This is a genomic window from Paraburkholderia ginsengiterrae, from assembly GCF_001645125.1.
Classification (GTDB): Bacteria; Pseudomonadota; Gammaproteobacteria; order Burkholderiales; family Burkholderiaceae; genus Paraburkholderia; species Paraburkholderia ginsengiterrae.
The window spans coordinates 1-57357 of sequence record NZ_LXKA01000132.1 but is presented as its reverse complement, the minus strand read 5'-3'; the positions used below and the strand labels follow the sequence as shown (position 1 = coordinate 57357).

52 protein-coding genes and 5 pseudogenes are annotated in these 57357 nt (G+C 56.8%); 28 read left to right on the top strand and 29 right to left on the bottom strand.

Translation table 11 applies throughout. From position 1 onward, the window contains the following. The first annotated feature begins 526 nt into the window (after positions 1–526). The gene (locus A6V37_RS11285; RefSeq protein WP_064267654.1) at positions 527–991 is read left to right on the top strand and encodes a hypothetical protein; all 465 of its coding nucleotides are present in this window, start codon (positions 527–529) and stop codon (positions 989–991) included. A 163-nt stretch (positions 992–1154) separates the two neighbouring features. On the opposite strand, the gene A6V37_RS11280 is transcribed toward A6V37_RS11285, so the two are convergent. From A6V37_RS11280 to A6V37_RS11225, 12 genes are all read right to left on the bottom strand, one after another. Continuing rightward, positions 1155–1988 (bottom strand): AraC family transcriptional regulator, encoded by an 834-nt coding sequence (locus tag A6V37_RS11280; RefSeq protein WP_064267652.1) that lies wholly within the window; start codon positions 1986–1988, stop codon positions 1155–1157. Between the two features lie 126 nt (positions 1989–2114). Then, positions 2115–3608 carry a DHA2 family efflux MFS transporter permease subunit gene (locus tag A6V37_RS11275; protein ID WP_064267650.1) on the bottom strand — a complete coding sequence of 498 codons (1494 nt, stop codon included), beginning with the start codon at positions 3606–3608 and terminating at the stop codon, positions 2115–2117. A gap of 190 nt (positions 3609–3798) precedes the next feature. Further along, positions 3799–4476: a glutathione S-transferase gene (locus A6V37_RS11270; RefSeq protein WP_064267648.1), complete on the bottom strand. Its 678-nt coding sequence runs from the start codon at positions 4474–4476 to the stop codon at positions 3799–3801. Positions 4477–4538: 62 nt separating this feature from the next. Next, on the bottom strand, positions 4539–6179 hold the full coding sequence (locus tag A6V37_RS11265) for an AMP-binding protein (protein WP_064285996.1): 1641 nt from the start codon (positions 6177–6179) through the stop codon (positions 4539–4541). A gap of 76 nt (positions 6180–6255) precedes the next feature. Next, positions 6256–6651 (bottom strand): RidA family protein, encoded by a 396-nt coding sequence (locus A6V37_RS11260; protein ID WP_064267644.1) that lies wholly within the window; start codon positions 6649–6651, stop codon positions 6256–6258. Then, positions 6648–7091 (bottom strand): acyl-CoA thioesterase, encoded by a 444-nt coding sequence (locus tag A6V37_RS11255; RefSeq protein ID WP_064267642.1) that lies wholly within the window; start codon positions 7089–7091, stop codon positions 6648–6650. Before A6V37_RS11255 ends, A6V37_RS11260 begins: the two co-directional genes overlap by 4 nt. Continuing rightward, positions 7088–8296: an acyl-CoA dehydrogenase family protein gene (locus tag A6V37_RS11250; RefSeq protein WP_064267640.1), complete on the bottom strand. Its 1209-nt coding sequence runs from the start codon at positions 8294–8296 to the stop codon at positions 7088–7090. Before A6V37_RS11250 ends, A6V37_RS11255 begins: the two co-directional genes overlap by 4 nt. A 1-nt stretch (position 8297) precedes the next feature. Then, the gene (locus A6V37_RS11245; RefSeq protein WP_064267639.1) at positions 8298–9149 is read right to left on the bottom strand and encodes an enoyl-CoA hydratase family protein; all 852 of its coding nucleotides are present in this window, start codon (positions 9147–9149) and stop codon (positions 8298–8300) included. A gap of 11 nt (positions 9150–9160) precedes the next feature. Beyond that, a complete protein-coding gene (locus A6V37_RS11240) occupies positions 9161–9721 on the bottom strand; it encodes a MarR family winged helix-turn-helix transcriptional regulator (RefSeq protein WP_064267637.1) in 561 nt (186 codons plus the stop codon). Next, on the bottom strand, positions 9718–10491 hold the full coding sequence (locus A6V37_RS11235; protein ID WP_064285995.1) for an SDR family NAD(P)-dependent oxidoreductase: 774 nt from the start codon (positions 10489–10491) through the stop codon (positions 9718–9720). The genes A6V37_RS11240 and A6V37_RS11235 overlap by 4 nt, the downstream gene beginning before the upstream one ends. After that, positions 10488–12860 carry a bifunctional salicylyl-CoA 5-hydroxylase/oxidoreductase gene (locus A6V37_RS11230; RefSeq protein WP_064267633.1) on the bottom strand — a complete coding sequence of 791 codons (2373 nt, stop codon included), beginning with the start codon at positions 12858–12860 and terminating at the stop codon, positions 10488–10490. Before A6V37_RS11230 ends, A6V37_RS11235 begins: the two co-directional genes overlap by 4 nt. Positions 12861–13436: 576 nt before the next feature. Then, complete coding sequence (locus A6V37_RS11225; protein WP_064267632.1) at positions 13437–13739, bottom strand: hypothetical protein; 303 nt, start codon at positions 13737–13739, stop codon at positions 13437–13439. A 666-nt stretch (positions 13740–14405) separates the two neighbouring features. Between A6V37_RS11225 and A6V37_RS11220 the strand changes: the two genes are divergently transcribed. From A6V37_RS11220 to A6V37_RS42210, 7 genes are all read left to right on the top strand, one after another. Continuing rightward, the gene (locus A6V37_RS11220; protein ID WP_064267631.1) at positions 14406–15710 is read left to right on the top strand and encodes a reverse transcriptase domain-containing protein; all 1305 of its coding nucleotides are present in this window, start codon (positions 14406–14408) and stop codon (positions 15708–15710) included. 345 nt (positions 15711–16055) lie between these two features. Continuing rightward, entirely contained in the window at positions 16056–16781 is a 726-nt protein-coding gene (locus A6V37_RS11215) for a hypothetical protein (RefSeq protein ID WP_064267630.1), read from the top strand. Beyond that, positions 16771–17451 carry a hypothetical protein gene (locus A6V37_RS40605; protein WP_064267629.1) on the top strand — a complete coding sequence of 227 codons (681 nt, stop codon included), beginning with the start codon at positions 16771–16773 and terminating at the stop codon, positions 17449–17451. Before A6V37_RS11215 ends, A6V37_RS40605 begins: the two co-directional genes overlap by 11 nt. A 525-nt stretch (positions 17452–17976) precedes the next feature. Next, positions 17977–18837 carry a HamA C-terminal domain-containing protein gene (locus tag A6V37_RS11205; protein WP_064267628.1) on the top strand — a complete coding sequence of 287 codons (861 nt, stop codon included), beginning with the start codon at positions 17977–17979 and terminating at the stop codon, positions 18835–18837. Positions 18838–18839: 2 nt separating this feature from the next. Further along, complete coding sequence (locus A6V37_RS11200; protein ID WP_064267627.1) at positions 18840–20939, top strand: DEAD/DEAH box helicase; 2100 nt, start codon at positions 18840–18842, stop codon at positions 20937–20939. A 754-nt stretch (positions 20940–21693) separates the two neighbouring features. Then, complete coding sequence (locus tag A6V37_RS39015) at positions 21694–22029, top strand: hypothetical protein (protein WP_075643465.1); 336 nt, start codon at positions 21694–21696, stop codon at positions 22027–22029. Positions 22030–22082: 53 nt separating this feature from the next. Continuing rightward, the gene (locus A6V37_RS42210; protein WP_064267625.1) at positions 22083–22331 is read left to right on the top strand and encodes a hypothetical protein; all 249 of its coding nucleotides are present in this window, start codon (positions 22083–22085) and stop codon (positions 22329–22331) included. A 64-nt stretch (positions 22332–22395) separates the two neighbouring features. Here A6V37_RS42210 and A6V37_RS11185 read toward each other — a convergent pair whose 3' ends face one another. From A6V37_RS11185 to A6V37_RS11180, 3 genes are all read right to left on the bottom strand, one after another. Continuing rightward, positions 22396–23352 carry an H-NS family nucleoid-associated regulatory protein gene (locus tag A6V37_RS11185; protein ID WP_064267624.1) on the bottom strand — a complete coding sequence of 319 codons (957 nt, stop codon included), beginning with the start codon at positions 23350–23352 and terminating at the stop codon, positions 22396–22398. Between the two features lie 532 nt (positions 23353–23884). After that, the gene (locus tag A6V37_RS42205) at positions 23885–24244 is read right to left on the bottom strand and encodes a lysozyme inhibitor LprI family protein (RefSeq protein ID WP_242665789.1); all 360 of its coding nucleotides are present in this window, start codon (positions 24242–24244) and stop codon (positions 23885–23887) included. A gap of 70 nt (positions 24245–24314) precedes the next feature. Next, positions 24315–24956 carry a DUF429 domain-containing protein gene (locus tag A6V37_RS11180; protein ID WP_064267623.1) on the bottom strand — a complete coding sequence of 214 codons (642 nt, stop codon included), beginning with the start codon at positions 24954–24956 and terminating at the stop codon, positions 24315–24317. A gap of 796 nt (positions 24957–25752) precedes the next feature. Between A6V37_RS11180 and A6V37_RS11175 the strand changes: the two genes are divergently transcribed. After that, positions 25753–25941 carry a type II toxin-antitoxin system VapB family antitoxin gene (locus tag A6V37_RS11175; RefSeq protein WP_064267622.1) on the top strand — a complete coding sequence of 63 codons (189 nt, stop codon included), beginning with the start codon at positions 25753–25755 and terminating at the stop codon, positions 25939–25941. A gap of 248 nt (positions 25942–26189) precedes the next feature. On the opposite strand, the gene tnpA is transcribed toward A6V37_RS11175, so the two are convergent. After that, complete coding sequence (gene tnpA, locus A6V37_RS11170; RefSeq protein WP_100249382.1) at positions 26190–26546, bottom strand: IS66-like element accessory protein TnpA; 357 nt, start codon at positions 26544–26546, stop codon at positions 26190–26192. Positions 26547–26654: 108 nt separating this feature from the next. Here tnpA and A6V37_RS39005 point away from each other — a divergent pair, with 108 nt between their 5' ends. Continuing rightward, positions 26655–26801, top strand: coding sequence for a DUF2442 domain-containing protein (locus tag A6V37_RS39005; protein WP_341272012.1), 147 nt, complete (start codon positions 26655–26657; stop codon positions 26799–26801). Between the two features lie 191 nt (positions 26802–26992). Here the strand turns inward: A6V37_RS39005 and A6V37_RS39000 are convergent, their stop codons facing one another. Beyond that, entirely contained in the window at positions 26993–28354 is a 1362-nt protein-coding gene (locus A6V37_RS39000; RefSeq protein ID WP_082902682.1) for a TniQ family protein, read from the bottom strand. A 209-nt stretch (positions 28355–28563) separates the two neighbouring features. After that, complete coding sequence (locus A6V37_RS38995) at positions 28564–29655, bottom strand: TniQ family protein (RefSeq protein WP_075643463.1); 1092 nt, start codon at positions 29653–29655, stop codon at positions 28564–28566. A 325-nt stretch (positions 29656–29980) separates the two neighbouring features. Here A6V37_RS38995 and A6V37_RS43120 point away from each other — a divergent pair, with 325 nt between their 5' ends. From A6V37_RS43120 to A6V37_RS11150, 4 genes are all read left to right on the top strand, one after another. Further along, positions 29981–30247, top strand: coding sequence for a helix-turn-helix domain-containing protein (locus A6V37_RS43120; RefSeq protein WP_075643462.1), 267 nt, complete (start codon positions 29981–29983; stop codon positions 30245–30247). A 327-nt stretch (positions 30248–30574) separates the two neighbouring features. Continuing rightward, positions 30575–31591 carry a PDDEXK family nuclease gene (locus A6V37_RS40600; RefSeq protein WP_131799856.1) on the top strand — a complete coding sequence of 339 codons (1017 nt, stop codon included), beginning with the start codon at positions 30575–30577 and terminating at the stop codon, positions 31589–31591. Further along, a complete protein-coding gene (locus tag A6V37_RS11155) occupies positions 31588–33624 on the top strand; it encodes a hypothetical protein (RefSeq protein WP_064267619.1) in 2037 nt (678 codons plus the stop codon). The genes A6V37_RS40600 and A6V37_RS11155 overlap by 4 nt, the downstream gene beginning before the upstream one ends. Beyond that, the gene (locus A6V37_RS11150; RefSeq protein WP_064267618.1) at positions 33621–34979 is read left to right on the top strand and encodes a hypothetical protein; all 1359 of its coding nucleotides are present in this window, start codon (positions 33621–33623) and stop codon (positions 34977–34979) included. The genes A6V37_RS11155 and A6V37_RS11150 overlap by 4 nt, the downstream gene beginning before the upstream one ends. A gap of 358 nt (positions 34980–35337) precedes the next feature. Here A6V37_RS11150 and A6V37_RS11145 read toward each other — a convergent pair whose 3' ends face one another. After that, positions 35338–35523 (bottom strand): hypothetical protein, encoded by a 186-nt coding sequence (locus A6V37_RS11145; protein ID WP_131799855.1) that lies wholly within the window; start codon positions 35521–35523, stop codon positions 35338–35340. Between the two features lie 1501 nt (positions 35524–37024). On the opposite strand from A6V37_RS11145, the gene A6V37_RS11135 reads away from it, so the two are divergent. Next, positions 37025–37423 (top strand): MbcA/ParS/Xre antitoxin family protein, encoded by a 399-nt coding sequence (locus A6V37_RS11135; RefSeq protein ID WP_423213113.1) that lies wholly within the window; start codon positions 37025–37027, stop codon positions 37421–37423. Positions 37424–37750: 327 nt separating this feature from the next. Here the strand turns inward: A6V37_RS11135 and A6V37_RS42200 are convergent. The 6 genes and pseudogenes from A6V37_RS42200 to A6V37_RS11115 form a co-directional block, all read right to left on the bottom strand. Next, positions 37751–37886: pseudogene (locus A6V37_RS42200) on the bottom strand (transposase domain-containing protein); the annotation flags it as partial. A 102-nt stretch (positions 37887–37988) separates the two neighbouring features. Further along, complete coding sequence (locus A6V37_RS42195) at positions 37989–38537, bottom strand: hypothetical protein (RefSeq protein ID WP_242665788.1); 549 nt, start codon at positions 38535–38537, stop codon at positions 37989–37991. Positions 38538–38673: 136 nt separating this feature from the next. Then, positions 38674–39189 (bottom strand): annotated as a pseudogene (locus A6V37_RS11125) (IS110 family RNA-guided transposase); the annotation flags it as partial. Between the two features lie 126 nt (positions 39190–39315). Continuing rightward, a pseudogene (locus tag A6V37_RS42190) lies at positions 39316–39423 on the bottom strand (IS6 family transposase); the annotation flags it as partial. 80 nt (positions 39424–39503) lie between these two features. After that, positions 39504–40214 (bottom strand): sensor histidine kinase, encoded by a 711-nt coding sequence (locus A6V37_RS11120; protein ID WP_064267614.1) that lies wholly within the window; start codon positions 40212–40214, stop codon positions 39504–39506. 261 nt (positions 40215–40475) lie between these two features. Further along, positions 40476–41600 carry a porin gene (locus A6V37_RS11115; RefSeq protein ID WP_064267613.1) on the bottom strand — a complete coding sequence of 375 codons (1125 nt, stop codon included), beginning with the start codon at positions 41598–41600 and terminating at the stop codon, positions 40476–40478. A gap of 615 nt (positions 41601–42215) precedes the next feature. Between A6V37_RS11115 and A6V37_RS11110 the strand changes: the two genes are divergently transcribed. The 6 genes from A6V37_RS11110 to A6V37_RS11085 all read left to right on the top strand — a co-directional run bounded on the left by A6V37_RS11110 (position 42216) and on the right by A6V37_RS11085 (position 47186). Further along, positions 42216–43013 carry a transporter substrate-binding domain-containing protein gene (locus tag A6V37_RS11110; protein ID WP_064267612.1) on the top strand — a complete coding sequence of 266 codons (798 nt, stop codon included), beginning with the start codon at positions 42216–42218 and terminating at the stop codon, positions 43011–43013. A 12-nt stretch (positions 43014–43025) separates the two neighbouring features. Beyond that, positions 43026–43703, top strand: coding sequence for an ABC transporter permease (locus A6V37_RS11105; RefSeq protein WP_064267611.1), 678 nt, complete (start codon positions 43026–43028; stop codon positions 43701–43703). A gap of 3 nt (positions 43704–43706) precedes the next feature. Beyond that, positions 43707–44480 (top strand): ABC transporter permease, encoded by a 774-nt coding sequence (locus tag A6V37_RS11100; protein ID WP_064267610.1) that lies wholly within the window; start codon positions 43707–43709, stop codon positions 44478–44480. Between the two features lie 50 nt (positions 44481–44530). After that, positions 44531–45121, top strand: a complete 591-nt coding sequence (locus A6V37_RS11095; RefSeq protein ID WP_064267609.1) for a hypothetical protein — start codon at positions 44531–44533, stop codon at positions 45119–45121. 24 nt (positions 45122–45145) lie between these two features. Next, positions 45146–45901, top strand: a complete 756-nt coding sequence (locus tag A6V37_RS11090) for an amino acid ABC transporter ATP-binding protein (protein WP_064267608.1) — start codon at positions 45146–45148, stop codon at positions 45899–45901. 67 nt (positions 45902–45968) lie between these two features. Then, positions 45969–47186: an acetylornithine/succinyldiaminopimelate transaminase gene (locus A6V37_RS11085; RefSeq protein ID WP_064267773.1), complete on the top strand. Its 1218-nt coding sequence runs from the start codon at positions 45969–45971 to the stop codon at positions 47184–47186. A gap of 126 nt (positions 47187–47312) precedes the next feature. On the opposite strand, the gene A6V37_RS11080 is transcribed toward A6V37_RS11085, so the two are convergent. Beyond that, positions 47313–47963: a helix-turn-helix domain-containing protein gene (locus tag A6V37_RS11080; protein ID WP_082902679.1), complete on the bottom strand. Its 651-nt coding sequence runs from the start codon at positions 47961–47963 to the stop codon at positions 47313–47315. 98 nt (positions 47964–48061) lie between these two features. Between A6V37_RS11080 and A6V37_RS11075 the strand changes: the two genes are divergently transcribed. The 3 genes from A6V37_RS11075 (at position 48062) to A6V37_RS11065 (ending at position 50928) form a co-directional block, all read left to right on the top strand. Next, positions 48062–48538, top strand: coding sequence for a GNAT family N-acetyltransferase (locus A6V37_RS11075; RefSeq protein ID WP_064267607.1), 477 nt, complete (start codon positions 48062–48064; stop codon positions 48536–48538). Between the two features lie 295 nt (positions 48539–48833). Next, a complete protein-coding gene (locus tag A6V37_RS11070) occupies positions 48834–49676 on the top strand; it encodes a prephenate dehydratase (protein WP_064267606.1) in 843 nt (280 codons plus the stop codon). 481 nt (positions 49677–50157) lie between these two features. Beyond that, the gene (locus A6V37_RS11065; protein WP_064267605.1) at positions 50158–50928 is read left to right on the top strand and encodes a transporter substrate-binding domain-containing protein; all 771 of its coding nucleotides are present in this window, start codon (positions 50158–50160) and stop codon (positions 50926–50928) included. Between the two features lie 312 nt (positions 50929–51240). On the opposite strand, the pseudogene A6V37_RS40595 reads toward A6V37_RS11065, so the two are convergent. Further along, positions 51241–51685 (bottom strand): annotated as a pseudogene (locus A6V37_RS40595) (IS6 family transposase); the annotation flags it as partial. Positions 51686–51843: 158 nt separating this feature from the next. After that, positions 51844–52344 (bottom strand): group II intron maturase-specific domain-containing protein, encoded by a 501-nt coding sequence (locus tag A6V37_RS42185; RefSeq protein WP_064267603.1) that lies wholly within the window; start codon positions 52342–52344, stop codon positions 51844–51846. Between the two features lie 629 nt (positions 52345–52973). Here A6V37_RS42185 and A6V37_RS11050 point away from each other — a divergent pair. After that, positions 52974–54245 (top strand): MFS transporter, encoded by a 1272-nt coding sequence (locus A6V37_RS11050; protein WP_082902678.1) that lies wholly within the window; start codon positions 52974–52976, stop codon positions 54243–54245. Between the two features lie 127 nt (positions 54246–54372). Next, positions 54373–55176, top strand: coding sequence for an SDR family NAD(P)-dependent oxidoreductase (locus A6V37_RS11045; RefSeq protein WP_064267601.1), 804 nt, complete (start codon positions 54373–54375; stop codon positions 55174–55176). A gap of 93 nt (positions 55177–55269) precedes the next feature. On the opposite strand, the gene A6V37_RS11040 is transcribed toward A6V37_RS11045, so the two are convergent. Beyond that, positions 55270–55455, bottom strand: coding sequence for a transposase (locus tag A6V37_RS11040; RefSeq protein WP_064267600.1), 186 nt, complete (start codon positions 55453–55455; stop codon positions 55270–55272). Positions 55456–55623: 168 nt separating this feature from the next. Between A6V37_RS11040 and A6V37_RS11035 the strand changes: the two genes are divergently transcribed. Beyond that, a complete protein-coding gene (locus A6V37_RS11035; RefSeq protein ID WP_064267599.1) occupies positions 55624–56646 on the top strand; it encodes an IS110 family RNA-guided transposase in 1023 nt (340 codons plus the stop codon). A 321-nt stretch (positions 56647–56967) separates the two neighbouring features. Further along, positions 56968–57246 (top strand): annotated as a pseudogene (locus A6V37_RS11030) (IS1182 family transposase); the annotation flags it as partial. Between the last annotated feature and the right edge of the window lie 111 nt (positions 57247–57357).

The window sequence follows — 57357 nt, the reverse complement described above, 5'->3', positions numbered from 1 at the left end:
TAACCCATGGTGGCGCGCAGAGCGGAAGGCTGCAAGGAAGGGCTTGTCGGGTTCATCGGAGGCGTGAAGTTCGAATGTGACTGCGATGATAGATCGAACGTCCGTTATGCGGAAAGCTCGATGGCCGTTGTGCCTCGCAAGCGGATATCGCAATTGCAGGGAGACTATCCGCTGGAACGGGTCAACCCCGGTCCTCGTCCTAATCCCCCTTATCCGTTCGGCCAAATCAAACATTTTTGACCTATACGGTTGAAGGCAACCGGGTTCGCCTGATTTATAATTACCGGGTCGTCGGGGAACATCCAGCGACCAGGTTTGACAGCCTGATTGTTCTAACCGCACACCCGCCCAGGCGGGTGTGCGTCTACCTCTGCACGTCTATATTCCAATGGGCGGGCCGTGGTGGGGGAGCCGCAAGGCTCGCCGGCTCGTTAGAACACCGGTCTGTCAACCCTACTTCGTGCCCGCTCACCCCCTTCCCAAGCGAGTGTCGGGCGATCCATGTAAGCAACAGGGAGATCGCACCATGAGCAAGTCCATCAAAAACCAGCCTGCATCACGTCCGCCAGTCGACGCGCTTCAGTACGAAAAGCTTGCCCTGTCGGCATTCGATTTATGCGACCGGCAGGTGGGGCAACTGGATACTTTGATCACATTTGCGTCCTCAATATGTAGGAATCCTCCCATAACAAGCGACGAAAGACGGCGTCGACAGACACTTCTTGAATTGCTGGTGGACACGATGGAACAGTATCAGCGGGACCTCGAATGCGATCGTGAGCTATACCAGGTTATCGCACTCGATGCGAAGGGGGTATCGCAAAGCCGCATCACGGCACGCCATGCGGCGACCCTGCTGGCGGAGGCATCGCAGCGAGCGAAAGCATCAGAAGCCACCGCAAACGCTCCCCAGCGCAAAAGCCCGCAATCGGAAAGTACCGCCGCGTTGGTACTCGACACCGCGCAACAATCGGCCACCGCGCCGCACTAAGTAACCAGCACAAGGGCGAGTGGCAAGGACGAGCGCCCAAACCCCTCGCGGCCTCACATAGCATTAAATAATATGGCTCGGAACTTAATAGACATTCCCCGGCGACGCGCGATCTACGTGCGCCGCCGAGGGAAGGAGCTGGCGAACTGGCGGGACACCCAAATCACCCCTTCAGCGGCAACCAGATCTCAAGCCCACCCATCCCGCTAACAGGATCAAACTTCTCGTCATACCGCTCGAAATTCGGCGCGTCTGCGGGAGCATGGCCCGACGTCGGCAACCATTGATTCCAGATCGCATTCCACGTGTGCCGCACCGTCGACACATGCTCGCGATGGCTAAACACCGCATACCGCTGCGGAGAAATCCGCAACCGGCTCAACTCAGCAGGCAAAGCAGAAAAGTCGCTAACCTCGACACCGCACATATAGTCGACATTGCCGGCGTCGTCGGCGTTATAGCAAATGCCATACGCCAGATTGCCGACCTGACCCGGCACATTGCCGAAGTAAGGCCCAAAGCGCTGCCATTGCGAGGGAATCGCGGCGGAAGTTTCGCTCGTATAGCGCTCGCTGAGTCCCGCGACAAGAAACGGCTTGCCGTCCTCAAAACGAGGCGGTTCAAGATGGATGAGAGGGGTGTCGTTCATTCTGATTGGCTCCACGATGGCAAGGTTGTCGAGATGACCACGCGCGCGCAGCGCTTCGGGCGTCACGCCGAACTGCTCGCGAAACGCGCGCGTGAATGCCTCATGAGAGCCGTAACCAGCGTCGAGGGCGACCGCCAGAATGTCAGGTGCGCCGCCCGCAAGGTGTCGTGCGGCTTCGCTCAACCGTCGCGCGCGAACATAGCGCATGACCGAAAATCCGGTGGCGGCTTCAAACGCACGCGCCAGGTGAAAGCGCGACACGCATCCGCCGTTGGCGATGTCGTCGAGCGTCAGCTCGCCGGCAAAGTGGCTTTCGATAAACCAGAGGGCTTTTCCAACCGGGTTCATATCGGCTCTCATGTCAGCATGGAACCAGCATAGCCAGTGGCGATCCGCTGCATTTGATCGTGCTTGCGGTTTTGCAAGTACGCTCGCCAAGCAACCGTACGCGGCGAACCCTCCGCCGTCTCTCGCTCAATAATTCTCCGTCGCAGCCCCACCACCGGGAGCGCGAGAACGCTCCGCCGCCACAGCCTCGCCATGAGCTTGCTCACCCGCACCACCCGGTTGCCCCGGTCGCAACAACAACCCACCCAGCACACCCGCAGCCGCCGCGAAAACCGCCCCAAACAGAAACGCGACGTGATACCCGCTATTGAGCGCCACCAGGGCATTCCCAGACGCCTGCATCGCCTCAGTACGCGCGGCAGCCAGACTCGCCAGCACGGCAAGCCCAAGCGCGCCTCCCATCATGAACGACGTATTGACGATACCCGACGCGAGTCCCGAATCGCTCGGATCGACATCGCTCATGGCAGCCAGCAGCAGGGGATTGAACGCAATACCTGCACCGAAGCCCAGCAGAATCATCCCTGGCATCACGTCGACGACAAAGCTGCCGCCCACCGGAGCACGCGCGAACAACGCGAGCCCACACGCCGCGAACAGCAGCCCAGCAGCGAGCGGAACACGCAGGCCAAAGCGCATCACCACGCGCGCCGACAGACCCAGAGAAAAGAACCCCATGATCAGATTGGCGGGCAGGAACGCAAGCCCGACCTGCAACGGCCGGTAGCCGAGCACACGCTGCAGATACAGCGCGGAGATAAAGAACCACGCGAACATGGCCGCCGCCCACAGCACGCCGACTACGTTCGCCGTCGCAACATTGCGCAAGCGGAACAAGCCGAGCGGCATCAACGGATGCTGCACGCGCGATTCGATCATCAGGAACGCGGCCAACAGCACCAGAGCCGCGAAAATCAGGCCAAGCGTTTGCACGGAGGTCCAGCCCGCTTCGTTGCCGTTCACCACCGCATAGACGGCCAACATCAGCGAGGCGGTGACGGATACCGCACCCGCCACATCGAGCCGCTCGCCATGCGCATGACCGCGCGCGGAAGGCAACAACGCGACGCAGAGTGCGTACACGGCAATGCCAATAGGCAGATTGACGAGAAAGATCCAATGCCAGCTAAGCAGATTGGTCAGCAGGCCGCCGAGCAACACGCCGATGCTGCCGCCGCCCGCGCACACAAACCCATACACACCCATGGCTTTCGCACGCTCGCCGGGTTCGGTGAACAGATTCATGATGAGCGACAGCGACACCGCGGAAACAATGGCCCCTCCCAACCCTTGCACGGCGCGCGCGCAGATCAGCAGGATTTGCGTGTTCGCCATGCCGCACGCAAGCGATGCCAGTGTGAACAGGGTGATACCGAAGAGAAACAACTTGCGGTGCCCGTACAGGTCGCCGAGCCGGCCGCCGAGCAGCAGGCAGCCGCCGAACGTGAGCATGTACGCGTTGACCACCCAGACCAGCGACGTCTCGCTAAAGCCGAGATCCGCAGCGATAGACGGCAGCGCCACGTTCACGATCGTGGTATCGAGCACGATCATGAGCACACCGAGGCATAGCACGATCAGCGCCAGCCAGCGTTGCTTGCCGTGAATGGAATGGGTCATGCGGGACTCCTTTGCCGCGATTGACCCGATTCGACCGGGTTCAATCGCTCTCAAGCGTGATCAAGCGGATGCCGCACGTGCAGCCGCCCGGCGCGACGTGAAGGTCGGCAGCGCGTTGATGGCAATGGAATATCGAGTCTAGCACCCGCGACTTTTGGGTCACAACTACGAGATCCTGGGCGGGCGCGCGTCAATGTTCGCCGATGATCTCGTACTTGCCGCCGCGCTCCAGCGCACGCTGATAAGCCGGCCGCGCGTGAATGCGCTTCAGAAAGGCGGTGATGGCGGGAATCTGGCCTTCCATGCCGCCGCGCGCGGTGGCGGCTTCGAGCGGGAAGCTCATTTGCACGTCGGCGGCGGTAAAGTCGTTGCCGACGAACCAGCCGGTCGCGCTCAGTTCCTTGTCGATATAGCCGAGATGCAATTTCAGCTGCGGGTCGATAAAACTCGATTGCAGCGTACCCGCGATTTTGCGCGCGATCGGTTTGGCGAAGAACGGCATGGGCGCGCCGGCAATGCGCAGCGCCACCAGTTTGAGCAGCAGCGGTGGCATGGCCGAGCCTTCCGCATAGTGCAGCCAGTAGGTGTAGCGCAGCCGCTCAGGCGTGCCTGGCGCCGGAGCAAACCGGCCCTGTCCGTATTTGTCGATCAGATACTCGATGATGGCCCCCGACTCGGCGATAGTCTGGCCGTCATCGGTAATGACGGGCGACTTGCCGAGCGGATGCACTGCGCGGAGTTCGGGCGGCGCCAGCATCGTTTTCGGATCGCGCTGGTAACGCTTGATCTCGTACGGCACACCGAGTTCTTCGAGCAGCCACAACACGCGCTGCGAGCGGGAATTGTTCAGATGATGGACAGTCAGCATGGGTCGAGGGACGGTGGCCAGTGAAGTGTCACATCATAAGGTTGTTGTGCCGAGGCGGGACTCTAAGCCAGGTTGCGCAACTCGAAGCGTTTGAGCTTGCCGGTTTCGGTTCGCGGCAGGGCATCGACGAAAACGATCACGCGCGGATATTTGTACGGCGCGACACTGTTCTTCACGTAGTCCTGCAGTTGCGCGACCAGGTTGTCGTCCCGTTTGAAACCGGCATTGACCACCACGAACGCCTTGACGATCTGCCCGCGGGTTTCATCCGGCACGCCGATCACGCCGCATTCGGACACCGCTTCGTGCTGCAGCAGCACGCTCTCCACTTCGGGTCCGGAGATGTTGTAGCCGGCGGAAACGATCATGTCGTCGGCGCGCGCCTGATAGAACACGTAGCCGTCCTCGTCGAGATAGACGGAGTCGCCCGGCAGATTCCAGCCGTCGCGCACGAACTTCTTTTGCCGGTCGTCGGCGAGATAGCGGCAGCCGGTCGGGCCGCGCACCGCGAGCTTGCCGATCGTGCCGGGCGGGACCGGCTGCATGTCGTCATCCACGGCTTGCACGATATAACCTGGCACCGCGCGGCCAATTGCGTGCGGGCGAATCTCATCGCCTTGTGCGGCCACGAAAATGTGAATCAGCTCGGTGCCGCCAATGCCGTCGATCATGTCGATGCCGGTCGCGTCGTGCCAGAGGCGGCGCGTGGAATCCGGCAACGCTTCACCGGCCGACACTGTTTTCTTCAGGCTCGAAACGTCGTGGTGCGCAACGAGGGGCGCCATTTGCCGGTAGAACGTCGGCGCGGTGAACATAACGGTCGCATGAAAACGCTCTACGGTCTGCAGCAACGTCTCCGGCGTGAGCTTCTCGATCAGCACCGTGGACGCGCCCACCCGCAGCGGAAAACACAATAGGCCGCCCAGCCCGAATGTGAACGCGAGCGGCGGCGTGCCGCAGAAAATATCGCTCGACGTGGGTTTGAGCACATGACGCGGGAACAGATCGCACATGGCTACGACGTCGCGATGGAAATGCATGCAGCCTTTCGGCGCGCCGGTCGTGCCGCCGGTGAAGGCGATCAGGCAGACGTCGTCGGCGGCAGTGTCGCAGGCGGTGAAATGACCGGGTTTGTTGATGGCGAGCGTATCGAGTGAATCCGCCGCGTCGTCGTGGAAGAAGCGCGTTTGCTTCAGACCCGCGCAGTGGAACTCGTCTTGCGGATCGGTGCAGCGCGCCAGTTCTTCGGCGAGGCGCGCGTCGCATAACGCCGCGCTAACCTGCGCCTTCTGGATGATCTGCTTCAGTTCCTTGGCGCGCAGCAGCGGCATGGTCGGCACCACGACGAGCCCGGCCTTCAACGCGGCGAGGGCGGTGACGGCCATCTGCAGCGTGTTGGGTCCGCGCAGCAGCACTCGGTTGCCGGGCTGCAGTCCCATTTCGTCGACCAGCACGTGCGCGCTGCGATTCACGAGCGCCAGCAGTTCGCCGTAAGTGGTGGCACGCGGCGTGCCGTCCACATCGGACCAGATCGCTGGATGATCGCGATGGCCCGCTTCGATGGTTCGGTCGAGCAGCTCCGTCGCGCAGTTCATCCGCGCCGGGTAGGCAACGTCGGGGTTATCGAGCAGAAAGACGGGCCATTGATCCTGCGGCGGAAGATTGTCGCGCGCGAAGGTATCGACGTGGGCTGACGGTTCCATCATGGTCTCCCGGAGTTTTGTGCCGGCTGATTGCGCTTCGGTTGGCTTTGTGTGCGGGTTGCTTTCTTCGGCTGACTTACTGCGGGACGACGGCGGTCGCCTCGATTTCGACCTTCGCTTCGTCTTCCATCAGCGCGACGACCTGCACCGCGCTCATCGCGATGTCGTAGTCGCCGATCAACTCGCGAAACGCGCGACCGATATCCTTCAACGAAGCCAGGTATTCGCGTTTGTCGGTGACATACCACGTCATCCGCACCAGATGCTCGGGCTTGCCGCCAGCTTCGTGCAGCACGGCGACGATGTTCTTGAGTGCCTGGACGGCCTGTTCGGCGAAGTCGGTGGTCTGGAAACGCGCCTGCTCGTCCCAGCCGATCTGGCCGGCAATGAACACCTGCGTACCGGTCGCCGCGACACCGTTCGCATAGCCACGCGGCTTGACCCAGCCGGCGGGAAGAAGAGCTGTTTTCATGAGCGTTGTGCCTCAATGATGTCGGGCTGTGGGGCGTACATCGCGAGCGCGCTTGCGATGTCGGCGGGAATATCGATGGAGGTTCCGCTTTCAATCGAGATCGTCACGAGCACCTGTTTCGAGCGGAAACGGGTCTCGCCGTTGCAATGGCCGACAATCTCGATGCTGATCGAACGCCGCCCGATCGCTGTCACGTTGAGCGTCAGCGTAATCGTTTCGCCCATCTGGCTCGGCCGCGAAAAGTCACAGTCGAGTTTGACGATCGGCAACCCGATGCGGCGTTGCCCAATCATGTGCGCGTAGTCGACGTTCAGGCCTTCGTTGAACCAGTCTTCGACCAGCGCGTTGGTCATCACCAGATATTGCGGGAAGTACACGATGCCGGCCGGATCGCAGTGCGAGAAGCGGATCCGCACTGGCCGTTCGAAGGTCGCGTTCATTTGGCGCTGCCTTCAGCCGATGCGGCAGCATGTGCCTTCAGCAAATCGCGCCCGACGATCAATTGCTGCACCTCGGTCGCGCCTTCGTAAATGCGCAGGGCGCGAATTTCGCGGTACAGCATTTCGACGGCCGTACCGCTTTGCACGCCCATCCCGCCATACAGTTGCACCGCGGCGTCGATCACCTGTTGCGCGCCTTCGCTCGCGTGCCACTTCGCCATGGCGGCTTCACGTGTCACGCTTTCGCCCTGATCGCGCAACCAGGCGGCGCGATAGACCAGCAGGGCGCTACTGTCGATGGTCAATGCCATCTGTGCGAGTTTGGCCTGCGTCAGCTGAAAATCGCCGAGCGTCTGCCCGAACATCTTGCGCGATGCGGCGCGCGAGAGACCCTCGGCCATTGCGTGACGCGCGAAACCGAGCGACGCGGCGGCCACCGACGTGCGGAAAATATCCAGCGTGCGCATGGCGATCTTGAATCCCTCGCCGGGTGCGCCGAGCATCTGGCTGCGCGGCACGCGTGCGCCCGCAAAATGCAGGCGCGCGAGCGGATGCGGCGCGATCACGTCGATGCGCTCCGCGATCTCGAGTCCCGGCGTGTTGGCGTCGACGATGAAGGCGCTGATGCCGCGTGCACCAGGCGCTTCGCCGGTTCGAGCGAACACCACGTAGAAATCGGCGATGCCGCCGTTGGAGATCCACGTCTTGTCGCCGTCGAGCACGTAGGCGTCGCCGTCTTCGCGGGCGGTAAGCGCCATGGCGGCTACGTCCGATCCCGCATCCGGCTCCGACAGTGCGAACGCGGCGAGGGCCGTGCCGTTCGCCACGCGCGGCAGATAGCGCGTCTTTTGCTCATGCGTGCCGGCGAGAGAGATCGCGCCCGAGCCCAGTCCTTGCATCGCCAGCGCGAAGTCCGCGAGGCCTGAGTGCTTGGCCAGCGTTTCGCGCAGCAGGCAGACGGCGCGCGTGTCGATGGTGTCGCCGTGGCCGCCGTATGCCTCGCCGCCCACGCCGTATTTCAGCCAGCCTGCGGCGCCGAGTTCGCGCACCAGATGCTTGCAGGTTGCGTCGACGTCTTGATGGTCTTCGTGCGAGAGGTTCGCCTGGCACCAGGCTTCGATACCAGCGGCCAGTTCACGATGACGCGGCTCAAAAAACGGCCAGGCCAGCGCGCTATGCAAATCCAGTTGGGAATTGGCGCTCACCTCAGTCTCCCTCGAACACCGGACGCGACTTCGCGGCAAACGCGTTGTACGCGCGTTCGAAGTCGCGTGTGCTCATGCAGATCGCCTGAGCTTGCGCTTCGGATTCGATCGCTTCGTCGATGCTCATGCTCCATTCCTGATGCAGCATCTTCTTGGTGATGCCGTGCGCGAACGTCGGACCGGCGACGAGATCGGCGGCGAGCTTTTGCGCGTCTTCGAGCAGCGCGGAGGGTTCGCACAAGCGGTTATAGAAACCCCATGCGTAGCCTTCGTCACCGCTTGCCGAACGCCCGGTGAAGAGCAACTCGGCGGCGCGCCCCTGGCCGATGATGCGCGGCAGGATCGCGCACGCGCCCATATCGCAGCCTGCCAGGCCGACACGCGAGAACAGGAACGCGAGCTTGCTGCGCGCCGTGGCGAGGCGCATGTCGGAGGACATGGCGAGAATCGCGCCGGCTCCGGCGCACACGCCGTCGACGGCTGCGATGATCGGCTGCGGGCAATGGCGCATGGCTTTGACGAGATCGCCGGTCATGCGCGTGAACATCAGCAGTTCCGGCATGGGCAGATCGATCAGCGGCGCGATGATGTCGTGCACGTCGCCGCCGGAACAGAAGTTTTCGCCAGCGCCGTGGATCACGACGGCTTTGACGTCGGTGGCATAGGTCAACTGCCGGAACAGATCGCGCAACTCCGCGTACGATTCGAAGGTCAGCGGGTTTTTGCGCTCGGGGCGGTTCAGCGTGATCGTCGCGACCTTGTCGGCGACCGACCAGCCGAAGTGCCGCGCTTCGTAATTGGCGAGCGTCAGGCGGTTGCCGGCCAGCAGCGCGTCGGCGTTGGATCGTGTCATGTTTTGTGTCCTCAGTCTTTCAAACTGTCGAGCAGGTGCTGCTTGAGCTTGCCGAGCCGCTGATGGGTGCGCGATTTCTCATCGAGACTCAATCCACCGAACATCTCGACCACCCATTGCTCGTGCGCGATCGCCATCTTGTCGAACGCCTTGCGCCCGGCAGGCGTCAGGCACACGCTGATCGAACGGCGATCGTTCGGATCGTTGTCGCGTGACACCAATCCTTCTTTTTCGAGCTGATCCGTAATGCCGGTGACGTTGCCGCCCGTCACCATCATGCGGCGCGACAACTCGGTCATCTTCAGACCTTCCGGGTAGCGCTCCAGCTGCGCCATCAGATCGAAACGCGGCAACGTAGTGTCGAATTCGTTGCGCAGGCGCTTGCGCAGTTCGGCTTGCACGAGGTTGGTCGTGGTCAGCATGCGCAGCCACAGACGCAAGCCCATATGACTATCCGCGCCGGTGCTCATTTCGAGGTCCACGACGTTCTCCGCGGGTTTGGCGACGCCCTTGCGCGCCGGCTTCGTGTCAGCCGCCGCCGCGGGCTTCTTGATGTTCAAGGTCTTGGTCACATCACTTCTCCACCAGAGATGGAAATGGATTGCCCCGTGATCGCGTCCGAGCCGGGTTGGCAGAGCCAGAGCACTGCGTTGGCGACTTGCTCCGGACTCACGAAGCGATGTTGCGGATTCGAGCGAAGCAAAGTTTCGCGCGCCTGCTGTTCGGTACGCGAGGTCTTGCTGGTGATCTGTTCAAGCGATGCGTGCAGCAGTTCCGTTTCCGTGTAGCCGGGGCACACGGCGTTGACCGTCACGCCTTTCGTCGCGACTTCCAGGGCGAGAGAACGGGTCAGACCGATCACGCCGTGTTTCGCCGCGCAGTAAGCGGCGACGTACGCATAGCCGATCTGGCCTGCCGTGCTCGCCACATTGACGATGCGGCCGTGGCCGCGTTGGAGCATGCCGGGCAATACCGCGCGCGTGCCGAGAAACACGCCGGTGAGGTTCACGTCCAGCATGCGCTGCCAGAGCGCCATGTCGGTATGCGTGAACGGCGCGGCTTGCGCCTGGCCCGCGTTGTTGATGAGGATGTCGACCGCACCGGCCTGGCTGAACGCATTCGCGACGGCGCTTTCCTGCGTGACGTCGACGGCGATGCAGGCCACGTCGCCGAGAGAACGGCATTTTTCCCGCTGCGCGTCGAGCCGCTCCGCATTGCGGCCCATCAGCGTAACGCGTGCGCCGGCACGCAGAAGCGCCTCCGCGACCGCCGCGCGGATGCCGCTGCCGCCGCCGGTGACCACCGCGTGCTGTCCCGCGAGTGTCGAGTTGTGCGTATTCACGAGGTTCCCTCAGCGCGTTGCGCGCGTTCTTGCGGCGACAGGCCTGCGTTCGCGGCGGCTTGGGCGCGCTCGCGTTCCAGGTTGCGCTCGAGTTGAGACTTTGCGGCGGTGTAGGGCTTGGGCCAATTCACATCGAAATAGCCGATCTTGGCCGCTTCGTTCAAGGTCCACGCCGGATTCGCCAGATGCGGCCGCGCAATCGCGCACAGGTCCGCGCGGCCCGCCGCGATGATGCTGTTGACGTGATCCGCTTCCGAGATCGCACCGACCGCGATGGTCGCGATGCCGGCTTCGTTGCGCACGCGGTCCGCGAACGGTGTCTGGAACATCCGCCCGAACACCGGCTTTTCTTCCTTGCTGACCTGACCCGACGACACGTCGATCATGTCGGCGCCCGCTGCCTTGAAAGCTTGCGCGATCTTGACGGCATCATCCGGCGTCGTGCCGCCTTCGACCCAATCGTTCGCGGAAATGCGCACGGAAATCGGCTTGTCTTGCGGCCAGACCGCGCGGATGGCGTTGAACACCTGCAGCGGATAACGCAGACGGTTTTCGAGCGCGCCGCCGTATTCGTCCGTACGATGATTGGTCAACGGCGACAGGAAGCTCGAGAGAAAGTAGCCGTGCGCGCAGTGCAATTCAAGCCAGTCGAAACCGGCCTCGGCGGACATTTCCACCGCGCGCACGAATTGCGCTTCGATTTCGCGCAGTTCGTCATGGGTCGCTTCGCGTGAATGCTGGCTGATACCGCGCAAATACTGTTGCGGCGACGCCGAGACCAGCGGCCAGTTGCCTTCGTCGAGCGGCTGATCGATGCCTTCCCATGCGACGCGCGTGGACCCTTTCGCGCCGGAATGCCCGAGCTGAATGCCGATCTTCGCATCCGACTGACGATGCACGAGATCGACGATGCGCTTCCACGCGGTGAGATGCTCAGGGGCGTACATGCCAGGACACGCGGGCGTGATGCGGGCCTCGGGCGAGACGCACGTCATTTCCGTCATGACCAGCCCGGCGCCGCCCATTGCGCGGGCGCCGAGATGCATCAGGTGATAGTCGCCCGCGATGCCGTCGACGGCCGAGTATTGCGCCATCGGCGAGACCACCACGCGGTTTTTCAGCGTGACGCCGCGCAGTGTGAAGGGAGTAAACATGGGCGGCACGGAATGCTTATCCGGCGCGCGGGTTACACCTGAACGTTGCGCGAGCCAGTCTTCGAAACCGGACAGGTAGCGCGCGTCGCGCTCGCGCAGGTTTTCGTGCGAGATGCGCTGCGAGCGCGTGAGCAGCGAATACGCGAACTGTTCCGGCTCGAACGACGTGTAGCGGTCGACATGCTCGAACCATTCCGTCGAATTGCGCGCGGCGTTCTGAATACGCAATACGTCGATGCTGCGCACCTGGGTGTAATGCTGCAACGCGGCGGCCAGGTCGCCGGGATGTGCGGCCATGCTGTTGGCGAGTTCGATCGAATCTTCGAGCGCGAGCTTGGTGCCCGAGCCAATCGAGAAGTGGGCGGTATGGGCGGCGTCGCCCATCAGAACGATCGGCGTTTGCGTGCCGTCGGCGTTGTGGCGCCAATGCACCCATTCCTCATTGACGACACGCGGAAAGCGAATCCACTGCGACGACCCGCGCAGATGCGCGGCGTTCGACATCAATGGATTGCCGTCCAGATACTTTGCGAACAGTTTTTCGCAGAAGGCTATGCTGTCTTCCTTGCTCATTTCGTCGAGGCCGGCGGCGCGCCACACGCGCTCCGGTGTTTCGACGATGAACGTGGACGTCTGATCGTCGAAACGATAAGCGTGTGCCTGGAACCAGCCGAATTCGGTTTCTTCGAAAGCGAAGGTGAAGGCGTCGAACAGCTTTTTGGTGCCGAGCCAGACAAAGCGGCAATCGCGCATGTCGACGGCGGGCTGATAGGTGGCCGCGTACTTTTGACGGATCGCGCTGTTGGCGCCGTCGCACGCGATGATCAGATCGGCTTCGTAGACGCTGTCGTCCGTGACCTGGGTTTCGAAAACCAGTTTGACGCCGAGCTCCTCGCAGCGCGCTTGCAGGATATTCAGCAGACGTTTGCGGCCGATGCCGCAAAAGCCGTGGCCCGACGAGCGGACTTGCCGGCCGCGGAAATTGATCTCGATGTCGTCCCAGTGGTTGAAGGCGTCGAGGATCGACTCGGCGCTGGGCGCGTCTGCCGTGCGCAGATTGCCGAGCGTCTGGTCGGAGAACACGACGCCCCAGCCGAAGGTGTCGTAAGGGCGGTTGCGCTCGACGACCGTGACGTCGTAGGCCGGGTTCCGGCGCTTCATCAACAGGCCAAAGTACAACCCCGCAGGGCCGCCACCAATACAGACGATGCGCATGTTTGTTCCCCAAATACCTACACTGCCGTTGGGGATAATTTAGGTTTATATAGTTTAGATGTCAAGTAAATATCGATGGGCGGTCCATCTATCTATTCCCCAGTGATCGGAAGAAATATAGTCGGTCGGAGAAAAATATAGACGGTCGGGAGGATCTGACAGTCTGTAAAGTCAACTTTTCCTTCTTGAGACGTTGATCCGAGACAATGAAGTCAGTCACCCGCTTCTCTGCCTGACATACCCGAAAGGGACGGAGCAACGTTGAGAAATGCCGGATTCTGGCGGAGTTGGTGACGGTGGGGGCGGATAGGAAGATCGGCGCCGGTGTGTGTGAGTCTCAAATAGAAAGGTTTCGCAAGTGGGGGTGGAAAGCGTTCTGGGGAGGGGGTTCCCCTTCCCGGAAAGCCTTGTCAAGTAAGGCGGAACGGCTTCTAGAACACCCAGCAGAGAATGCGGGTTTTTTCACTTCAAGTTACCCGCCGATGGTGCCGTCCATTTTGGTACCAGACTGTCCGAGAAGTGAGTGAGTCCACCGGGCTCGACTTCACCTAAATTTGCATTTTCTACGAAGCTTTATCACCGTTGCTTCACCAACTGCCACTCCACCGCCCCGGCCGGATAGTCCCCCGGCCACCCCTTTGCCTGCAACTCCACGGCAGCTCGCACCCGCAGCGCTGTCTCTTCGTCGCTCGCGCCGTCGCTTCCGACTTTCACTGTTTCCAGTAGCCTTTGCGCGCAACCAACCCGGTCCATCGCTCGGCGCAAGCGCACGATACTGGCGTCAGAAATCTGCAGGTCTCGTGCTGCTGCCTCGATGTCAGTGAGCGCCAACTTTCGGCCGAATTCATCCTCGTTAGTATTGAATGTTTCCATAGCCATGACAGCGATGCCTTCTATGCGAACTCGCTAAACGACTGCAGTGGTTGGCTTGATGGGGCACATGCTGTACCCGGCTGCTGCTGTTCTGGGCCGTCGTTGTACGCGCAATCAAATTCTGGTATCAATACGGCAGTTCTTCTGTGCCTCGTGCTGAGTGGTCCGGCCTCCGGAACCGCAAATTCGCACGGAGCGCCCGGCGTGCAGCAATGTCTCGCCGGACGGGTCAGCCATAGCATCGGCGCGCCCGCAGGAAACAGCCCAAGCCTCGCAGTCAGCCGGAACACCGTAGCTTCAGCCGTTTTGCGGTCGCATTGGACGGTCGGTAGACTTTATTTTCAGGCTTGGGCGGCCTTGACGCTTCGCGGCGCTTGCCAGCTCGGGCAAAAACCCTAGAATTGGAGGCAAAGGTGACGTTTCAGGCCGAAAGCAAAAACGTGCCAGCGGTTGGCGCGTCGGCGGCGGCGTGTCCGCTTGCGCTTTGTTCTTGTGCCTCGTGCTGAGCGGTCCGGCCTCCGGAACCGCAAATTCGCACGGAGCGCCCGGCGTGCAGCAATGTCTCGCCGGACGGGTCAGCCATAGCATCGGCGCGCCCGCAGGAAACTGACTCCTCGGGCTTGGGGCAAGCTTACCAATGCGGCCCCGTACCCAACATAAGAAGCAAAAAGAATGGGTATCCTGTACAGGAAGGTTTGCCGCAAACCGAACCTCCGCAAAGCAGCGCGTTTAGTGCTCGCCAACGCCCTGATTTCCACTTCCGAAAGCACCCGGGACGAAGCGAAGCAATTTCAGCTGCGGCTCGAGCAGAATATCAGCGACCTTCGCAAACAACTGGTAGCCGGGACCTTCGAGTTTCCGCCGGCTCGCGGCGTCGCCGCCCGGAAGCCCGGCAAGACGGCTAGGCGGCCCATTGTGATTGCGCCGATTGCGTCCCGTGTCGTACAGCGAGCGATTCTTGATGTGCTGACTAACTTGCCTTTCGTTCAGAGTATCCAGAAAAAGGCGTGGAATCACGGTGGCGTAAAGGACGGCGGGGTCGCGAAGGCTATTGCCCAAACCTACGAAGGCACCATTCGATACCAGTACTACGTCAGAACCGACATCAAGGATTTTTTTACGCAAGCTCCAAAAGAGGACCTGCTGGCAATCGTCACGAAGCACACGGACGAGCCGGAGTTCGACGCGCTGCTGACGCGGGCAGTCAATGTTGAACTCGATAACCTTGCCGAGCTGCGCGAGCACAAGGATATTTTTCCGCTGGCGTCTCGCGGCGTCGCACAAGGTTCTTGTCTGTCGCCGCTTCTGTGCAACTTGCTTCTCCACGACATAGACGAGCAGCTAAATACGGGCGGCATGATGTCGGTACGCTACATCGACGACCTGATAATTTTTGCGCCCAATCGGAGTCGTGCGTTGAAAGGTTTGAAGCAGCTCAAACATGAACTCAAGCGATTTGGGCTTGATGCTTACGACCCGCCGACAAAGGGTAGTCCTGCAGCCTCGGCAAAGGCTGCGGCGGGGGAAACCAAGAAGGGATTCTCTTTTCTTGGCTGCGACATATCTCCAGAGGCCATCTCGCCGGGGAAGCGTGCCCGCGGCTCGTTGCTAGCAAAGGTGGACGCTCTCTGCAACAAAGCGCTCACGAGTCAGCGACATCTGAAGACCGGCACGTCGGAGCCGATGACGTTAGCCTCCGACCCGACGCTGCTCAGCACGCTCTGGCGCGTTTCCAACACGGTCCGCGCCTGGGGTGCAGCGTTCTCTTTCTGTACGGACCACCGCATCTTCCGACAGCTGGATGCAGATGTTGCGGAGAAAGTGGGCGATTTCCGGCGTTTATGGCGAGCAAAGACGAGTTTGCTCAGCGCAGCGGACCGTCAGCGTCTAATGGGAATGAGTCTGCTGGACGACACGAACTTCGATATGTTATTTGCGAAATTAGTGGCTTCGCGGGCCGGAACCCGAAGGACTTAGGACCGGTTTGCTGCCCACGCTTTTCATCGACACCGTGCGAGCAGACAGCCGGCGCGAGCTCACGAAAGCTATCTACCGCCCGCGTCATACACGCTTGTGACGCCGTCTAACGACGTTGTCAAACAACCTCGATGCTGGCGCTAGGCGCTGTGTTAGGAGTCGCGATGCGCGTAACGTGCCCTTGGTTCACGAGAGGGACTCGATTTGTCTAAAGAATATCCCAGTTCCAGCCGTTTACTCATTTAGCCAGCAATTCGGCGGAACACATCTGCACGCGTGTTTCAACGCGCAGGTCTTGCGCACGCTGAACTCTTCACACTGCTTCGAGAGCGCTAAAAAAGGAACATGGAACCGTACGAGAACATCGTTATAGGAAATTTCCTGTACAGCCTCGGGCTTACCGTTGGGCAGGAAAGCCAAGGGTCAGTCCGGCCAATGTGCGTGAACTTAATGCAGCAGACGCCGCTGGACGAACGTCTGGGTGACGTGATGGTTGCAAACACAGGTGTAACGCGACTGATTGAGTTCAAACGCAAGAAAAACGACTCAATCAAAGAAGAAACAAAGCGTGAAGTCCTATCCCGCGCTTTGGGCACAGACAAGCACATGCTAGCCATTTCTCGCGAGATCCATTGGTACATCGAGACATCGGAAGCCGAAGGTGCCTTTGTTTCCACAGTGGTGCCGTATATCGACTTCGTGGACGAGACGGTTCCCGCCACGACAATAGAGCGCTTCACGTCGTCAGTCGCCAAGGATGCTGTATCGAAAGTGATTGACGAAGCCACGCGCGCCTCATATGAGGCCTATCTGGCGCTGGTATCGGTTTCGCACGGTGGCCTCCAGGGGGCATCTGGCGGACTGCTCATAAATCTCAGTCAAGAGCACGGACTCCGCTACGTGCTCGTTCCGGACATAAGAGACCTGCTCTTGGACCATAGTTTGGTTCGCGAGGCGTACTTCGAGAGAGTGCAACAGCAAGCTATGGAGTTAAAGCGTGAGCACGCGGTAAGAAGCCGCCAACTGTCTTTAAAAAAAAGCATAGACCACGATTATGAACATGAATGGTGAAGTCGGCGGTATGAAATACGCATATGACGCGCTGGGAACATTGCTAGAGGCGGCAATCCGTGACCAGAAGTTGACGGCCGATGCTGTAAAAGCGATGAACTCCTTGACTACGGCCATAGAGCAGCAGAGTCGGTCCATGCCCAAAGCAATTGTCGCCGATGTTAACAGCCAGCTGGCCACAACCATCGATGCTGCAGCAACGACGCTCACTTCGCGCGTCGAGTCGGCGAATCTCGCAGCCGATAAGGCAACGAAAGCGCTTGAGCGTGCGGCTACGTTCTCGATACTACGCATTTGTGCCCCCGCACTATTGGCGAGTCTAGCCGCGATGGCTTTGTGGTACGGGGTGACCGCGTGGTCTGTACACCGCCTTGAGCAGCAGAAGACGGACCTCAAACAGCAGAAGACGGACCTCGAACAGCAGAAGACGGACCTCGAACAGCAGAAGACGGACCTCGAACAGCAGAAGACGGACCTCGAACAGCAGAAGACGGACCTCGAACAGCAGAAGACGGAACTTGAACAGCGGGTCGCATACCTTGATAGTAGGGGCGGACGCCTCGACATCACATCGTGCCGGTTCGACGACGGGCGCTCTGTGCCGTGCATCCGCGTGGATGAAACCGCACCATTCAACGGTGGATATCGGATACCGATTCGGGTGAAATAGCCCGTGTCTTGGCTGACGGGCACAGCAGCGTAGTTCGGCGATGGTGGCATCTCGCCGCAATCCGAGCGCGTCAGCTCCTACTTCAATCGTTCCGCCGCCTGAGCCGGAAAGTCCTGCGACGGTTTTTGTTGCCAGCTGTTCGACGGGTTTCCATTTGTTCCCTCCGGTTCGGTCATTTGAGAAGCTAGCGCAGCGATTGGCGGCATCGCGCATCTGCCCTCACCGGACGCAATCGATGCAACGGGCATTGATTTACCAATTCGGCGCTGCTGCATTTCCGCTGCCGCAAGCAGTTCTACAGGTGTTGTCGAAAAGATACCGGCAACCTGTTGATCTTTAGCGCATTACGACCCAAAATCAGCGACGCATAGGACTTGGCGCCGAACAAGAGCTGCCCTGTCTCATTCGAGCAGCAGAGGGGAGAATGAAACATCTAAAATACCGCGCCGTCGCTTTTCTTTCCACCGAGAATCAGGCGAAATTGGGGGCGAGCCCTAGCGCACTTAATGCGGCCGAAACCACCGCATGGTGAACGTCTACGACAGCGTTCCCGCGCGACTCCTTCTTCAGTTGAACTCTGAAGACTCGCCATGGCAGCACGACAGCTACTGCGCGGGCTTTGAGATAAGTCAATGGCGATGCTCAGCGCTCGCCGAGCACATCATCGAATGGCTACCCGACTACGCTCTGAAAGAGGAAGAGCTGAACGTCAATCATGGCAACATCTATGTTCGGCTAAAAGAAGCTGCCGCTCGTGTGTACTCCACAAAGGAGTACAACAAACGCGGGGAGCTCGGTGAAATTACGCTGCATGCAATTTGCCGCGACTACTTCAAGACGATTCCACTTGCCCCACGTGTCTTCTACAAGACGGCCTCAAACGATGTCGTCAAGTCGTTCGACATGGCGCACATCAGATACGTTAACGACTCCACGTTTGAAATCTGGCTCGGTGAATCAAAGTTCTACAAGAGCGGTGTCGCGGCCATTTCGGCTGCAATCAAGTCAGTGAAGGAGCACATTGACGCGGGATTCTTAAAGCGAGAGAAATTCATACTGGGTCCACAAGTTTCACAGACGCTCCCACACGCCGAGAAGATTCGGAGGTTGTTGGCTAGCCAGACCTCAATTGATGCGCTATTTCAGAACGCGGTGTTTCCTGTTTGTATCGCATGCGATAGCGATGCAGTGAAAACACACAAAAGCCATACTGCCGAATATATCGAAAGGGTGTATTCTGAGTTGGCAGAATTGCGCGACAAGATAGACCAATCCGGCTTACCCAGCAAAATCAAGATGCATCTCATCTATGTTCCGTTGGAGTCGAAGGACAAAGTCGCGAAGGCGTTCGACAAACGACTCAAAGCCTTGAACATCGAGGATTAGTCATGCAAATCTCGGGCGAACAATGGAATCAGATTTCTTCGCTCCGCGGCAGCGATTTGAAAGGTGTAGTTTTCGAAATTCTGCGAGGTGCGGCTAGCGCAATTCAACGCGAAGAAAGCGACGACGCGAGCACTCTGGACATTGTTCCAAGGCTCGCGAAGCTCATCGAGGACCGACAGGAACTGGCATCGTACCGGGAGCCGTTCAGTGCGCTCGCTAGAGCAACAGGGTTGTGGAACTACATCGACAAGGCGGTGGCGTCGGAGCCTGACCTCTTGCTGGCGGAGTCAGTGACAGTGCCAGAGCTTGACGGCATCACTCTCCACCGCGAACAGGTTGATGCGTTGAATGAACTGCTCGCAGGTCGGAATTTAATCCTGAGTGCGCCCACGAGCTTCGGGAAAAGCCTACTAATTGACGCACTCCTCGCTTCCGGGCGATACACCCGCGTCGCGATCGTACTGCCCACTATCGCGTTGCTCGATGAGTTTCGTCGGCGCTTACGTAGTAGATTCGACAGTCGCTTTACCGTCGTCATGCATCCTTCCGAAGAGGCATCTGGCGATGCGCCGACAATCTTTCTGGGGACTCAAGAGCGTTTGATTCATCGGACTGACCTCGGCAAGTTAGACCTTACCGTCGTAGACGAGTTCTACAAACTCGACCCGAGTCGCAGGGACGACCGGTGCATCACACTGAATGCGGCCGTGTACAAGCTTTTGAAATGCTCTCGACAGTTCTTCTTTCTCGGCCCGAACATTGACAACGTGCGGTTCGCGGAGGGGGCAAAATGGAAATTTGAGTTCTTGAGGACCAAATTCTCGACGGTTGCGGTGGATACCTACGACCTCCGCCAAATTGACGGCAAAGAGGAGCGATTGCTCGAGGAAATTGGCGAAGATGGCAATTGGCCAGCGCTGGTGTTCGTCTCGTCACCAGACCGTGCAAACAAGATTGCGGGAAAAGCCGCCGAGGGGATGGCGGTCTCGGACTACGCTGACGCTTTTGCGAAGTGGCTTTCGGATAACGTTGGGGCCAACTGGTCGCTCATCCAAACGGTGCGCTTCGGCTTCGGCGTTCATCATGGCCGGCTACCCCGAGCGATTGCGTCGCAAATGGTCCGGCTGTTCAACGAAGGTACGTTGCCGGTTTTGTTCTGTACCTCAACTCTCATTGAGGGCGTCAACACCGCCGCGAAGACGGTCCTGATTTACGACAAGAAAATCAACAAAGCACCGTATGATTTCTTTACGTACTCGAACATAAGAGGTCGTGCTGGACGTCTAGGCCAACACCATGTTGGGAAGGTCTTCTTGTTTAACGAAGCACCGGTGCACGAAGACATGGAGGTGTCTCCAACGTTATTTGCTGACGAAGAGGATGCCCCTCTAGATTACGTCGTGCAACTGGATGAACCTCTCACTCAGCCCACTGCCGATAACCGAATTGCAGCCGTACGCCACTCCCTTGCTCTGGACTGGCCCGATTTGCGTCTTGCAGCCTCGCTGGGCCTTGAGGTAGCGCAACGACTGAAGACGAAGGTGCAGAGCGCCCTCGATAGCGGCGCCGCCTTGGTATGGACTGGCGTGCCCCGCTACCCGGAGATTCAAGCTGTTGTCGAGGTGATCAGCGCCGTTCGCCCAGCCAGTGAATTCGGGGCTTATACGGCGAAATCGCTGACGTATTTCGTCAGTGAATTGCGGAAAGCCAAAGGGATGAAGACCTTCTTGAATTTATACGATGCGAAATACACAGGGTCTGCGGAGAGCTACGACAATGTTTTTCGCTTCCTCCGCGCATGCGAATACGGTTTGCCCCAATGGTTTTCGCTCGTCGAGGCTTTCGTAAAATCAGCAGGATTTCACGCGAACTACAGTCTTTTTGTACAGGCATTGAGTCGGTGGTTTCTTGCGGAAGAACTGAAAAACCTTGATGAGGAAGGGATTCCCATTCAGATATCGGAGCGATTCCACGGCGGAGAGAGTAAGGCAGCGCTTACAGACCGGCTTGCTGAACTCGCAATGTCGGGTTCTGCTGAACTCACTCCGTTTGAACGCGACTGGATTATTTCAGCGCTAGAGCTTAAGGTGCCTAACCAATAGCCAGATGCCGACGTGCCCCTGCGGTTGCTAGTGAAGCAAAGGGGGCTCAGCAGCCGAAACTGCCCAGGCGAGCAAACGCTTGTTTCGTAGGTCAGTGTTTCAGTACGATGCCAGGGTACATGTCGGAAACGCGCTTTCCGGCGATGTCATCCCCGACAGCGCAAAGACGGCACACGCCTACAAGCGTGGTGGTTTGCACGCAAAATGCGCCGCCCGTCTGGACGCATTGCGGACCCGTTCGCGGTAAATCACGCCAATCGACCGTGGAGACCCAGCAAGAAGCGAGCGTTGTGTGCTCCCCTACACGGTCGATTAAGCAGCGGCGGCTTGCGGCGCGGTCGCGACGTTCGTCGTTGCGCGCACCTTTGCGGCGCCAACCAATTTCTTTGCCGGTGCCTTCTTCGCTACTGCCGTCTTTGTCGCGGGGTTCTTCGCGACGGCTTACCGGTTACGCGGCACGGACCAACTGGTGGGTCCTTGACTAGCGAAGCGATTTGGCGCCTGCACGCGCGAAGCCCAACGGACTGTCGCGGACTTCAGCTTCCGACTGATTCCTTTGCTTGCAGGCTAAGACAACAGGCCAGCCTGCTGTCGGGCCCTGCAGTCAAAAATGTCGCCTGTGTGCGACGAAACTTCGGGACGTAATGCCGTGTTACCAATCTCGCACCACCGTTTCACATGTGTCCCACACCCCCTCCTACACTCCGAACCGTAGTCACTGACATCGCACTCGAATGTGCGGGGAGTAGGGAAAATGAATACCAAAATCGTTGGAGTTGCATTCGGTCTTGCCGCGTTGGCAGCGTCCACCGCCGCGTCGGCGCACGTCGACATTGGCGTAGGCATCGGTATCCCGGTCGGAGTCTATGCGCCGACAGAGCCAGTATACGCACCGCCGCCCCCTGTGGTCTATGCTCCGCCGCCTCCCGCCGTATACGCTCCGCCGCCAGTCGCCGTCGCGTACGGCGGTGACGACGACTGGCAGGCCCGCGAATGGCGCGAACGTCGCGAGTGGCGTGAACGTGAATGGCGCCGGCAGGAATGGCGTGAACACCAGTGGCGCGAGCATCGTGATTGGCGCGGGTATTGAAACGACGCCGGAAAGCGCCACATCCGAAAAATCCAACCCCAGAGTGCCTTCGAATGAAAGCTAGCCCAATAAGAATCGCCTTGATTGCAACGACGCTGGCCTTTGCAACGGCAGGCACGGCAAACGCCGCAGGCTGCCTCAAGGGCGCGTTGGTAGGCGGGGTCGCTGGGCATTACGCGGGGCATCACGCTGTCGTTGGCGCGGTCGGTGGCTGCATGGTCGGCAGGCACCTTGCGAAGCAACACGCTCAACAGGAAGCTCAACAGCAGGCCGCGCGACGTCAGGCAGCACAGGCGCAATAAAACGTCGTCGGCTTGGGGTACCCGGTGGAACCAGAAAATCGCTGGTCCACCGGGTACCTCACAACTACATTTGAGTTGTCAATTCGGCGCCAGACTCGACTGCGGCCACCGGAGCGGGCACGGCCATGCTCTGGCGCGGCGTCTTTTTCGCCGGCGCCTTCGCGCTCACGGCCTTCTCGGCAACCACTTTCTTCACCGCGACCTTCTTGACGACGGCTTTCTTGGTCACTGCCTTTTTGGCCGAAGGCTTCGTCTTGGTCGAAGCACTCACATCGGCCGCCGCGCCGGTGCCATCAATCAGAAACTTGCTGCGGTCTTTCGCACCAGACAGCCACGCCGGAGCCGGACCGCGTCCGCTCCAAGTCGCGCCGGACTTCGGGTCGCGATACTTAGCCGGCTGCGGACCTTTCGGCTGACCCTTGGTAGAAGTCGCACCAACTGCCTTCGAGGCCTTCTTCATCGCAGTCTTCGCCTTCTTCACGGCACCCGCGGGCGTCGCAACAGTCGCTTCAGCGCCACTTGCAATCAAAAACTTATTCCGGTCCTTGGCTTCGACAAGCCACGCTGGCGCGCGCCCACGTCCACTCCACGTCGCTCCCGTTTTGGGGTGCTGATACTTCGCCGGCTGCGGCCCGCGGACATAGTTGCCAGCAGCCTTCGCTTTACTCGTAGGAGCGGCCTTCGCGGTTGCCGTACTTCCGTCAACCAGGAATCTGTCTCGGTTCTTTGCGGCTGCAATCCAGCTCGGCGCACGACCGTGCCCCGACCAAGTCGCGCCACTCTTTGGGTCGCGGTACTTCACCGCAGCAGCACTTGCCTTGACGACGGTCTTTGCGCCAACCTTCTTCCCGCTCCGCTTGCCGCCAGCGTGCACGTCAATGTCGGCGGTGGTTAAGCCGTGTTTCGCCATCATCTCGCGAATCTTTTCGATGACGCCCGACGATTGCTTTGCAATCAACGCATCCGCTTGGGCCTTCAGTTTATCCATCTTCGTTTGGATTGCTTCCAAAGTCGTTGCCATCGGGTGACCTCCATATGATTGTGGCCGCAATATGCCACGGCCGAGTGGGAGAAGGCTAGTGCATTGACTGGAGCGGTGTGTCACTGAAAATCTCAACACTGTGTCGCTGCGCTCCATGCCCTTCAATGTGACTCGCTCAAGGCTTGTCCTTTCCGCGAACATTACTTGGTGGTTCCCCGGTGCTTCCACCGTTTCTCCTTCGGCGTTGGAAGAGAACGCCGAATCCAACCGCGGCAAGCAAGGCCGTCATCGGGCCGGTGCTCAATCCGGTCGCGCTAGGAGATTCACTCGCGCTGGAAGCAGCGGAAGCGACCGTAGACGAAGTGGCGTGCGTCTCCACAGGCTGCGGAAGCGCCACGCCGGCGGCGCTCCCTTGACGCACAAGAGATGCTTCCGATGTCGCCAAGGCGTGGGATTCGGGAAGAACGATTGCTTCCGAAGTAGGTCCGACAGGGGTCATTGCTGTACCCGAGGCCATAGCCGGAGCCCCTGCGACGCGAGACGTGGTTTCGACAGACCTGGCCATCGCCTTTCACCGAGCGAATACGATGTCTATGCAGTGGACGTCGGTGCAGGCGTTCCGCGATTGCCTCCACTGGGCGAGTTGTTGCGGTGAGAGCTTTCCACTGCTCAGCAGAGCCTGTTGCTGCGCGGCGATATCGTCGTACTCATTGTCCAGAACGGCGTGGTCGCATATGACGCGCTCAGCCGGTTGTCGCGTGGTCGCACATTGAATATCTCTCGCCCATGCTCCTGTTGAGCCTAAAGCTGTCAGTGACAGCAGCAATGCCAGATATCGTTTCAGATGCACGAGTTCTCCTGGAACGTGATTGCCGTGATTGAACTGCGGTCGCTTCTGCACGAACTCAAAATTTGTGCCCTTCTTACTCACGCGACACTTGGCGGCTCTTCCGCATCAGGCGCGCCAATACAATCGCGAGAAAGGTCTGGCTTGACTTCTTCTATCTTGACCGCAGGAAGCGTGGGACCACGATGAATCCCCCTGGCTCATCGCCGTACGCATCGACTTTGCCGTCAAGTAGATAATTTGCCGTCAACGCACACAGCGCTGCATCAACGTCGTCGATAGACCGCAGTGACGTTGCTTCAACCCCCTCACGTTGGAGGATTTCCCGGCGCTGAGTTCCCTTTATCTTCGCAGATGCGACTTCCTTCCCAAAGAATGCACAAGTAATTGCGTGGGGAAACGTCTCAAAGCACAGCCGGCCCCCAATTTCTCCACCGTTCCTGAAAACAGGAAAGTGTGGGCTGAACGTGTCATATACCCGCTCGCCGTTGAACATCCATCCATAGAATCCGCATTTGCTCGCCATGGCCAGTTCACGAGTCGGGGTGGCAAACGAAAAGATTCGTTGCCGCGCAAGCGCGCTCTCAGCTTGCCTTCCGGCCTCGCCAATCCGCCACCGACAGGGTGCATCAGTTCCTACTGCGGCTACCTCAAATTTGAGGCACTGTTCGAGCATGGACTCCGGCGCCTCCTTGCGGAGGTTGCACACAATCTGGGTGCCGCGCAGGATAACCAGATGATTTCCCTTCCGGCCGCCGCCAATATCGATTCCAGCTACAGCTGGTCCGGAGCTCATAGTGCGAATGCCCCCTTAAATAGGTCCTAGCGTCCGCGCGGGACGAACCCAGAATAGACTGATGCGTCGCCGTCGTTGAACAGCATGGGCACCGTCAGGCGATTTTCCCCACGCTACATCCATCGCAGCATCCTTCCGATTTGGTGAAATCCAGGCGTGAGGGCACCGCGCTGGAATCAGTCTAAACTCCAAAACAACATTCTCAGGGCTCCACACTGGGATTACGAGCGGGGCTGGGAGCGCCCCGGGGCGCTCCGAATTCTGAGCCTCGCCCGGAGGCGAGATCAGCCCATCCTCGACAATTTTCCATCGTTCATGGTGCTCGTACGATTCCTGAATATTTCGGCCGAAGCTTCGCCGGCGCACGACGAACACGGTGTAGCATGCAGTTGCACGCCGAGCCGACCTCGCCGGCGTCACGACATTTTTGGGGTGCGATTGCCGTATAACATCGACTCCCGTCGCCCCCAATCGCGCAAACTATGTGGGGACGTGCAGTGGCTTCCCCAAAGCGTTGGATCATTGAGATTCAAGACTCCGCTGATGGGGCGGAGATGACATTCTGCAGCTCCTCGATGAGATCTGGAACGAATTGACGGCTCAGTGATGGCAAGTTGGAGACGTACTCGAAATTGACCTAGGTGCTGAACCAGGCTCGGCGATGATTCGGAATCGTTATGGGGAGTGCCGTCGAATTTCCGCGCCAAGTGGTTAGTCGTAACACGACAGCCGCGTAATGTGCTCGCCAGCGCAACGCGCATAATTCGATTCATACACGTTGCCAGCCAGGTGCTTCATGCGCATCGAAATCGACGACAAATTGATGGCCGACGCACTTGCCGCGACCGGCATCAAGACCGAGCGAGAAGTGGTGGAACTAGGCTTGAAGATGATTATCCGACTCAAGCAGCAAGAGCAAATTCGCTTGCTCCGCGGCAAGGTCCATTGGGAAGGCGACCTTGATGAGATGAGGACGGCTCGATGATTTCCTGGATGAAATTGCGCCGCAAACCGATTGGCGGATGGCGATAAGAGAACTTCGCTAGGAGCATACCCCTTCATCATGCGGGTTCAGCTGCACGGCAGAAAATCTCACGCGATGCTTCCCCAAATCTCATCTGATGCGTCCCGCAATCCGCAGAGCTTTGTCTTGATGGGCTAAAAATCTCAGATTTTGACTCTCGCTACATCTTCTATGACCGCATTTTCAAAACGTCGTCCATTCCTGGCAAGCTAGCAATGGCTTGAGCTTACCGATTCGTTTCTCTTCGGTGATCCGGGCGTGGGCGCGCACTCCCGTTGCGGCACGGGCATCGCGTTGCTCAGCGTCACGACCGGCACGAATGCCGATGGCGCCGGCTTTCCGGCTACCGTCACCGCGGCAGCGTTCGCGCGCTCGCACAGCTGAATCCATTTATGCAGCTGGTTCGCGTTGACGCCGGCCTTTAGCGCAAGTCCGGCAATTGACGCGCCCGGCTGCATACAGGCCTCGATCAGCTTGCGCTTACCCTCCGGATCAAAACGCCGCTTGCCGGCCGCGGTCACACCTGTCACCCGCAGCGGAGAGAAATCAACTTCGTTCTCTGTCATCGGTTGCGGACGCAAGCCTGCGCCCATTCAGCCCGGAATTCTAGGTGCGCTTAAATTCGCGCTTACGATGGTCGCACACTCGGGGTGCCGCTGGCCTAGTTCCCTCGCTTGTTGCACGCCACACCAGAGCAGCGAGCCGCGTGCGATATTTGCCGCTATGGCCTGCACTGGGAAGCCATCGACGAGGACATTTCCATTGAAGGGCTGTTGGCCGGTAGCAGCGACATGACTTGTCGGTCGCACCTCCCGGCATAGTGCACTAACACCTTCTTAATGCAGCGAGGTTCAGGGCAATTGCACGGTTTGCCAGCTAGGCATTTCTAGGTGTTCAAGCCGGATTTCCACAGTTTTCGCACGATTGCTCAGATGCGATTGTTCACAAGGTTGCGCGTTGCGCTCTTGCCTCATATAGAAATCAGTGTTGGGCTGCCGGAACCGAAAAGTGTTTATGGTGTGGGCTCAGCCGGGGCGCTGCGATCCAACGAAGAATGCATTCCGTCGTGGGTTGTTGCACAGTGCGTTTCGCGGGCAAGCTCATTCTTTAAGCCGACAAGGATTTCATTCTGTATCTGCGGAGGTTTCCTGGCAAGGGACGGCAGCTCGACCCTGCGAAATCTCTTTGAAACAGCCATCACGCTTACTCCAAAAGCTTTCGCTATTTCAGAATAAACGCCTCGGTGCTCAAGGTACGGCGCTAAAAGAGCGTGCCTGTCGGCGGCGATGCGCGCACGTTTTCGATTCTCGTTATGTGCGCGTTTCTTTCGTTGTTGTGAACTTCGATTTTCACGTTGGACATGTCGTAGAGACTCGAGGAAGCTTTGACTTACCGGCGAAAAAAACTCGTCCAGCGTAGCGGTCGAACAATCCGAGGTGGCTGCAAGTATCATCGCGTGCACCATACCGGCGGTGTGCTGAGCCGATCGGCAAGCAGCATCGATTGCCGCGCACGATTTATCATTTCCCATGTTTAGTAGCGAAGGGAAGTGCTCTTCGAGCCACAAGTTCGGAAAATTCCGTGCCACAAATGAGGAAAGATTTGGCCGATTGCCTCTTAGCCCCACCCTAAGGTCGTGGCGAGCCGCATGCATTCGGTGATGAACGGCGGCGGAGTGGCGCCACACCCGCTGTCCCCCCGTGAGGAACCTCTTTGCAACTGATAAATAGCGGCCGATAATGGGCAGAGAGTGGAGGCTGGCGAGGTCGGGTGAGACTGGCTGGGCCGAGAATTGCCAGGCTTCGGGAGGATATTCAAATGCTCGTGCATCGCCGATCCACATAAGGGGCTGGCGGTGCTCTTGGCACACATCAACCCCTGGCAATTGATGCTCTCGCCGCCAGTAAGAGAAGTGTTGCGTTTCACGGTCAAATTGTATGCAATCGATGCAGAAATAGGCATTCGGTCTCGCTAGACAGGTGGCTATTCCTTTCTTTGCTCCAGGCGTCTCAAAATCACTAGTTGACAATTCATCCGGTGCTGCAAGTTGTAGAAACGGGATGAGTGAATGACGCCGCAAATATGTCGAAGTATCCATCCCAATTGCGGACGCGACCAATTGATGAGGAAGCTGGCGATTTTCCCCTTTCACTTCGATTTTGCTAAGGAAGCGCAGTGATGCACAGCGTTGTGTAGTTCTAAACTTATTCAACTGGCGGAGTCGACCGTAGTGGCCGCGAATGAATTCGTCCGGAAGAGGGAGTGCAATAACCATATCAGATCCTCTTGATTCATGAAGGCAGGATTGAATTTCGTACGGGTAGGACGTCTTTGGTAGAAAAAACCACTTGATGACGAAAATTTGATTTGACATCTATATGGCGAATCAAAAGAGCCGTCTTGTAAATGGTTTCCGATTTCGCAGAGCGCGTCAACTTGACGTCGACATCTACAGAAACCCAGCCGCGATGCTTGGCATGCACTACCGGGTCGGACACAGTGAATATGATTTTGTAAGATCGGAAGATCGCATTTCCAACTAACCTGTTCGAAAACTCGGTTCCAGTTACTTTCTAGTGCCGTTCAGTCAAATTCTTCGTGATAAGCCTTCCTTATATTTTGAAGTTTCTTGTCTCCGGATACGCTAGACGACTCTAGATCCGATTGATTGACTTTGGAAGTTTCAAGCCAGTATGCGGCAAAGAATTTCTGCCACGTTTCGAACAGCCAGACGATTGCGAACAGATGCAGGATCGGATGCAAGTTGCCGGCGGGCAACCAGCAAAGCCGGGAAACGTATGCGCGTGCCGTATCCGCTGAAGAGGGGAGCGGAACCAATTCGTATATTTCTCGAAGCGGAGCTGCCATATCAAGGATTGAGGCGGCGCATCTCCCTAAATCAAGTTTGCCGAACGCATCTTTCAGCCCAAGATCAGAGAGCCTTTTCCTATAAATCTGTGTCATTCGTTGCCGGTCAAGGCATACAGTTGTTGCGAGCTCTGCCAGTCCGATAGCGGCGAAAGTGAGTCGTGCAAGTAAGCCACGATCACTCGTCATCAGAGCGGACGAGGAGGTGACCGGAGGCTTAAGCAAACTTCTTTGCGGGAGATGCCAGTCATAGTGGTGAGGTCCTGGTTGTCTGGCAGTTGATTCAAGGAGAACGGTTCCGTGTCGCGGACAGACCCAGACTAGGGGGTATTGATGTGTGCGATGCCAGTAGGCCACATGAAAGCCGTTGACGTCTTCGTCCATACATGTCGTGCATGCCCTTAGTGGATGATGTGCTTCGAAGTGATTTGCCAACATTCCCAACTGGTACTTCAATGCCCCGACTCGATTTCCGCGCATAGCGCTTAGCGCCACGTCCAGATGTTCCGGTGACTTCAAAGGTAGATAGAAAGGAAGTAGCGTATGCCCAAGAATCACCTGTCGCGCGTTGCCAAATACACCTCGAGTATTTTCAACGAATACATCAATGCGAGACGGGAGATCGTGGTGGGATCTGAATCTTGGATGTCCGAACAACTGGAGAAACGTTTGTGACGCATGGTAATTCCCGGACAGGATGTGATGTCGACCTGCAACACTGAAGAGCGTTTCATCTGGTAGCCACGAGGTAATGGGTAAATCCGATTCAAAATTAAACGAACCCTGACGCGGCGAGATATCGTGCATTGCGGTGGCTTGAGGGTGGGTTGGCGGAGAACTCCCGATACTGCTTCATGAATTCCTGACTGCTCCTTCTCCAACATAGTACATCGCTGCGAGAATATCCAGAAAGTCACGTGGTATTCATTCTGGTCGTAGGCAAATGGAAAAATCTCAAAAATTCATCAGGAGATATTCGTACATGTGATGTTCTATTTTCAATACTCACGATGTACGCGTTAATGTTAAGGACTGGAAAACTTTATATTAAAGGGAAACTGTGCTAGCCTGAATTCGATCGAATCCACAGCGTTCCGATGGAACCCGAACGAATGCGCTCCAAGACTTTACGATGCGACCGAAAATGACCAAACATACCCGGACAAGAGAGGAGGTCCTGGCTGCCTTCGAGGCGCAGGGGCTATCAGTGAGCGAATGGGCGGCAGCTCATGGATTTCGGCGCGAAGACGTCTATGCGGTGCTTGGAGGGCGAACGCGTGGTCGAAGGGGCGAGGCACATCGTATCTCCGTGGCCCTTGGTATCAAACCGTCCGTCGAATGCTCGCTCATGGATAGCCAGGCGGCTCCTGAAAATACGAGACTAAGCGGAGAGCGCTAACGTGAAGGCGCTTATGGAAAAGTGTCCGGATGAAAGGAGGATGTCTATGCCGTAGATCGGCACGTGGGAAAGTGGGGTGCGAAAAGCACAAGGCCAGCTATCTCGTGGAAAAGATAGCTGGCCTTTTGAGGTGTGCCTGTCGGTTTGCTGCCTGACGAGTCCATCTTGCAACGGTATGGCAGTGCTGTCAAGCACTTCCAACGGCGCACTATTCCGTATCGTTGGCGTGAATTCCCCCCAATTCGCTGTTTAGGCCTCGAGCGAACGCTTTAGGAGCGCGGCGCTTGGGTCTGGATAACTAACTGATGGTTATCTTGGGAGAATTCGATGTCGAGCATGTCGGAATTGGCGTCGCAACAGGCCCGCACGTCATGTGACCGAAGCGAGCGACTCTTCTATCGCCTGCTATCGCGCCAACCTCGGGGCTGGACTACGGAATACGAACCGGGAATTCGTGCAAATCCAAAAGAAGCGCCTCGAAGGTCGCGACCGTCGCTTGTGTATGCTGCCTTCCTTGGACGCGATATTCATCTTCTTTCCGTGCCGGAACGAAAGGCTGCGCTGCTGGCTTTGTACAACCCCTGGCTATTCTCGATCCAGGAGCAACTGGTCCTCTCAACCGACCCTTGGCCGCATCCGCTTTATGGCTACCCTGGAGTGAGCGGGCTGCCATGGTTCCGAGGCACCGTTGATGTCGCAGTTCGGCTGGGGTGCTTTTCCTCGCATCCGAGGGTAACGATCCGGGACCCGAGCGGTGGATCAGAGATGCGACGGGCGCCGATGCCTTATGTGGGCGATCTCCTTCTGTTTTTAAAGGGGCCAGATAATTCTCCTTACTGCGTGAATTGGACCGTGAAAAAGGATGCGAACGGATTCCGGCGAGGACTGGGGTTGAAGCAAACGCTTGCCGGACAGGCACGTGAAGAGGCGAGATCTCAGCACCGCCATGAAATAGAGAATGTCTACTATCAGGATGTCGGAATTCCCACCATTCGCGTGACAGAGGCGGATATTGACACGGACGTCGCGGCGAATTTGCAGGTGTCGTACACATACCTCAACAGGACAACGAAACTGGACGCCGGATCGCAGGAAATTCTGATTCAAAGGTACGGCGAGATTATCGGTTCAAAGATATCGGTTCTGGAGTGCGCGAGATCACTGTGTGCCGTGCTTGACTGCACGCTTGAGGATTGCAAGGTCGTGCTTCACCAGGCGATCTGGAAACGCAAGCTCCGTGTTGATCTTTTCCGGCCAGTCCTGTTTGACCGACCTCTGAAAATTGAAACGTGCGACGTTCTTGGGCGATACGCCCACTGGTTTGCGAGGTGGGCATCATCATGATGATCGGAACTCAAATTGCCGCAGCTAACGGATTCGGGGGACTCGATAAAGATGCTACCTACTATTTTCTCAAAAGTGACGCTGCTCACTCGAAGGTATGGCTCGTTCGTTTCATACTAAAACCAAGGGCTCGTCCAAACAGCATTCTGATAGGAATGCAAAGGTCCGAATTCGAGAGTGGCCTTGATGCTAACAAATTGACTGTTATAGAGGAGCAGCAAACCCTCCCTCCCTGGCTAAGCAACATGAGCGAGGAGAAGATCTGGAAAGCTGATCTGGTTCGCCTCGGCAGGGAACTGACGTTAAAGGGGCGAGCTGAGAAACGGCTCGAACACATTGAACCTCTGCTTGCGCGGGAAGCGGAAATCCTGTCGGCTGAGAATCCGACACTTGAGATCAACCGGTGTGCAAGAGCATTTGGGAAGAACGAGACGCGGCTGAGAACGTGGTTTTTCAGTTACCTGCTTTTCGGACGGAATGTCTTTGCTTTGTGCCCCGATTACTTTGAAAAAATCGGCCACTGGGATCGGGCCAGCCCCGAGCGTGCGTACGGCCCGAAATATGGCCGTCGTTCTATAAAGCGCGGTGCCGCAGGCGGCTACCGGGTTGACAAGAAGATGAAGGAAAACATCGTTAACTCCTACGTTCGACATCGTGGTCTCGGCAAGCCGCTTCTAAGAATTTATAGCAAGGCTATGGTTGCCGATTTTGGCTGCAAGGTGCTGACCGATGAGAAAGGCCGAAAACGCTTCTATCATCCAGATTCCCGACCGTTTCCCACGTATGGACAATATCGTTATCACATACTGGATTATTTCACCCCAGAGGAGGTCCGACGTGCGTTGTATGGGGACGATCGCGTGCGCAATCGCTCGTCCGCATCGGCAGGAAGATTCTCATCAGCTGTGGCCAATCTGATGGAACGGGTTGAGAGCGATGGCTATTATACCAGCGACTATCCGAGTAGCCCGGTCGGTGGGGAGATACTCCCACCACTTTGTGTAGTACGGACTATTGATGTTGGATCGTCGTACTCAGTTGGGATCGGCTTTTCACTCACAAAGGAGCGTAGCGATGCATATCGGATGGCGCAATTTTGTGCAGCAGTTCCCAAAGTGGAATTCGCCAGACTATTTGGCATTCACCTGAACGCCGGCGAGTGGGAGAGCGTCGGTCTTTCACCGTTCTGGGTCGCCGACCGAGGGCCCGGATCAAAGGCTGACCTACGCGAGCAATGCGGAGATCTGATTCCGTTTCGCGAGTTACCCCCGTCCCATTCGGGACGATCAAAGGCCACCGTCGAAACTGCGAACCCAAGGTCTGTGACGATTGAAGGGCAGCCAACCTATGTTAAAAGTGATCTCAATCCGGTGCAGATGGCGGTTCGGGAGATTTATCGCCTTATCGAGAGAAACCACTCCAGCGACGTTTCACATAAGCTAACACCGGAGATGATTGATGCGGAAACCATGCCCACCCCCGCGGGAATATGGGCTTATCTTGACAGGAAAGGGAGAACCGATGCGTTAGCGATCTCGTTCCAGGATGCTGTTAGGAGATTTCTCACTAAGGTGCCCTTCACGGTGGAGAGTGATGGTGTCTATCTTCATGGGCAGAGGTTTGACTCTTCAGAATTGCGTGCCACAGGTGTTATAGATCGGGTGGCGAGAGGGCAACGTCTGGAATGGACGGGTTATGTACTTGACCTGTGCGTGCGGTATGCATGGATTGAAATTGATGGTCGAATCATTGAGGTTGCTGCTGTGCTGCCCATTCGCGACGACGAAAGCCAGCTCTCCGTGACAATCCATGAGTTGGAGCAGCGAGCGGCGCAGAAGTCAATCCTGAAAGCTGAGCTTCGGGAGCATCAACAGGCGGTTAAGTCTGAGATAGAAACCAGATTTGAAGAGTCGACCGGCATGGCATGGGATGCTGGAAGTAGGAAGGCAGGAAGGCCAAAAACCGGTTGTAGAAAGTCAAAGGCGGCTCAAGCTGCCTTTGTGAAAGTGGCATCGCCAGCAAACGCGACATGAGAGTCACTCAAAACCCGTGGGTCGAAAGATTTGTTCAATTGCTGGATGAGGAGGTGATCAAGAACAAGGTACGATGTAGACCGCCGGCACTACACAATCTGGACAGTTTGGCGCCGCTCGCAGCTGAGGATCGTATTTGCACGGCACTGAAGAAGATATATGAGCCGACCCAACAGGATTACATCATCCTTCGCGGACTCCTTGAGCGAGCAATCGGTTTTTGCATTGATCGGTACCAGGATGGCAGATCATTCACTGAGGCGATTTACGACAAGACGAAAATCCCAAGACGACTGGATGCCCGAGCCATCTGTCTGACGGGGCTTGGTGGCATTGGCAAGTCTGAATTGATTAAGGCGTTGGGACGGTTGCTGGCTAGCGAGACTTATGTCGATATTGGTAGCGGGCACAAACCGATTCTCCTTGATCCGTACTGGACCCACAATTTCCGACGCCAACCGAGTCTTCTCAAGACGCTTCGTGAACTTGCATACGGGACTGACTTGCCGCGTGGGCGGATAGATGTTTCGGATCTCAAAGATCAGGCAAGGTGGCGTGCCTTCAGAGACGGTACGGCACTGATGGCTGCTGATGAATGCCAGTTCATCAGCTTTGGGGCGAGTGCGAACACCAAGGTAACAAATACACTTATTTCATTGCTGTATTTGGACCTTCCATTTGTGTATGTCAGCAATTACAACCTCATCCATCTGCTGAAGAAACGCTGGCAACAAGAACGGGATCGCTTGTTGTGCGATCCGATCGTGATGCTTCCCGAATTGGCCGACACCGATGACTGGCGTAACTTCATTGACGAGTGTAAACGCGTCGCAGGAAGTTGGCTGGAGATTGATGCTACGAAAGATGCTGGGCAACTTCACGGCTATACCTTCGGAGTCAGGCGCATGCTGGTGGATCTGTTCTGTGTCGGCTACCGCTTGATGCGACAGCGCAAGCTGAAAGCAGTAGATATATCTTTGATCAAAGATGCCTATGGCTCGGTTATGTACAGTGAACATCGTCGAGACGTAGAGCAACTCCTAAGTCATCCTCCTGCGAGCGACTCACTTCCCGACGATCTTCGATGCCCATTTGACTTGCAATTGGATCATGTGAAGCAGGGTCAAGGTGGGATCAGACGGCAGGAGCAGGGCAATTCTCGTGGGATACTGGAAGCGGCGTTGACTACATCGGAAAAAAAGGAACTCGATGAGATCCGTGCTAGCAGCGGCGTTAAGATGTCTGAAGAGCGACAGGGAAAACGTCCGCGACGGGAGCGGGCGAACGCGGGGGAATTAATGGAGTCTATGGGTCAGGCGAGGAGCGCTCTGAACCGAAAAACGATTCGCAGCTAGATCGATAAGCCGGATCGGGTGTAACACGCGATGGAAGTCGAGGCCCGTTTGGGAGCTGTTGTGTTTCGTCGAGCAGCATTTTGGAGCGCATTCGGAGTCTACCGCATCGGACAACGCCAACGTGACTCTCTGAGGCGTCATGTTTGGTACGGTTCCGATGATAGTACTGTGGTTGTACATAGTTTGCGAGCGCCCGCGGTAACACGATTGTCAAGGAGTTTCATTCACTCTATAGCTTCCGGATGCCATCACTCGTCAACACCTGTCTGGTGAGACAGATCTTGTGGCTCCGATTTGAGCCGGAGTGAATCGACTTCTATGCTTGACGCTGCTTACCAATTGGCCATGCACGAAATCCTTATTCTTCGAGGCGGAGCTGGTCACGCACAGACTCAATCGCGTCTTCCGCGATTGCACTGAAGTGTTGGTCCAGTTGCTCGCGCGAACCGAGGGTCTGTATTCTTCCTGCCTTCACATCCGCGATGCCAATGTGCGCGACATCGCGGAGAGCTTCAATCCACACGTGAACCTTGTGTTCGGTCATTCGGAAGCCTTCATGTTGCATCTCAATTCCGTTGCGGAAGCGGTCTATTCAAAATTGGCAGATGATGCCATTGTAGGGCACATATCCCGAAACACGATTGACCGCGACCGCCGTGTTTCAATATGTCCCACATGCCTTCGATAGCATGGTCGAATACGACGGGCGATAGCACCAGCGACAAGGTGTGTGCTGAGTGCGTGCGAATGTGAGACCTGCGTAAAAATATGTGTTCACTGCGCTCGTGCAGTCAAAGCGTGTACTTGATGCGGAAATCTGTCGAGCGCACATTATCGTCTCCGCTGCACTGATTCGTCGCGCGATTACAGATTTGCCGCAGGATGCTGGGTGCGTCTGAACCGGCAAATTCGCAGCGCACCGCTATGTTATCCGTACGGGTGGTATTACGCGCGACAGTTATAGGGTTAAGGGCTCTCGCTATACATCAGGGTTTAGAATGAGTTTTTTGAAAGACTGCTGAATTCTAGGGCACCGGGATCCGTGATTTTGCTGTTCGCATCACTTGGGTTCCGTTGCGAACAGCAAAATCTGTGTCGAGCGCGAAGTTCATCGATGAACCCATTTTGCGAGTCGTTCCAGACATCGATCAACTTTCGCGATGAGCTTCTGGAAAAGGGTTGGCCGGACGACCATCGCGTCGCGAAACTTGTCGGGGTGTCGCGAGACGCAGACCCAAGCGAACATGTGGCACGAGCGCGCGTTGAGGGGAGGCTGCTAGGTGTCTGGTCCAAGCGAGACCGCAGGTTTGTTTACCCGGTGTTCCAGTTTGATCAGCACGGCAAGCTCCGTCCGGAAGTTGCCGAACTGCTTTCAATCTTACCCGACGATGATGATCGCGGGGGATGGAGGCGAGCGTTCTGGTTATATTCGCCGCACTCGCTTCTAGACGGTCTGTTGCCGGCAGAGTGTTTCACAAGCGAACCGGCACGGGTGCTCGAAGCGGCGCGACAAGAATTTGCGGCTGATCGGGACGCTTGGTGGTGAGCACGGAGTCGTAGTTCGGTAAACGATAGCGCTGGATTCATACCGAACCTAGGGGCGAGGGTCCCGGCGATATCTCATTGCACGATGCCATTGCCGTAGGGAGCGCTCTCGCGAATTGCTCGGCGTTCAAGGCGCATCTTATCACCGTGCCGTGGGATATTCTTATATGCTCGTGCGTGTTGTAGAGGGGCACGATGAGGGGGCGTTTCGTCTGTGTGACCTTACTCCGCATCCCTTGTCTCCGTGATCGACTCAGGTCGCACGAAGTGAAGTTCTCTGCAGCCTAGTTCAGCCGAGCGAGTTCCCGGCGTACTGCCTTCACAACACCAAATATAGGTGCGAAAAAGAGTCGGGGCTTCGTCGTGAAGCCATCACGAACTCTGGTATAAACGCATTCATCTACAGACCTCCGACGATTGGACGAGGCGACTCAAGAATAGTACCGTTTAGGATGCAGCCGTGGAGCTTGTGATAGTACTGTCAGGTGCCTCACAGCACGATGCCGATGCCAACTGCTTCCATTCCTGAGAGCACGTCCGGGGCTCACCAGAGCCGTCTGGCCAGGATGGTCATGGCGCTGTTTGACCACTGGAAGCTGTCCAGTGAAGATCAGGCACTTCTGTTGGGCCTTGCGCCCGGAAACCGCTCGGCCCTAGGCCGCTACCGGGAGGGGGCGCGGATTGGTACGACGCCGGACCAGTACGAGCGCGTCGGTCATCTGCTCGGCATTCACGCACGTCTTCGCCTTCTGTTCCCGCACAACCGGGACGTGGCGTACGGCTGGATGAAGCTGCGCAACCGCGCTTTTGATGGCATGACACCTGTGGAAGCGATCAGGGAGTACGGGTTCGCCGGGCTGCTAATGGTACGAGCGTATCTGGAGCGTGCTCAGCCGTAGAGAAACTCCCAACACGAATTCACGGATAGCGAAAACATTCGTGCGGTCCGGTACTCGGCTGCGACGATCTTGCACGGCAGATTGTCGAGTGCGTAGTGTGCCCGGCCGCACCCTTGGCCCGCATGTGAGCCATTAACGAACGCGCTGTTGCCGGATGCTGTTCGCTTCTATGCGTATTTGCTTCCTCTGCGCTTTCATAGATGTATGTAGCGAGGCTTCGCTTTTGCAGGCCATCTCCCAACTTCAGTCGCAGAGAGCGTAACCGTCCGACCACGACCGTTCTTGACAGCATGTTGATATCGGACAGTTGAACGCCGTGGGTTGAGTTCAGGCGACGTCGTGGTGAAGCTGATCGGCGACGACCCATGGCAAAAGCTCGTCGACGCGATTGACTGGATGCATCGGCGATGCGAGCGATGACGTAGCGCCGGTAGGCCTCGGGATCAAGGTCATTCAGTTTGGCGATTCATACCGAATCCTGCGCTATGCCGAACCAGTTTGTATCATTCACTCCTGGTCATGCGATGCGGTTTGCGCATTCGGCATAGTCTGAGGCTCTCTCCTGTCATTCTGGCGGGAAGGAGTAGGCATGACCATCGAAGCGTATTACGACAGTCCCAAGATGCTGAAACGGTTTCACGAAGGGTCGTTGGGAGTTCATATCGATCTGTTCGCAGCACGGCTGCTGCGAGAGGGACATTGTCGGCAAGGAGCATGGCGCGATCTTCGCGTGGCTTGCGACTTCAGTCATTGGCTCGCACGCAAACGGCTTGAGCTTGACGACATCAACGAGCAATCGATAGACGAGTATCAGGAGTTCTGTCGCCGATATCGATGTCGATTTCTCAGTGATCGTCCTGCATTGATCAGACTGCTCGGTCTGCTTCGAGAGATCGATGCAATGCCTGCCAAGCCATCTCTCGCACTGGACGAGCTCGAACAGATTGTGCAGGATTTTGAACGATATCTGATCCAGGAGCGCGGGTTGGCGCGCGTGTTTGCCGTTCGCCATGCCCCTTTCGCTCGGCAGTGTCTGCGGGAGCATTGCCTGTCTGGGTATCCGCAAATCACCAGCCTGACTGGTTCGGACGTCATGGCATTCGTCGAACGTCATGCAAGAGACCATAGTCCGCAATCCGCGAAGCATATGTGCTCGGCCATTCGCGCGTTCATGCGCTTTTTGCAATGCCGAGGTTACATTGCCGTCGATCTTGCGAGCTGCGTACCAGGTGTGAGAGCGTGGCAGCTCACAGGCGGTCCGATATCCTGGCCAGCACCGCGGGTATTGCCTTGTCGTCGAGCGCATCCCGGCCCCGGCCCATCACTTCGCCATATTCGGTCAACAGTCCGCGAAGGCTGTTGATCTGCATCGTACGGAACTTGACGAGCTGCTGACGCGTCCGGTGCAGCGCCAGCAGCGTTTGCTGCGCTTCGGTCTTTATCGCTACCGCCTTGCTGGGCTGCTGCACGGCCAGCCAGACTGCCCGGGCGTCGGCCGCATCGTTCTTGTTGCGGATGTTGAACGTCTTGGCGAACTCTCCAGGCATCAGCTTCACCTGATGCCCCATTTTTGTTAGCTCCCGTGCCCAGTGCTGCGCATCGCCGCACGCCTCCATCCCGATCAGGCAGGGCGCCCGGTTCGCAAAGTGTTCGAGAAAGTTGGCTCGCTTGATTGGCCTGTTCACGATTTCACCTGTTTCAGCGTCCACGTGGTGAAGCTGAAAGGCGCTCTTTGCAATATCGATTCCTACTGGCGTAAGGTTCATTTCGGACACCTCTGGTTTTGCCTCCGAAGACCTGTATGATCCTCCAGCCCGGGCACTCTGATGCCCGTCGGCCCGTGAGGGTCCACCTTCATTGCTGAAACCCATTGCTCACGGACGGGAGGCGTTCATGTCATTGATCTCGATACTACCCAGAATTATGCGTGCACAACGAAAATTCTTGAAGCCGAGCATCGGCCGGGTGCGATGCTTGATGGCACGGTGGTCCTGCTCGATTCAAAGATGTCGAACCGTTTTCCCGGAGGATGCAAGGAGCGAATTGGTACGGCGAAGCGCCGCTAGGGGCGCTTCATTCTTCAGTTGTGTGAAGCACACAACTGTGCGATTGCGTTGTCCTTGACTCGCACGCGAATTGTGGTTCCATTGCCAGGCCGGCTTTCGATTTGCAGTTGCGCATCGATTAATCTGGCACGTTCGGCCATTCCCAATAAACCAAAAGAATGCACGCGACGGGTCGTATCCACATTGAAACCACGCCCGTTATCCGTCACGACGAGTTGTATCACGGAATTCAAGTTGGTCAGCGTTATTCTCACGTGCGACGCGCACGCATGGCGAGCCACGTTAGTCAGCGACTCCTGCGCAATACGAAAGATCGCTGTCGCACGCGCGTCAGACAGACATGGCTCCGGTCCCACAGAGAGGAAGTGACAGGCAATCCCGGATCTTGGGCCAAAATCCTCAGCTAGCCATTCAAGTGCCGGTAGCAGGCCGTAATTCAATGCTGCGGGTCGCAGTTCATTGACGAGGCTTCGGAGCATGTGGATGGACTTCTCGACAATTTCTCCCATCTCGTCGACCTTATGCGCGGCCGCCGACTCCGGCATCAGGTGTCTCTTTAGCAACGACACATCAATTTTCAAAACTGTGAGCAGTTGCCCAAGCTCGTCATGAATCTCCATGGCAATGCGCTTTCGTTCGTCCTCGCGCACGGCTTCAAGATGTGCGGCAAGCTTCGTTAACTGGTCGCCTGACGCCCGCAATTCCGGTCTGCTGCATTGACGCATTCGTCTGACCTTCGCTAGAGTTGCTTGAGAGACTATCGTTGTCAAATGCCGCTATTACAGGCCAACGCAGAACGTTGACATCTACATGTAGTTGACAGCTGGAAACGTGCCGGGCAGCGAGGTCGATGGAAGCGACGACACTTCAAAGCTCGCACGAGAGCCATAGGGTGCGTTGCGGCCATTCGCATTGCGGCTCCAGTCATCAGATCTGATATTGGAGAGTTCGACGCGGCCGTCTGCGTGCCGCGCCAAACCGATGTATCAGAAACGATGCCGGATACCGAGAATAACCATCTCTTGCGACGATGTGCCCGGTCCAACGACCGTATCCGCGATGACTGCTTGCGCAGGGCCAAGTCCGTTCGACCCAGACGCGTGGCCATATGCGGTGATCGCATAGAGGTCGGTGCGTTTGCTAAGCAGATAGTCTGCAGCGAGGTTGACCTGATGGTACGTCGCCGACGAATTTCCACCGGACTTCATGTAGTCGTAGCCCAGTTCGAGTTGAACCGGTACGCTGACCTTCCAGAGGACGAAGACCGAGCCGTTGTTGTAGTGTTCGCTGCCGGTGAACTTGGACGCACCGTCCGGATTGTATTGAGAAAAGCTATAGTAGCCGCCGAGTGTGACGGGTCCGAGCGAGTAGTTGGTCGCTGCCCGGACAATGTTTATCGATCTTGCCGACGAATACGCCGAATTTACGACCGAGCCGAAGAGACTGCCCGAGGTTGTCGTGCCGCGCGCGGAAGTGGCGGCATCACCGTTGTCGATGTGCAGGTAACCAGCAGCAGCCTGCAGCGGACCGTTTGCGTATGACACGCCTCCGCTCCATGTCTGTCCCGAACCCGGCGAACCTGCAACCCCGCCAAATGAATACGTAGCGACAAACTTGAAGCCACTAAGCGTTGGGCTGGTCCATTTAACGACGTTATCCATCCGGATTGTCCCGTCGCCACTGTCTACGTCGCCGGGCGCGGTGAAGTACTCGAGGAAGTTGTTCCCCTGAACCGGAAGCACCAGATCGCGAAGTGCGTCATATTGCCGACCGGCTGTGAATGTACCATACTTATCACTTGCCAGCCCGACGTAGGCCTGCCGTCCAAACAGGCGGCCGCCTTGCCCAGCTGCGCCTGTGTTGACGTTAAATCCATTTTCCAGCCGGAACACAGCCTTCAGTCCCCCGCCTAGATCTTCTGATCCCAGCAGCCCCCAGCGACTGCCTGCCAATTGGCCCGAAACCATACTGATTTGAGTGCTCTTCCCACTCGAATTGTGAGCATATTGGATCGAATTATCGATAATCCCGTACAAGGTTACCGAGCTTTGCGCTTGAGCATGCATCGACGCAAACCCAAGGGCTAAGGTTGATAGAACGCGTTTTTTCATGGTCTTCTCGTCGAAGTCAGTCGAACTCGATGCGAACTCAAACGGAGCAGCATCGAAGTTAGTGCATTGATTAGTACAACTAATAGGCGAGACTGCGCGTAATAATTTTCTTGGAGCGGGGTCGCCGCAATCCGGCGGTGCAGCAGTAACTAATTCGCTTGGGATGGCCAAACGAATGTTTCAAGTCTTCAGAAGCCGCCGGAGGCAAAGGTACAAGTACGTTAATTTTGTGTCAACAATTTAATCACATGCAAATGCAGGTAATTATGAAGTAATAAACTGCTTAATGGAATACACATGGAAGCTCGGTCCCGAGAGATCTCATATCAAGCCTGTGGCCCGGTTCGCGGCTGACGCCGACGGCATGAAACGGAACTCGTTGGACCCCGCCATAGGCAAAGGTGCCGGGCGCGTGCGGCAAAACGGGAGTGCTCGTTTTTGACCCATATCGCGCGTCGATTGGCCTCGACGGACGAGAAGTACGGGCAAGGATCATTGTTTACCCTTAGCGATGAAGTTGCACCAAATTAAAAGATTGACATCAGATTAACGGTTGACTACCTTTGATCTCAGGCGCCGGATGAACCGCGCCGTAAACGTCAGAGAGCGAAAACCATGTCTTTCAGCCTGTTTAAACGTCTCCAAACGCTGCTCGGGTGCAGCCTCGCCGTGGCGACACTTCTTATGTCGGCACCGGCCTTTTCAGCCAGCGACACCTTGCGTGTCGCGACAGAAGGAACCTATCCCCCGTGGAGCTTTAAAGACTCCAGCGGCAACCTGCAAGGCTTCGATGTGGACATCGCAAATGCGCTTTGCGAGCAGATGAAGGTCAAGTGTCAGATCATTGCGCAGGCATGGGACGGCATCATTCCTGGGCTTCAGGCGAATCGGTACGACGCGATCGTCGCCTCGATGTCTACGACTCCGGCTCGTCGTAAGCAGGTGCTCTTTACTAACAAGTACAAGGAAACCACGTCGAGCTTCATTGTCGCGAAAGATAGTGGGATCACTGACGTCACCCCAGCTGGTCTGAAAGGCAAACGCATTGGTGTCCAACGGGGTTCGTCGCAGCATCAGTGGCTTACTGCAAACGGCTATGAAAAATCGTCAACGCTGGTCTTGTATGACGACACGCGACAGCCGGAGCTTGACCTCGTAGCCGGTCGGGTAGATGCAATCATCGGCAACAAGGCGACGGCTTATTCCGCCTTCTTCAAGCGCGCTGAATCAAAGGACTTCATGTTCGTGGGTCCGGAGCTGAAAGGTGGCGTGCTCGGCGATGGGAACGCGATTGCCGTTCGACTTGACGACACTGAGTTGTGCAACCGCCTCAACACGGCACTCGAGGTCATCATTAAAAACGGTACTTACGACCAGATTCGCAAGAAGTACTTCCCATTCCCCCTGATGTAAGTGGATGCCAGCATGTCTAGTTTCACTCTCAACGGATATGGCGGTCTGATTATGCTCGGGGCCGCCACTACCTTGCTCGTGGCATTGGCGGCCACCGCGATCGGCTCGGTTATCGGCGTACTGATGGCCGCCGCCAAGCTGTCCCCATCAAGCGTGCTCAGCCACATTGCCGGGGCCTACACAACGTCGATACGAGGTGTGCCGGACTTGCTGGTGATTTTCCTTGTGTACTACGGCGGTAGTTCTACCCTCTCGCATGTGTTGGGCAGCCCCATCGAGATCAACGCTTTTACGGCTGGGGCGGTATCTCTAGGTCTGGTTTTCGGTGCTTACGCAACGGAAATCTTTCGTGGCGCCATCCTTGAGGTGCCCCGTGGTCAGATTGAGGCGGCGTCGGCGCTCGGGCTTTCGGCATCAGGTACGTTTGTGCACGTTGTTGCGCCTCAAGCCTGGAGGTTAGCGCTGCCCGCATTCGGAAATCAGTTGACCGTCCTGTTGAAAGAAACTGCGCTTGTTTCGATCGTCGGTCTGGAGGACCTGATGCGACGGACCGGATTTGCAGTAGAAGGAACAAATCGACCGTTCTTCTTTTATCTCGTGGCTGGCGTCCTTTACTTCGTGCTGAGCTACGCTATGACGAATGCTTTTGGAATGGCAGGGCGAAAGACTGCTACAACGTTGGCAAGGTGAGACATGTTTGATTTTTCACTGCTTCTATCGAGTCTCCCGCAGCTGCTCTCTTCGCTACCTGTAACTCTGGAGCTTTTCGCGTCTATTGTCGTCACAGGGATAGTTATCGGTATCCCGATGACGCTGCTTGGTCTGAGCAACTCCAAAGTTCTGAATGGTTTCGTCAAATTTTATATCGGTGCGTTCCGCGGTACGCCGGCATTGGTCCAGCTGTTCTTTTTGTACTATGGCTTTGGGCAATTTTCCTTTGTTCGCCACTCGATGTTGTGGCCAATCCTGCGCGACCCGTTTATGTGTGCTGTCATCGCGCTCGGAATGAATTCGGGCGCTTATACCGCCCGCATTCTGATGGGTGCACTGAGCGCGGTTCCGAAGGGGATCGTCGAAGCAGCCCAAGCGCTTGGGCTTGGCAACACGTCGATCCTCACGAAGATTAAAGCACCCATTGCCGTGCGTATTGCGCTGCCTGCATATGCCAACGAGACAATCTTGAATCTCAAGGCAACCTCCCTGGCGTCCACTGTGACAATCATGGAGCTTACGGGTACGTCAAAACTGCTTGTGAGCGAGACGTACGCCCCGTATGAGATTTTCGTAGGTGCGGGTCTTGTCTATTTGTTGATGACATTCGTTCTCGCTCAGTTCTTCAAGTACCTCGAGTTCGTCGTCGGTCGGAAGACCGGGAAAATTGACGCCGCGAAGAATGGAAAGAAGCGGGGTGGTGATTCTATTACTAGGGCTCAGAATTCGAGCGATGCCCAGACGGCGTCGCATTGAGCAACTAGTCAGACATTGAAAGTTGGAGAACCTGAAAAGTGCTTCGGTTTATGACCCTCGGTCCGAGCGGCAGTAACCATGAGTTTGTCGCGACCCGTTATCTGAAATTTCATGGCCTTGACGACAAGGCGACTATTCAGCTTGTCCTTGACTTTGATTCTGCCGCCCGTGCAGTGATAAACGGCGACGCGGATTATCTGATTCAGGTTGCAGTTCATCCTGAAACGACGGAGATCGTCGCAAGGTATCGGAAGCATCTATTCGTCGTAGATGCGTTTGTATCAGGCAGCAAGGATATGGCAATCGTTACGCGCGTCGACGTCGAACGTCCGACGTCACTGGCCCTTCAGCCGGCGACTCGCGAGTATGTTGATACGACAGATCTGCAATTGATCCCTGAGACATCGACGGCGTCTGTCGCCGAAGGTCTTCTTTCAGGGAAGTACGAGAGCGGTCTCACATACTCGTCGCTCGCGTTGGACAACCCCTCGCGCTTCCGTCTTGATGAGGTGATTGGAACCGTCGACGACCCTTGGATTGTGTATGGTCGCGAACGGCTTTCGAAAGGGCAGGTCGTGACCTGGAAGGACAGCCCGGCCGGCCGGGCGTATCAACGTGAACTGCAACAAACTGCTAACTGAGAAGCTAGCAATAGAGGATTAGTCATGGCTACCGAATTGAACACGGAACACGTGATTACTATCAACGGTCTGCGCAAGAACTACGGCGACGTTAATGTCCTGAAGTCTGTTTCACTCAACGTACGCAAAGGCGAAAAGATTGTGCTGTGTGGTCCATCTGGGTCAGGCAAATCAACGCTAATCCGCTGTGTCAACCGATTGGAGAAGCACGATGGAGGGGAGATCATCGTGGACGGAATAAAGCTGACCGACGATGTGAGAAACGTGCGAACGGTCAGGGCAGATGTCGGCATGGTATTTCAGCATTTCAACCTGTTCCCGCACATGACGGTCCTCGAAAACTGTACGTTGGCTCCGATGCGGGTCCGTGGAGCGAGCCGCAAGGAAGCAGAAGTAAGAGCGATGGAGGTGCTGGAGCGGGTTCGCGTGTCAGGTCATGCATCGAAGTATCCATCACAGTTGTCCGGGGGGCAGCAGCAACGCGTGGCGATCGCGCGTGCGCTGTGTATGTCCCCGACGATTATGCTGCTGGACGAACCGACGTCGGCCTTGGACCCCGAGATGGTACGCGAGGTCCTCGACACGCTGACGCTTCTTGCTGAAGATGGCATGACGATGCTTTGCGTGACGCACGAGATGGGATTCGCGAAGGCTGTTGCAGATCGGGTTCTGTTTCTTGACCAAGGCGAGATCATCGAAGACACGACACCCGCCGAGTTTTTTGCGGCACCGAAAACGGAGCGCGCCAAGCGTTTCCTCAGCCAGATGATTCATCAGTAGACGTAGTTCGTGTTCAATCCCATGACCATTGCGTGCGAAGCGCAGTGGTCGTGGAAATTGGAGAAGTATCGTGCAGGCAGCAGTGCAACGTAGCGATTTCGGTGAGCTCATTGCCCCAACATATTCACCGGCGAATCTTATTCCGCAGATAGGTGAGGGTTCGTATGTCTGGGATACGAACGGTAGGCTGTATATCGACCTCGCAGGAGGCGTCGCTGTTACGGGACTGGGTCATGCTCATCCGGAACTGATCGCAGAACTTCGCGCGCAGAGCGAGCTTGTCTGGCACGTTGGGAATGTATTTACCAATGAGCCTGTTCTACGACTTGCGAGTCAACTGACAGAGTCGACGTTTGCCAGCAGAGTGTTCTTCGCCAATTCGGGCGCGGAAGCAAATGAGGCGGCGTTGAAGCTCGCACGCAAAGTCGCCTTTGACAAGGGAGCTGCAGCGTCCGGGAAGACAGAAATCGTCGCGTTTCAGAACTCTTTTCACGGACGAACGCTTTTCACGGTCGGTGTCGGCGGGCAGCCTAAATACAGCACGCCATTTGCTCCGCTGCCATCAAGCATCAAGCATCTCCCGTTTAATGACTGCGAGGCCGCGCTCGCCGGCATTAGCGAGAAGACATGTGCTGTGATTTTCGAACTGGTTCAGGGAGAAAGCGGTGTCCGGCCAGCGACTGAAGCGTTTGTGAACGCTCTTCGTACGCGGTGTGATGAGGTGGATGCACTGCTGATCTTCGACGAGGTCCAGACGGGGGTAGGAAGGACGGGCGATCTGTTTGCCTACATGGGCTATCACGTCATCCCGGACATCCTTACCACCGCAAAGGCGTTGGGCAACGGCTTTCCGATCGGCGCAATGCTGACAAGGTCCGATCTCGCCGAATATTTCACGGCGGGGTCGCACGGAAGCACTTTCGGTGGGAATCCGCTTGCCGCTGCTGTGGCCGCAAAAGTGATGGAAATTGTGCGCCGTCCAGAGACGTTGGAGGGTGTAAAGGTGCGTCACGCCTTTTGCATGCAGCGACTTGAAGACATTGCTGCCAGGACTGGGGTTTTTTCGGAGGTTCGAGGCCGCGGAATGCTGATCGGGGCCGAGCTGAGCGAACGTTATCGAGGCCAGTCATCCAGGCTTGTCGACTGCGGTTATGCGGCGGGAGTTTTTACGTTGATGGCGGGGCCGGACGTTCTCCGCCTGACGCCTTCGCTCATTATTCCGCTGGATGTACTGGCCGAAGCAATGGATGCCTTGAGTGAGGCGGTAACCCAGTTTCTGACATGACTGCCCGCTGCGCTACAGATTGAATGCAGCGATGCGACAAGCGGATGGGCCGCCGGGCGGCTGCGATGTCGCCTCTCTGCCGGGTGCAAGTGCATTGTTGCCCACCCGCTTGCCGAATGCTGTTGACTAGCTGTATTCCCTAATGTTGAAAAAGACAGCGAGAAACCGGACTGGGACGCTGTTGATTTCTTCCGGACCGTGGGCGGCATTTGGATCGAACAGGAGGCTGTCGCCAGGCTTCACGTCGTAGAGGCGATTCGCGTAGCGATACTTCATCCTGCCTTCAAGAACGTGCAGGAACTGCAGACCGGTAGTTTGATGAGTTGACCATGGCTCCGAGTTCTCGTCGAGTGTCACGATGTACGGTTCAACCGACAAATTCCCCGAGAGAACGTGGCCAATCAAAGTATAGATATGGCCAAAAGACGAGCCCTCTCGGTCGACCGTCACGCCGCCGCCTGCTGGCACGAACGAGCAGTCATGCCGTTCGCTCTGGTCGACGAAGAATCGGGACACGGGCTTGCCTAATGCGTTCGCGATTCGCGTGAGCGTCTCGATCGATGGGGTGGCCGTTCCTTTCTCGATTCTCGAGAGCATCGAATGAGAGATGCCAGCCATTTTAGCCAAGGTCCCCGACGCGATGCCGGCCGAAGTGCGGAAGGCGTGGATCTGGGCAGCGAGTGCCCTCGAGACCTTTTCTACATCAGGGTCGCGCTGCTTTTCGGTTTCGATTTCCGGAGCGTTCTGAGGGGCTGAGTTTGCAGGCGTTCGTGGCATTTAAGTTCGACCTTGACCCGGCCGGAGAGCAACCTTGGAACCTCATTATATTCGGCGATGCCGGTCAGCCGTAGTCTTTCAGAAAAGGAGGTCAAATCATGACGAGTGACCATTGCAGTTTGGAGACTGTGACAGTTCGCCGGGTGACCACCGATGATGCGCCTATTGTGGCCAATCTGGTGAAGGCGCTCTTCAATGAACTCCGTGACGGAGCGATGGTGCCGCAGTACCGCTCCGAGTCGATAAGCGATGTATTGGCAGAAACTGAGCGAAGCTTCGGACTGCTGGCGCTCGACGGGAGTCGGGCCATAGGTGTTCTGATGCTCACGGAAGCCGTCGCCATATTCGCTGGCGGCATCTTTGGCCAGATAACCGAGCTGTACGTGATGCCCGACTTCAGATCACAGGGTGTGGCCGCGATGCTTGTGAAGAGCGCTGCCGAGCTCGGGCGTGCGCGGGGGTGGAAGCGGATGGACGTTGGCGCTCCTCACCAGCCGCGTTGGAGTCGATCACTAAACTTCTATCGCTCTGAGGGTTTCGTTGAAGTAGGACCGCGCCTTCGGCTGGATTTGTGACTTCAGCTGGCTGCGGGGTACGACGCAGCGCGAACGCTACGATGGACACTAGGAGAAGGAGGAAGACGAGAATTGAATGTGAGTAAAAACGTGACACTATATTAAATTCGAGATACCTTACTTTTTGATGCAGCGTTGCCGGTTCGCCCTTCGTTCACGATCACCAGCGAAGATTTCGGGGCGTCGAGGATACCCGGACTCAGAGATCAAAGAATCCCAGGCGACGCGCTGCCGTTGAAAAATCCATAACCTCGCAATCTGGGGTTTGACAGCCATCCGACGTAGGGAACGACACATGGATATCAGGTCTTCGACAGCGAGCGACGAGGAGCGCATTACGAGAGATAGCATTGGATATCTCGGTCCAGCCGGCTCATGGACACATCAGGCTAGTCTCGACCTGTTCGGGCCGAGAAGGCTCGTTCCGCTTGAGAACGCAAAGCTGTTTGAAGCATTTGCGAATGGGACCATTGAGCGGGCTTGCGTACCTGTGACGACGTCGGTCGTGGGAACCACTCCTTATCTTGATCCCGTGCTTGATCTGCCGTCTGTCGTTGTGGTGGCAGAGTATCCCAAGATGCTCGGATATAGTCTTCTGGCCTGCCCCGGCGCAAAGATTGAAGATATCAGACAGGTTGTCGCACACCCCGTAGCGCTTGAGGAAGTCAAGCCGTGGTTGGACAGGGAAATGCCCTCGGTACGCCGCACGACGGCACTTGGAGGTGGTGCTGCCGCTCAAAGTGTGTCGGAGAGCAAGTCGCTCGAGATGGCGTCAATGGGCCCAAAGATCGGTGGTTCGATTTATGGCCTCGTTTCGCTTGCTGATGACATCGAGGCTGGTCCTCATAACGTCACCCGGTGGTGGGTTCTCGGGAGAGAGATGCCCTTACCCACAGGAGTCGACAAGACATCGTTGCTGGCAGAGGTTTCCGACAAAGACTTCTCGGCTTTGCTTGAAAGCATGGTGTGGGCGCGACTTCGAATCCTCAACATCTATGAGAGACCAAGCAAAAGGACGCTTGACACTCATCGCTATCTTTTCGAGATCGAGGGGCATGCCCGGGTTGGTGCTGTCGCGGAATTCCTGAAAGACAACCTCCAGATTCGATTGCTGGGTTCTTATCCTAGGATGTGCTGATAACCTGCAATTGAGAATGACGCGGGTCTTCCGGTGGGGTGAATGCGAGCATCAACCAAGTTTTTGGATGGAACTGCTTCGCCTCGAGGATCACCGAAACTGTCGCAGATCGCGCTGGCTCCGGGACGGAATCGCCGCGTTATTGCGACTCAATTCGACACTTTCCCGATCTCGTTCTGCCGTCTAGATACTATGGAAGGGCCGCGAAAGTAAGTCTCCCGGAGTAAAACGGTAAGCGTCCGATCGTGACCCTCTAGTATTTTCCTTATGTATTGCCGGCGGGTTGACAGGCTGTGCGATGACCCAAGAGGAATTGTCCGGAGTGCAGCACAACGCTCAATTCGTCGCAGTCGATGCAAAACTTCTGTATCTACTGAATCTGGCTTTTAGCTTCCTGATGGCGCTGTTTCTTCTACAAAATCTGGTTGTCACCTTACTCTCGACGTTCAACTTAAAACACACACCGCTCAGGAGCCTCCTTATGAAGTTCATCGCCATCTTAACGTTGCTGTTCGCGCCCTGCGTCGCTTTCGCGCAAACCTCGCCATCCACGCTGGCGCGAGTCACACAGAGTGGTGTGCTACGCGTATGTACGCCAGGCGACTACAAGCCATTCAGTTTCCAGCGTGCACCGGGGGAATTTGAAGGACTGGATGTCGATATGATGGGGTCGCTTGCGGGTACGCTCAACGCTCGGCCGGAACTCGTCAAGACGACATGGGCAAACCTGCTGCCCGATTTCGTCGCCGGTAAATGCGATATTGCAGCAGGCGGCATCTCGGTCTCGCTCGAACGCCAGAAGCAGGCATACTTCAGCGCACCGTATATGGTCAACGGCAAGACGCCGATCACACGCTGCGAAGACGTCGCGAAGTACCAGACGATAGCAGCCATTGACCAGCCCAATGTGCGAGTAATTGCCAATCCCGGTGGCAGTAACGAGCGATTCGCGAGAGCAAAACTAAGCCACGCCCAACTGACGATACACAGCGACAATCTGACGATATTCGACGAGCTCACCAAGGGTAGGGCCGATGTTTTCGTCACCGAGGCGGCAGAAGCGATCGTGCAAAGCAAGGCTCACCCCGAGCTGTGCGCAGTAAATCCCGACAAGCCGCTGCAGTACGCGGAGATGGGTTATCTTTTGCCGAATGGCGATGACGTGTTCAGGAATTTCGTCGATCAGTGGCTGCATCTGAGCAAGGCCAACGGCGACTATGCGCAACTGAGCGCGAAGTGGCTAGGCAAATAGAGGATTGAAACCACTGCCCCGGTGCTGTACCTCGCCTCTATCGGCCAAGACATGTCGAACGGCGGTATGGCGAAGTCCGTCGCCAGCGGCCGTCGTTCTCGTCGCCAGGTTTCCCGGAACGGCGGAGTACCGCATTCAGTGCGTCCAGCGCAGCCAGCCCGCCACCGATGCATGCGTCCAGATCGTCCGCCGCTCGACACACGCTCCCGTGGGGCAAAATCAAGTTTCGAAGGTCGGGCATACAGCACCTCGTCGCGTGGCTCTGTCGCGATGAGGACGGAGGGGCGAGCGCAGTGTACCGGGCGCGATTGTTTAGGAGGCTTGGGAATAGAATTGCTGTGCGGCGGACGCTCCCGTCCATTTGGCGCATTTCATTTGCCCCTTGCGGATCATATGCATCACCTCAATGCCGCCCAGAATGATGTGCACAACGAAAATCGTTGAAGCCGAGCACGGGTCGGGTTCGGCGTTTGATGGTCCGGTGGTCCTGCTCGATGCGGTTGTTCAGATACTTGACCTGACGGACGCGGATAGGTGTTTCGCGTGCGGCGTTGATCGCCTGGATGGCGGCCAGATTTGCACCGCTCTTATCCATGTTGACTGTCTGCGGGGCGCCGTTCTGGCCAATCGCTTTCTCACAGAAGCGGAGTGCTGCAGGCTTGTCGCGATAGGTGCGCAACAGAAAGTCGATGGTGTTGCCGGCCTTGTCCACAGCGCGGTAGAGATACTTCCACTGTCCCCTGATCTTGAGTGGAGTAAGAAACAGGGCGTAGTCGAACTATTTCCCTGTTTCTCCTCCCCGAACCGGACATGCACCTCCCAGCGCATCCGGCTCTCCAGTGAGGTGTCGCCCATAGCAAAGGCAACATCAGCGTAGCCCGACTCGATGGTGCGGCGTGTCTCATCGCGCAATATTTACGGATTTTCCATGGGGGTTCGCCAGGTGAATCGACCCTTGCGGCTGGTGACGAGGCGTCGAAGCGTCACTTCACCGTACCGACCCCGACTATTCCGGCCTTGCAGCACCCATGTCGTGGCCCTTCCTGGTTCAGGGGCCCGGATATGATCGCGCATTAGCGACCGGAAGCCACGCCGGTACTTGTGCACAAGCCAATATCCCCGCTTCCAGAAGACGGTTCGGTCCAGCTTGCTAAACAGGGTCGCCGCGTGGTCGGTGTACTGGTAGAGGGTTGTCCATCCCGTCAGTTGCCGATTCAGGCTTTCCACCATATCCATCCGGTTCATGCTGTAATTGCCTGACAGTTGTCTGACCAGTTGCTCGGCAAAGCCCTGATACTTCTCCCACGGAATTGTCGTCACTGGTCGCACGCTGCCGCGTGGTCCGCGCTTGCGAATGATGCCGTGGCCGAGGAAGACGAAACCGTCATTAAAATGCGTGATATGGGTCTTCTCCATATTCAGCGTGAGCTTCAGCTTGCCTTCGAGGAATTCCCGACACGCTTCGCGTACTACTTCGGCGTGCGCTCGGGTTTCGGGATATACACGCGGCGCGCCGGTAGCGGACTGTACGAGCCCGCCAACAGTTCGTTGCGTATCGGCGTCAATTTATGCTGGAGATTCTCTTCCATCATGCGCTTGCTGACACCGTCCACGCCTGGCGTGCGAGCCCTGCTGGAGGCCAGCGTAATACGAGCCGCTTCGCTCAGCCAAACCCTCTCAGCAATCAGTCTCAGAAGGTGGTCAAACTTGCGTCTGGGTCAGGTTTCAGTCGGCGTTGACACGGACGCTTGCACTGATCTCACATCACCACCTTCAACAAAACCACGCACAGTACCCTGCATCAAACTCATGCATGGAGGGTCTACAAATCCGTTGTCCTCCTAAATTGGCAGACATAACCTCGGCCGTTATCGATAAACACATATTGAACGCGAACGTAGAACTCGAGGAGCCTCGAAATTGAGTCAGGAGAATCCTGCTAGAGGTCGATTCGCCACGCGTATCACTTTTGTAAGTTGATGTCCCGACGAGAGCGCGAGCGATATTCACAGGATCGCTCTCATGTCTAAATACTGGAGTCGCTGATGAATGAAACGTATGAAAGTTTGCGCTCGAATGACCGTCCGGAAGCTGGATTTCGCACGCGTGCTTGGATGATGTTAGTAGTTGCAACGATAGGAACAGCGATCTGCAGTACTCCAATCGTGATGATGACAAGTGGGGTATTTATTCGCGCGCTTGGCAAGGCCATGGGATGGAATCGCGAACAGGTAACTGTGTCGCTTTTAATCTGTGCAATCGCGTTGGCAGTCGCTACTCCGCTGGTCGGTCGTCTTATTGACCGAACACGGCTTAGGCAGGTTTTGACACTGTCGTCGCTCGCGTACGGCTTGACGGTCATGGCATTGCCGGCGCTGATTCATTCACACGGGCTGTTAGGATTTTATGTCGGTTTTCTTCTTATCGGGATTCTAGGTGCCGGATCAAATACGATTGTCTATATACGTGTTCTTTCGGGTTGGTTTGACGAACGCCGTGGACTTGCGCTGGGTATTGCGATGGCTGGCATTGGGATTGGTGGGGCCATCTCTGCGCCATTTTCCGCAATTCTCGTTCAACGCTTCGGATGGGAGGCCGGCTACTATGGGTTGGGTATGATCCCGATCATTCTTGGCGTCCCGATCGGCTTATTCCTCCTCAAAGAGGCACCTGCGCAACAGGTCGTGCGAGCCGATTCAGTTGGACAGAGTGATGCTCTGCCAAGCATGCTTCTGAGTGAGGCGTTGCGCACAAAGGCGCTCTGGCTAATTCTAGGCGCCGCTTTTCTCATGGCGATCTCAATCAATGGAGCGCAAATTCATCTGATTCCAATGCTGATGGATCGCGGTATTACACTGCCCGCAGCGTCTTTGGCGACTAGCATTCTTGCAATTTTTGCGGTGCTGGGCAGGGTCGCAGCGGGCTATTTGTTCGACAAGGTGTTCGCGCCGCGTGCCGCTGTCGGCATTTTCCTGCTCTCTTGCATGGGGTGTCTGGGGATACTCGCTTTCCCTTCTTCCTCGGCTGTGTATTATTGCGCGGCCCTTCTCGGTATGGGTGCTGGTGCGGAATCGGATTTACTTGGGTATCTGATCGGCCGCTACTTTGGTCTGAAGAACTTTGGCCAGATTTATGGATGGGTATTTGCGTCATTCATGATCGGAACTGCGGCAGGCCCAGTTGCATTCGGGCTTGGTTACGATATCAATAGAAGTTATCAGTGGCCTTTGTGTGGGGCAGCTGTCGCATTGATGTTGGTGTGCGTTGCGTGTGCGCTGCTTCCCAGATTTCCATCTTCTCCGAAAAGGGGGACGTGAACCGATTCAGTTCACCGTCAACCGATTTATGGGTTGGAAGCGCGCTTGAATTCTATCTTCAAATATTGTTGAAGATAGACAGCGCTATGCGGATGTGATTTTGAGAATGGAATGCGGGAGATTTCAAATGAATGAATCGGAAAATATCTTTGACTTGAGTGGGCGGGTTGCCCTGATTACTGGGGCAGGCGGTGTACAGGGGCGTATGCATGCACGCACGTTGGCAGAGTTCGGTGCGACGGTAATTCTTGCGGACATTGATGCCGAAGCAGCGGCTCGGGTTTGCGCTGAAATTGCAGATGTCGGGTGTGACGCTTGGAGCGAGGTGGTGGACATTTCGCAAAGCGAGAGTGTAGAGGCACTTGCGCGGCGAATCTCGGAGCGCGTAGATCACGTAGATATACTTTTCAATAACGCTGGGATCGTTACCCCGGGCCGGATGACGCACGATGTGTTGCCCGATGAATGGGCGCGCGTGCTAACGGTGAATCTTACGGGTGCATTTCTGATGATTCGCAGTTTCATTCCACTTCTCCGGCAAAGCAATGGAGCATCGATCATCAACAACGGTTCGATGCTTGGGCTTGTTGGTTTGCATCCTGGTTTTGCGATGGTCAATGCGCCGTACGCTGCAGCGAAAGCAGGGTTGTTTGGCTTAACGCGCCAAGTCGCAGCCGAGTATGCGTCCGAGAATATCCGTTGCAATGCCATTGCGCCAGGCTGGCATGGTGGATCTGGAGTACAACGTTCGCTTGGTTTAGGTGACGAAAAACTGGAGCGCTTCGAGCAGGTAGTGGTCGCAGGCACACCAATGCGACGCCGTGGACGAATGGATGAGCTACGAGGTTTAGTGGTCTGGCTTGCTTCGAATGCGTCGTCGTATGTCACCGGCCAGGTGATTACGCAGGACGGCGGCTGGACTATCGCCTGACCAGCTGAGGTGAGCGCGTTCGTTCGGACAATAGTTCCGCGATTTAAAGTGGAAAGCGTGGGTCGGTCGCCAGCGGGATTTTTGAGAACCGGATCATAGCCGTCGGGAGCCATGCGCCGGGCAAACTTCGTCGATGGCCTTGTTCATTCTTGCCAAGACGCGGAAGCGGTCGAAAATGTTGAAGGCGTTCGGGCAATGATGTGCAATCATTTCAAGAAAGGACTGCCACATGTCCGAGCGCACGAATTCGACCTTCTCGCACTGCGGCTTTCCGAGCATGCCAAATATTTCGCGAAGCTTTATTTCGTGCGCTCCTGTCCGACCCAGATGGAATGGACACCGCCCTCCCTCCGGGGACATGCCTCATTGAGGGCCCCCCAGAACCGAACGGCATCAATGTGCCAAAGTGGAGTTGCGACGCAACCACTTGAGGAGCGGAGGCCCCAAATGAATGTTACGACCTATGGACTGGATGTTGCAAAGCGGGTGTTCCAGATGTACTGGGTTGATGCACAAACCGGTGAGGTTACCAATCGCCGGTTCGGACGTGGCGACCTGATCACGTTTCTCGCACAGCGCCCTGCTGGTCGAGTGGCGCTTGAGGCCTGCGGAAGCGCTCATTGGTGGGCACGTAAGATTCAGGCGCTTGGGCACGAGGTAGTGCTCTTGCATGCCCAGTTCATTCGGCCGTTCGTGCAAACGAACAAGACTGACGCAGCGGACGCCAAAGCAATATGGACAGCCGTGCAGCAACCTGGAATGCGTACGGTTGCAGCCAAGACGGAGGATCAACAAGCGATGCTTAGCCTGCACCGAATGCGCTCGCTGCTAGTTAAGTTCCGGACGATGCAGATCAATCAACTCCGTGGGTTTCTGTACGAATTCGGCGTTACCCTTCGAGCCGGACGTCTGGCAGGAATGTCCGAGATCCGGGACCGCATGGCAGAACTGGAAGACACACTGCCACGACCAATGGTACTCAATCTCCAGGAACAGCTTCGACGTATCAACGCGTTTGAGGACGATATCGATCAACTCGAGAAGCGTATTGGGGCTTGGCAGAAGCAGGAATCGGCGTGTCGTGCGATCTCCGAGGTACCGGGCATCGGCAGGCTCACCGCCACCGCTCTCGTTGCAACGATCGGAGACGCGAAGACATTCAAATCGGGCCGTGAATTCGCTGCGTTCCTCGGGCTTGTTCCCCGGCAAAACGGTACGGGCGGCAAGGTTCGACTAGGCTCGATCTCGAAGCGAGGGGATCCGTACCTGCGCACACTGCTGATTCACGGGGCGCGCTCCGTCCTGTGTCACGCAAAGGTGCCAACTTCCTGGCAGAAGGGAATGCAGGAGCGGCGACCTGGCAACGTAGTGGCGGTGGCTCTGGCGAACAAGATAGCGCGAACTGCGTGGGCAATACTGGCCCACCAGAGCACTTACGAAACGAGTCACGTCAGTGTAAGACCGAATTAGCAGTATCATGCATTGAAACGTTTGGGGACCGGTAGGTTGCTAAGGTTGAATCCATGTGATGGCGAGACAGGTCGGACCGCAAGAACGTAAACCTGAACACACTCTTGTGCCTGAAGCACGCGGCCCAGATGAGGACGTTCTTGGCGAATTCCATTAGGGCCTGCGGCTTCGGCTTGCAAAAGGCCGCATATAAGACTGCAGCCGATACCTCGTCGAGACGTCACATCAAGAACAACCTGGCAAACCGGGCGGTGTCCATATAAGTGTGTGAAAACCCATCGATCGCCTAAACTGAACCAACGCACTGAGACCGGGTGACTCATGAAGCGATTCGTTGAAGGCGATGACCGCAAGCAGGTCGCACTACTTCCCGAATGCGTGGATGACTACATTGGACAGGACAATCCGATCAGGGTCATAGACGCCTTCGTCGACGAGTTGGACCTAGGGGATCTGGGATTCAACGGTACCACGCCGGCGATCACGGGGCGCCCTTCCTATCACCGAGGCGTGATGCTCAAGATCTATATCTACGGCTACCTGAACCGGATACCCTCCAGCCGGCGGCTCGAGCGTGAGTGTCAGTGTCGCGCGCAGTTGTAAATTGATACAGCAACGCAGTTAGGAATTGATACACCTCGTTGTAGGGTTGCTCATTTTGGGCGGCCCGTGATCAGCTACGAGGAGTACATGGAAATCGAGATTCTGCGT

Bases quoted from the DNA above. Each gene is read 5' to 3' on its own strand.
- A6V37_RS11285 (WP_064267654.1), top strand. From the start codon at position 527: ATGAGCAAGTCCATCAAAAACCAGCCTGCATCACGTCCGCCAGTCGAC.
- A6V37_RS11280 (WP_064267652.1), bottom strand. From the start codon at position 1,988: ATGAACCCGGTTGGAAAAGCCCTCTGGTTTATCGAAAGCCACTTTGCC.
- A6V37_RS11275 (WP_064267650.1), bottom strand. From the start codon at position 3,608: ATGACCCATTCCATTCACGGCAAGCAACGCTGGCTGGCGCTGATCGTG.
- A6V37_RS11270 (WP_064267648.1), bottom strand. From the start codon at position 4,476: ATGCTGACTGTCCATCATCTGAACAATTCCCGCTCGCAGCGCGTGTTG.
- A6V37_RS11265 (WP_064285996.1), bottom strand. From the start codon at position 6,179: ATGGAACCGTCAGCCCACGTCGATACCTTCGCGCGCGACAATCTTCCG.
- A6V37_RS11260 (WP_064267644.1), bottom strand. From the start codon at position 6,651: ATGAAAACAGCTCTTCTTCCCGCCGGCTGGGTCAAGCCGCGTGGCTAT.
- A6V37_RS11255 (WP_064267642.1), bottom strand. From the start codon at position 7,091: ATGAACGCGACCTTCGAACGGCCAGTGCGGATCCGCTTCTCGCACTGC.
- A6V37_RS11245 (WP_064267639.1), bottom strand. From the start codon at position 9,149: ATGACACGATCCAACGCCGACGCGCTGCTGGCCGGCAACCGCCTGACG.
- A6V37_RS11230 (WP_064267633.1), bottom strand. From the start codon at position 12,860: ATGCGCATCGTCTGTATTGGTGGCGGCCCTGCGGGGTTGTACTTTGGC.
- A6V37_RS11225 (WP_064267632.1), bottom strand. From the start codon at position 13,739: ATGGCTATGGAAACATTCAATACTAACGAGGATGAATTCGGCCGAAAG.
- A6V37_RS11220 (WP_064267631.1), top strand. From the start codon at position 14,406: ATGGGTATCCTGTACAGGAAGGTTTGCCGCAAACCGAACCTCCGCAAA.
- A6V37_RS11215 (WP_064267630.1), top strand. From the start codon at position 16,056: ATGGAACCGTACGAGAACATCGTTATAGGAAATTTCCTGTACAGCCTC.
- A6V37_RS40605 (WP_064267629.1), top strand. From the start codon at position 16,771: ATGAATGGTGAAGTCGGCGGTATGAAATACGCATATGACGCGCTGGGA.
- A6V37_RS11205 (WP_064267628.1), top strand. From the start codon at position 17,977: ATGGTGAACGTCTACGACAGCGTTCCCGCGCGACTCCTTCTTCAGTTG.
- A6V37_RS11200 (WP_064267627.1), top strand. From the start codon at position 18,840: ATGCAAATCTCGGGCGAACAATGGAATCAGATTTCTTCGCTCCGCGGC.
- A6V37_RS39015 (WP_075643465.1), top strand. From the start codon at position 21,694: ATGAATACCAAAATCGTTGGAGTTGCATTCGGTCTTGCCGCGTTGGCA.
- A6V37_RS42210 (WP_064267625.1), top strand. From the start codon at position 22,083: ATGAAAGCTAGCCCAATAAGAATCGCCTTGATTGCAACGACGCTGGCC.
- A6V37_RS11185 (WP_064267624.1), bottom strand. From the start codon at position 23,352: ATGGCAACGACTTTGGAAGCAATCCAAACGAAGATGGATAAACTGAAG.
- A6V37_RS11180 (WP_064267623.1), bottom strand. From the start codon at position 24,956: ATGAGCTCCGGACCAGCTGTAGCTGGAATCGATATTGGCGGCGGCCGG.
- A6V37_RS11175 (WP_064267622.1), top strand. From the start codon at position 25,753: ATGCGCATCGAAATCGACGACAAATTGATGGCCGACGCACTTGCCGCG.
- tnpA (WP_100249382.1), bottom strand. From the start codon at position 26,546: ATGACAGAGAACGAAGTTGATTTCTCTCCGCTGCGGGTGACAGGTGTG.
- A6V37_RS39000 (WP_082902682.1), bottom strand. From the start codon at position 28,354: ATGTCAAATCAAATTTTCGTCATCAAGTGGTTTTTTCTACCAAAGACG.
- A6V37_RS38995 (WP_075643463.1), bottom strand. From the start codon at position 29,655: ATGCACGATATCTCGCCGCGTCAGGGTTCGTTTAATTTTGAATCGGAT.
- A6V37_RS43120 (WP_075643462.1), top strand. From the start codon at position 29,981: ATGCGACCGAAAATGACCAAACATACCCGGACAAGAGAGGAGGTCCTG.
- A6V37_RS40600 (WP_131799856.1), top strand. From the start codon at position 30,575: ATGTCGAGCATGTCGGAATTGGCGTCGCAACAGGCCCGCACGTCATGT.
- A6V37_RS11155 (WP_064267619.1), top strand. From the start codon at position 31,588: ATGATGATCGGAACTCAAATTGCCGCAGCTAACGGATTCGGGGGACTC.
- A6V37_RS11150 (WP_064267618.1), top strand. From the start codon at position 33,621: ATGAGAGTCACTCAAAACCCGTGGGTCGAAAGATTTGTTCAATTGCTG.
- A6V37_RS11145 (WP_131799855.1), bottom strand. From the start codon at position 35,523: ATGACCGAACACAAGGTTCACGTGTGGATTGAAGCTCTCCGCGATGTC.
- A6V37_RS11135 (WP_423213113.1), top strand. From the start codon at position 37,025: ATGCCGATGCCAACTGCTTCCATTCCTGAGAGCACGTCCGGGGCTCAC.
- A6V37_RS42195 (WP_242665788.1), bottom strand. From the start codon at position 38,537: ATGACGTTCGACGAATGCCATGACGTCCGAACCAGTCAGGCTGGTGAT.
- A6V37_RS11120 (WP_064267614.1), bottom strand. From the start codon at position 40,214: ATGCGTCAATGCAGCAGACCGGAATTGCGGGCGTCAGGCGACCAGTTA.
- A6V37_RS11115 (WP_064267613.1), bottom strand. From the start codon at position 41,600: ATGAAAAAACGCGTTCTATCAACCTTAGCCCTTGGGTTTGCGTCGATG.
- A6V37_RS11110 (WP_064267612.1), top strand. From the start codon at position 42,216: ATGTCTTTCAGCCTGTTTAAACGTCTCCAAACGCTGCTCGGGTGCAGC.
- A6V37_RS11105 (WP_064267611.1), top strand. From the start codon at position 43,026: ATGTCTAGTTTCACTCTCAACGGATATGGCGGTCTGATTATGCTCGGG.
- A6V37_RS11100 (WP_064267610.1), top strand. From the start codon at position 43,707: ATGTTTGATTTTTCACTGCTTCTATCGAGTCTCCCGCAGCTGCTCTCT.
- A6V37_RS11095 (WP_064267609.1), top strand. From the start codon at position 44,531: ATGACCCTCGGTCCGAGCGGCAGTAACCATGAGTTTGTCGCGACCCGT.
- A6V37_RS11090 (WP_064267608.1), top strand. From the start codon at position 45,146: ATGGCTACCGAATTGAACACGGAACACGTGATTACTATCAACGGTCTG.
- A6V37_RS11080 (WP_082902679.1), bottom strand. From the start codon at position 47,963: ATGCCACGAACGCCTGCAAACTCAGCCCCTCAGAACGCTCCGGAAATC.
- A6V37_RS11075 (WP_064267607.1), top strand. From the start codon at position 48,062: ATGACGAGTGACCATTGCAGTTTGGAGACTGTGACAGTTCGCCGGGTG.
- A6V37_RS11070 (WP_064267606.1), top strand. From the start codon at position 48,834: ATGGATATCAGGTCTTCGACAGCGAGCGACGAGGAGCGCATTACGAGA.
- A6V37_RS11065 (WP_064267605.1), top strand. From the start codon at position 50,158: ATGAAGTTCATCGCCATCTTAACGTTGCTGTTCGCGCCCTGCGTCGCT.
- A6V37_RS42185 (WP_064267603.1), bottom strand. From the start codon at position 52,344: ATGGAGAAGACCCATATCACGCATTTTAATGACGGTTTCGTCTTCCTC.
- A6V37_RS11050 (WP_082902678.1), top strand. From the start codon at position 52,974: ATGAATGAAACGTATGAAAGTTTGCGCTCGAATGACCGTCCGGAAGCT.
- A6V37_RS11045 (WP_064267601.1), top strand. From the start codon at position 54,373: ATGAATGAATCGGAAAATATCTTTGACTTGAGTGGGCGGGTTGCCCTG.
- A6V37_RS11040 (WP_064267600.1), bottom strand. From the start codon at position 55,455: ATGCTCGGAAAGCCGCAGTGCGAGAAGGTCGAATTCGTGCGCTCGGAC.
- A6V37_RS11035 (WP_064267599.1), top strand. From the start codon at position 55,624: ATGAATGTTACGACCTATGGACTGGATGTTGCAAAGCGGGTGTTCCAG.